38 protein-coding genes (2 of these 38 cut by a window edge) are annotated in these 57,671 nt (G+C 42.7%); 17 read left to right on the top strand and 21 right to left on the bottom strand.

Features of this window, described 5'->3' with window-relative positions; translation table 11 throughout:
• From IUZ65_RS08140 to IUZ65_RS08080, 13 genes are all read right to left on the bottom strand, one after another.
• Positions 1–1,861, bottom strand: partial view of a DUF3466 family protein gene (locus IUZ65_RS08140; RefSeq protein ID WP_195703261.1) — the 5' portion only. 80 nt of this gene lie to the left of the window's left edge; 1,861 of the gene's 1,941 nt are visible here — the first part of the coding sequence; its start codon is at positions 1,859–1,861; its stop codon lies off the left edge, out of view.
• Positions 1,862–3,781: an ABC transporter ATP-binding protein gene (locus IUZ65_RS08135; RefSeq protein ID WP_195703260.1), complete on the bottom strand. Its 1,920-nt coding sequence runs from the start codon at positions 3,779–3,781 to the stop codon at positions 1,862–1,864.
• A complete protein-coding gene (locus IUZ65_RS08130) occupies positions 3,759–4,010 on the bottom strand; it encodes a glutaredoxin family protein (protein ID WP_195703259.1) in 252 nt (83 codons plus the stop codon). The genes IUZ65_RS08135 and IUZ65_RS08130 overlap by 23 nt, the downstream gene beginning before the upstream one ends.
• Positions 3,994–6,126 (bottom strand): bifunctional 23S rRNA (guanine(2069)-N(7))-methyltransferase RlmK/23S rRNA (guanine(2445)-N(2))-methyltransferase RlmL, encoded by a 2,133-nt coding sequence (gene rlmKL / locus IUZ65_RS08125; protein ID WP_195703258.1) that lies wholly within the window; start codon positions 6,124–6,126, stop codon positions 3,994–3,996. Before rlmKL ends, IUZ65_RS08130 begins: the two co-directional genes overlap by 17 nt.
• A gap of 556 nt (positions 6,127–6,682) precedes the next feature.
• Positions 6,683–7,225 carry a cell division protein ZapC gene (locus tag IUZ65_RS08120; protein ID WP_195703257.1) on the bottom strand — a complete coding sequence of 181 codons (543 nt, stop codon included), beginning with the start codon at positions 7,223–7,225 and terminating at the stop codon, positions 6,683–6,685.
• A gap of 143 nt (positions 7,226–7,368) precedes the next feature.
• Positions 7,369–8,379 (bottom strand): quinone-dependent dihydroorotate dehydrogenase, encoded by a 1,011-nt coding sequence (gene pyrD, locus IUZ65_RS08115; protein WP_195703256.1) that lies wholly within the window; start codon positions 8,377–8,379, stop codon positions 7,369–7,371.
• A 47-nt stretch (positions 8,380–8,426) separates the two neighbouring features.
• Positions 8,427–13,268, bottom strand: coding sequence for an NAD-glutamate dehydrogenase (locus IUZ65_RS08110; RefSeq protein ID WP_195703255.1), 4,842 nt, complete (start codon positions 13,266–13,268; stop codon positions 8,427–8,429).
• A gap of 168 nt (positions 13,269–13,436) precedes the next feature.
• Complete coding sequence (locus IUZ65_RS08105; RefSeq protein WP_195703254.1) at positions 13,437–13,655, bottom strand: DUF2835 domain-containing protein; 219 nt, start codon at positions 13,653–13,655, stop codon at positions 13,437–13,439.
• Between the two features lie 62 nt (positions 13,656–13,717).
• Positions 13,718–16,336, bottom strand: a complete 2,619-nt coding sequence (pepN, locus tag IUZ65_RS08100) for an aminopeptidase N (protein WP_195703253.1) — start codon at positions 16,334–16,336, stop codon at positions 13,718–13,720.
• Between the two features lie 211 nt (positions 16,337–16,547).
• Positions 16,548–17,231, bottom strand: a complete 684-nt coding sequence (locus IUZ65_RS08095; protein WP_195703252.1) for a hypothetical protein — start codon at positions 17,229–17,231, stop codon at positions 16,548–16,550.
• 132 nt (positions 17,232–17,363) lie between these two features.
• On the bottom strand, positions 17,364–19,370 hold the full coding sequence (gene prc / locus IUZ65_RS08090) for a carboxy terminal-processing peptidase (RefSeq protein ID WP_195703251.1): 2,007 nt from the start codon (positions 19,368–19,370) through the stop codon (positions 17,364–17,366).
• A gap of 17 nt (positions 19,371–19,387) precedes the next feature.
• On the bottom strand, positions 19,388–20,026 hold the full coding sequence (gene proQ / locus IUZ65_RS08085) for an RNA chaperone ProQ (RefSeq protein WP_195703250.1): 639 nt from the start codon (positions 20,024–20,026) through the stop codon (positions 19,388–19,390).
• 100 nt (positions 20,027–20,126) lie between these two features.
• Positions 20,127–20,600: a GAF domain-containing protein gene (locus tag IUZ65_RS08080; RefSeq protein ID WP_195703249.1), complete on the bottom strand. Its 474-nt coding sequence runs from the start codon at positions 20,598–20,600 to the stop codon at positions 20,127–20,129.
• Positions 20,601–20,848: 248 nt separating this feature from the next.
• On the opposite strand from IUZ65_RS08080, the gene IUZ65_RS08075 reads away from it, so the two are divergent.
• From IUZ65_RS08075 to rsmF, 3 genes are all read left to right on the top strand, one after another.
• Positions 20,849–22,153, top strand: coding sequence for a paraquat-inducible protein A (locus tag IUZ65_RS08075; protein ID WP_195703248.1), 1,305 nt, complete (start codon positions 20,849–20,851; stop codon positions 22,151–22,153).
• 7 nt (positions 22,154–22,160) lie between these two features.
• Positions 22,161–24,818, top strand: coding sequence for an MlaD family protein (locus IUZ65_RS08070; RefSeq protein ID WP_195703247.1), 2,658 nt, complete (start codon positions 22,161–22,163; stop codon positions 24,816–24,818).
• Between the two features lie 272 nt (positions 24,819–25,090).
• Positions 25,091–26,518 (top strand): 16S rRNA (cytosine(1407)-C(5))-methyltransferase RsmF, encoded by a 1,428-nt coding sequence (gene rsmF / locus IUZ65_RS08065; protein WP_195703246.1) that lies wholly within the window; start codon positions 25,091–25,093, stop codon positions 26,516–26,518.
• A gap of 94 nt (positions 26,519–26,612) precedes the next feature.
• Here rsmF and IUZ65_RS08060 read toward each other — a convergent pair whose 3' ends face one another.
• The 3 genes from IUZ65_RS08060 to IUZ65_RS08050 form a co-directional block, all read right to left on the bottom strand.
• The gene (locus IUZ65_RS08060) at positions 26,613–27,452 is read right to left on the bottom strand and encodes a CvfB family protein (protein WP_195703245.1); all 840 of its coding nucleotides are present in this window, start codon (positions 27,450–27,452) and stop codon (positions 26,613–26,615) included.
• Positions 27,453–27,568: 116 nt separating this feature from the next.
• Positions 27,569–28,045: a PaaI family thioesterase gene (locus IUZ65_RS08055; protein WP_195703244.1), complete on the bottom strand. Its 477-nt coding sequence runs from the start codon at positions 28,043–28,045 to the stop codon at positions 27,569–27,571.
• Positions 28,046–28,139: 94 nt separating this feature from the next.
• Positions 28,140–29,021, bottom strand: coding sequence for a putative PEP-binding protein (locus IUZ65_RS08050; RefSeq protein ID WP_195703243.1), 882 nt, complete (start codon positions 29,019–29,021; stop codon positions 28,140–28,142).
• A gap of 208 nt (positions 29,022–29,229) precedes the next feature.
• Here IUZ65_RS08050 and IUZ65_RS08045 point away from each other — a divergent pair, with 208 nt between their 5' ends.
• Complete coding sequence (locus tag IUZ65_RS08045; RefSeq protein WP_195703242.1) at positions 29,230–30,291, top strand: 3-deoxy-7-phosphoheptulonate synthase; 1,062 nt, start codon at positions 29,230–29,232, stop codon at positions 30,289–30,291.
• Between the two features lie 3 nt (positions 30,292–30,294).
• Positions 30,295–30,777 (top strand): YajQ family cyclic di-GMP-binding protein, encoded by a 483-nt coding sequence (locus IUZ65_RS08040; protein WP_195703241.1) that lies wholly within the window; start codon positions 30,295–30,297, stop codon positions 30,775–30,777.
• Positions 30,778–30,888: 111 nt separating this feature from the next.
• Here the strand turns inward: IUZ65_RS08040 and IUZ65_RS08035 are convergent, their stop codons facing one another.
• A complete protein-coding gene (locus IUZ65_RS08035; RefSeq protein WP_195703240.1) occupies positions 30,889–31,833 on the bottom strand; it encodes a precorrin-2 dehydrogenase/sirohydrochlorin ferrochelatase family protein in 945 nt (314 codons plus the stop codon).
• A 444-nt stretch (positions 31,834–32,277) separates the two neighbouring features.
• Between IUZ65_RS08035 and IUZ65_RS08030 the strand changes: the two genes are divergently transcribed.
• The 6 genes from IUZ65_RS08030 (at position 32,278) to IUZ65_RS08005 (ending at position 37,775) form a co-directional block, all read left to right on the top strand.
• Entirely contained in the window at positions 32,278–33,306 is a 1,029-nt protein-coding gene (locus IUZ65_RS08030) for an amino acid ABC transporter substrate-binding protein (protein ID WP_195703239.1), read from the top strand.
• A gap of 79 nt (positions 33,307–33,385) precedes the next feature.
• Positions 33,386–34,591 (top strand): amino acid ABC transporter permease, encoded by a 1,206-nt coding sequence (locus IUZ65_RS08025; protein ID WP_195703238.1) that lies wholly within the window; start codon positions 33,386–33,388, stop codon positions 34,589–34,591.
• Position 34,592: 1 nt separating this feature from the next.
• Positions 34,593–35,690 (top strand): amino acid ABC transporter permease, encoded by a 1,098-nt coding sequence (locus IUZ65_RS08020; RefSeq protein ID WP_195703237.1) that lies wholly within the window; start codon positions 34,593–34,595, stop codon positions 35,688–35,690.
• A 21-nt stretch (positions 35,691–35,711) separates the two neighbouring features.
• Positions 35,712–36,461 carry an amino acid ABC transporter ATP-binding protein gene (locus IUZ65_RS08015; RefSeq protein ID WP_195703236.1) on the top strand — a complete coding sequence of 250 codons (750 nt, stop codon included), beginning with the start codon at positions 35,712–35,714 and terminating at the stop codon, positions 36,459–36,461.
• Between the two features lie 214 nt (positions 36,462–36,675).
• Positions 36,676–37,347, top strand: a complete 672-nt coding sequence (locus tag IUZ65_RS08010; RefSeq protein WP_195703235.1) for a Bax inhibitor-1/YccA family protein — start codon at positions 36,676–36,678, stop codon at positions 37,345–37,347.
• 98 nt (positions 37,348–37,445) lie between these two features.
• On the top strand, positions 37,446–37,775 hold the full coding sequence (locus IUZ65_RS08005) for a TusE/DsrC/DsvC family sulfur relay protein (RefSeq protein ID WP_195703234.1): 330 nt from the start codon (positions 37,446–37,448) through the stop codon (positions 37,773–37,775).
• Positions 37,776–37,797: 22 nt separating this feature from the next.
• Here IUZ65_RS08005 and yccX read toward each other — a convergent pair whose 3' ends face one another.
• Positions 37,798–38,073, bottom strand: coding sequence for an acylphosphatase (yccX, locus tag IUZ65_RS08000; protein ID WP_195703233.1), 276 nt, complete (start codon positions 38,071–38,073; stop codon positions 37,798–37,800).
• A gap of 138 nt (positions 38,074–38,211) precedes the next feature.
• On the opposite strand from yccX, the gene IUZ65_RS07995 reads away from it, so the two are divergent.
• Positions 38,212–39,405, top strand: a complete 1,194-nt coding sequence (locus tag IUZ65_RS07995; protein WP_195703232.1) for a class I SAM-dependent methyltransferase — start codon at positions 38,212–38,214, stop codon at positions 39,403–39,405.
• 157 nt (positions 39,406–39,562) lie between these two features.
• Here IUZ65_RS07995 and IUZ65_RS07990 read toward each other — a convergent pair whose 3' ends face one another.
• Positions 39,563–51,781, bottom strand: coding sequence for a tandem-95 repeat protein (locus IUZ65_RS07990; RefSeq protein ID WP_195703231.1), 12,219 nt, complete (start codon positions 51,779–51,781; stop codon positions 39,563–39,565).
• Between the two features lie 486 nt (positions 51,782–52,267).
• On the opposite strand from IUZ65_RS07990, the gene IUZ65_RS07985 reads away from it, so the two are divergent.
• From IUZ65_RS07985 to IUZ65_RS07975, 3 genes are all read left to right on the top strand, one after another.
• Positions 52,268–53,530, top strand: coding sequence for a TolC family outer membrane protein (locus tag IUZ65_RS07985; protein WP_195705046.1), 1,263 nt, complete (start codon positions 52,268–52,270; stop codon positions 53,528–53,530).
• A gap of 11 nt (positions 53,531–53,541) precedes the next feature.
• Entirely contained in the window at positions 53,542–54,153 is a 612-nt protein-coding gene (locus tag IUZ65_RS07980) for an OmpA family protein (protein ID WP_195703230.1), read from the top strand.
• A 337-nt stretch (positions 54,154–54,490) separates the two neighbouring features.
• Positions 54,491–54,970, top strand: a complete 480-nt coding sequence (locus IUZ65_RS07975; protein WP_195703229.1) for an NlpC/P60 family protein — start codon at positions 54,491–54,493, stop codon at positions 54,968–54,970.
• On the opposite strand, the gene IUZ65_RS07970 is transcribed toward IUZ65_RS07975, so the two are convergent.
• The gene (locus IUZ65_RS07970; RefSeq protein WP_195703228.1) at positions 54,971–55,315 is read right to left on the bottom strand and encodes a DUF3802 family protein; all 345 of its coding nucleotides are present in this window, start codon (positions 55,313–55,315) and stop codon (positions 54,971–54,973) included.
• A 313-nt stretch (positions 55,316–55,628) separates the two neighbouring features.
• Here IUZ65_RS07970 and IUZ65_RS07965 point away from each other — a divergent pair, with 313 nt between their 5' ends.
• Positions 55,629–56,498: a fructosamine kinase family protein gene (locus IUZ65_RS07965; RefSeq protein ID WP_195703227.1), complete on the top strand. Its 870-nt coding sequence runs from the start codon at positions 55,629–55,631 to the stop codon at positions 56,496–56,498.
• On the opposite strand, the gene IUZ65_RS07960 is transcribed toward IUZ65_RS07965, so the two are convergent.
• Positions 56,486–57,097, bottom strand: a complete 612-nt coding sequence (locus IUZ65_RS07960; protein WP_195703226.1) for a riboflavin synthase subunit alpha — start codon at positions 57,095–57,097, stop codon at positions 56,486–56,488. The genes IUZ65_RS07965 and IUZ65_RS07960 overlap by 13 nt on opposite strands.
• Positions 57,098–57,223: 126 nt before the next feature.
• Here IUZ65_RS07960 and IUZ65_RS07955 point away from each other — a divergent pair, with 126 nt between their 5' ends.
• Positions 57,224–57,671, top strand: partial view of an MATE family efflux transporter gene (locus IUZ65_RS07955; RefSeq protein ID WP_195703225.1) — the 5' end (the start) only. The gene runs 923 nt beyond the window's last position; the window shows 448 of its 1,371 coding nt (coding positions 1–448); the start codon lies at positions 57,224–57,226; its stop codon lies off the right edge, out of view.

Here is a 57,671-nt window from a genome sequence, read left to right as displayed (position 1 = left end):
TCGCGGTTTCTAAAGGACGGTTTTCGATATCTGTACTCGTCGCCCCAGAAATTGGAATAAGCTTAACTGCAACTATCTCTTCTTTCCCTGATCCACCACCACAATAGGCATTGTGAGCAAGAGAATCGTATCCTCCAACGCTGCATTTCAGTGCGGTTGCAGAGATAACACCCGCATCATTTATATCCGTCGCATTGACCACTCTGAAGTGGTTATTTGCAGAGCTGTAACTACCGCCATTGGTAAGACTATCTATCCACCATGCTTGATCACTAAATATTGACCGTCTTGCCGCTTCAGTGCCCGTACCGTTATAAGGATAAATGTAGGCGCGTCTGCGACGCTTCTTACCGTTGACTTCTCGGTTTGTTTCCGCATCAATTTGACCAACAACTTCGTTAAAGTTGTTTATCGCATTCGCTTCACCACCCGCACCAGCAAAGAATATTCCACCGGAGAAATAGGCGGCACTTGGACTGCCGTTACTCGCATCTGCGATAAACAATCTATTGTTCGCGGCCCCTGCTTCTGGTGTGTCACCATAGCGCTTGGCTTCGCCAATAACCAACAGGTTGTTATTGATATCTTTTGCAACCGAATTACTGTGGACATAATCACCACTGACACGAACCGTCGCATTGGAAATAAACGTAGTGTTCCAAGCATTTTCAACTACACCCGTAGCTGAAAATGTGTTTTTTGGATAAAATACCGCGGCTTGCATTAATAATCGGCTGCTGTATTCATCGGTATTGTAACCAACGAGCACAGGCTCATCTTTATAGGTACCATCGGAAGGTATTACAACGCTTCGAATACTACCTTGTGCAGAATAATCGTTCACATTTGAGGTACTGACAGTATCACTGGCATCGTCTCTACCAATGCTCCACAATGACGCGCTCACCCCCGTCACGGACGTTCCTAAAGAAGCACCTAGATTATCTTTTACCTGCCATATATACGGCTTCATTGCGAACGCAAAGTTCTGACAGTTATTGTGAAGTGCAGCTTCGGAATACGTGACACAAAGTCCAACGTCTCCAAAATAGTCTTTATCGGCATCGCCATAGGCGAATGGTGCTACCGAACCGGATCCAACAACGTATGTCTTACTGTCATAGACAAATGAGTCAAACGCCATCGTCCTACCCATCTCTTCTACGATATCAGCGGCGCCATCAGCAATCGATTTAGGAAGCAATGACGTCGAACCATAGAAACCGCGATCGCGATATTTTAAAATGGCATTACCATTGATGCTAAAATACCCACTGTTACTATTTCCTATGATCGTCGTATCATTCCCCGTACCCTCAATCTCATTAACCACCACATTCTTGCTATTGGGTATTAACGTAGAACCTGTCGGGGCCGTTGCGGATGGAGAATTAATGTTCGTTAGTTGTAAATAAGCGGACGCATTTGATGGATAGCTGCCTAAATTCCATGCCTGACGCTCCCGATAAAGACCGCCAACACTATTTACGCCGAACCAGCGATTGTATGCCCAACTCTCACAAGTTGAGTAACCGAGTTCGTTGTCACAGTAATTTTCGATATCGTCTTGGTCAAGATAGTAAAAACGATTATCAATACCGAACGGGACTTCTTGTTTATAAGAAAAGCCAGCGAAACCTTTGCGGGTATCACTCGCCAATTTGTAGTCGTCATTACCGCAGCTTGTTGTACCAAAACAACCAAGATCTTGGCCTGCCACCGCACCTGACTCTATTGCCGCTGAATAACTATCAGTAGTGCTAGAAGCCACTTCAACGACTCTATACAGTGCGGCGTTAGCCTGCGTAGCACTAATGATCAAGATGGTTAATGTTGATAGCTTAAATGTTTTACTACTCATTTATTTCTCTAATTCCTGTTGCATAGCTTCTAATTCTTCCCATCTTTCGAATGCTATTTCAAGTTGCTTCTCTTGAGAAGCCAACTTATCCAATACGGGCTGTGTTTGCTCTACGGATTGAGCAAAAAACTCTGAAGAATTGACCTGCACTTGAAGGGCTTCTATTACCTCTTCAAACTGCTCTAGTTTCGCTGGTAATTCTTCTAACTCTCGTTGTAATTTATACGAGAACTTGTTTCGTTTACCACGTGATTGAGTATTTTTTTGCGTTTGCTCAACCACCTTATTTTGAGAGGCTATCTCAGGCGTTCTAGACTGTTGTGCTTGTGTTCGTTGTTGCTGTGCATCGTGATAACCGCCAACAAACTCTTCAATCACACCGTCGCCTTCAAATATCCAACTTGTCATCACCGTGTTGTCTACGAACTGACGATCATGGCTAACAAGTAAAAGCGTCCCCTCATAGTTGGCAAGCAAATCCTCTAAAAGTTCCAAAGTTTCTATATCTAAATCGTTGGTTGGTTCATCAAGAACCAACAGATTGTTCGATTTGGTAAATAATCGTGCAAGTAACAGACGATTTTTTTCGCCGCCAGACAGTGCTTTAACGGGCGTTCTTGCTCTCTTAGGTGAAAACAAGAAATCCTGAAGATAACTAAGCGCATGTCTTTCTTTTCCCCCTATCGTAACTTCTTGCTTACCATCGGCAAGGTTATCGATAACGGTTTTCTCGGGATCGAGAGTTTCACGATATTGGTCAAAATAGGCGACTTCAAGTTTCGTACCGCAACGCAGTGAGCCAGATTGTGGACTGATTTGATCAAGCAGCAATTTTAATACCGTACTCTTACCACAGCCATTTGGGCCAATGAGCGCAATTCGATCACCGCGCATAATGTTGAAACTAAAATCAGATACAATTGGTTTCCCTTCGTAGCTGAAGTTGAGGTTCTCACCTTCAAAGACGATTTTTCCAGAACGGTTCGTTGTATCAATCTGAATATTCGCTTTGCCTTGAACCTCAAGTCGATCGCTGCGCTCTTGTCTTAGCTTTTTAAGGGCCCTTACACGCCCTTCATTACGCGTCCTTCGAGCTTTGATACCCTGTCGAATCCACACTTCTTCTTGAGCCAGTTTTTTATCAAACTCAGCATTTTGCATATCTTCAACGCGAAGGGCTTCTTCCTTATCAATTAAAAACTGATCATAATTACCAGGAAAAGAGCTTAGGTTGCCGCGATCAAGATCGACAATACGGGTTGCCATAGATTTGATAAACGTTCGATCATGCGAGACGAATATGATTGATCCTCTAAAGTCTTTAAGAAAACCTTCTAACCACTCAATGGTGGTTACGTCTAGGTGGTTTGTTGGTTCATCAAGCAGCAACACATCTGGGTCACAGACCAATGCTTTCGCTAGCGCCGCTTTTCGCTGCCAACCACCCGATAATTCAGTTAGTTTCGTCTCACCATCCAATTTAAGAGCCGCTAGCACATTCTTGATTCTGTCTTCAAAACGCCATGCATCGGCATGTTCAAGCTTTTCTTGCGTTTTGGCTAAGCGATTAATGTGCTTCTCGGTTGGTTCACTTGCGACAAGATCAAGTTGCTCATGGTAAGTTTTTAGTAGCTTACCGACTTCAGCAAGGCCGCTTGCAACGTAATCAAGTACTGTACCCTCGACATTTCGTGGAGGGTCCTGCTCTAAACGCGAGACAACGACATCTTGAGTTATTTGATACTTTCCGTCATCCATAATGACTTCACCTGAAAGTATCTTCATCAAGGTCGATTTGCCGGCGCCATTTCGACCAACCAAACAGACTCGCTCGTTTTCTTGTAACGTAAAGTCTGAACCATCGAGTAGCGGTACGTCGCCAAATGCTAATTGACCATTATGTATGGTAAGTAATGCCATTTTCTTCTAACCAAATTTTAAGTTTTTTACTATCAAAGGGCCAATTAAGTTCAATTCCATTGAAATTAACCACCGGAATTGTGACCCCGTAACGCTCAAATAACGTGTCATCGTATGCAATATCAATGACTTTAGGTGACACCTTCAACATATGCAGCATATCTAAAGCCTGCTCGCAAAGGTGACACCCTTCTGTACTATAAAGTTTTAATTCAAGATGCTTCTGCATGCTTGATCAACCATGAGTTGTGAATCTGTTTGTTTCTTGCGTAATCCATAGGCAATGTTTTAGGCGAAATGTTCGTTGCGCTTAAACCAAGCTCTTTAAGACTATCAAGATCCATTTTAAAATGACGTTTATTGTTCGAGAACACAATCGTACCATCGAAGCGTAGCAACCTTTTCAGATCCTTAATCAACTCGATGTGATCCCTTTGTACATCAAAAGTTTGATCCATACGTTTCGAATTAGAAAACGTAGGTGGGTCAATAAAGATGAGATCATAGGTTTCTTGTGCTCGTAGAATCCATTGTAAACAGTCAGCATGTTCAAACCTATGCTCACGACCTACTTTCCCGTTCAGTTTTAGGTTCTCTTTGGCCCATTCTAGATAGGTCTTCGACATATCTACCGTTGTTGTCGATTTAGCGCCGCCACAAGCGGCATGGGCTGTTGCAGAGCCGGTATAAGCAAATAGATTTAAGAAATCCTTACCATTCGCCATCTCACCAATCATGCGACGAGTGATCTTATGGTCAAGGAATAGCCCTGTATCAAGGTAGTCATGTAAATTGACCAGCAACTTAACGCCGTACTCTTGCACTTCGAACGTTCTAGAGCCTTCGCCTAGTTTTTGATATTGAGACGATCCCTTTTTCTTTTCGCGAGTTTTCAGGACCACTTTATTAACATCAACACCAGTAACCTGAATAGCGGCACGGATAACATCCGTTAATCGTCTTTTCGATTTCTCTTCCGGAATATCTTTTGGCGCGGCATATTCTTGAATAACAAGGTGATCCAAATAAACATCTATCGCAACATTGTACTCGGGTAAATCGGCGTCATATATACGGTAGCAATCGAGTTTCTCACGCTTTGCCCACTTGCCAATTTTGGCAATGTTTTTCTTTAAGCGATTGGAAAAGTCTGGCGCGATTAGAGCACCTTCTTGTTGGGGCTCATTACTGTCACTAGCACGTCGTTCACTGATTGAGTAATTTTTTTGGTGACAGGGTAACGCACCATTTTGCAACTTGTACTGCTTATCAGCACGCATTCTTAAGCAGCTTAACAAGTCATCAGAGCTAGACAAAATAGACGCCTGACTGCCCGCAAAGTTCTGTTTAAGCTGAGCGCCAAGGGATGTATAGAGTGCGATTAAACCCGGTTCAGTACCCAATCTCTCACCATAAGGAGGATTGGACAGGATAACACCCGTCTCATAACCTTCAGGACGAGCTAGTGCTGCCGCGTCACCGACACGAAACTCAATCACGTTTTCTAGACCCGCTCTTTTGGCATTCTGTTTGGCAATATTTAGCACGCGCTTGTCGTTATCTATACCGTAGAACTTAGTGTCAATATTTTTGACACCTCTGCGTCCCTGAACATTTGCTTCTGCTTTTATCTCTGCCCAAAGCTCTGGTTCAAAGTCGTTAAGCTCTTCGAACGACCATTTACTACGTAGAACACCGGGTGCCATATTAGCCGCGATTAAAGCCGCTTCTATTAACAAGGTGCCTGAACCACACATAGGATCTAATAACGAAACCCCTTTCTTCCAACCACTTCTCATTACAACAGCAGCAGCCAGTGTCTCTCTAAGCGGGGCTTGCCCGGCTTCGGTTCTGTAGCCTCTCTGATGCAGACCTAAACCGACCAAATCGATACCTAAGATGGCTTTTTCACGATTTAAACGAACGTGGATTCGTATATCCGGCTGTTCTTTGCTGATTGAAGGCCTTTCTAGATTCTTTTTGGTAAAGCTATCAACGATGGCATCTTTAACTTTCATCGCACCATACTGGCTGTTACGAATCTCGTTATTGGTACCATTAAAGTCAACCACCAGGTTCTTCGAACTTGTAAAATGAGATGACCAGTTTATTGCGGAAGCAGATAGATAGAGGTCCATATCGTCTTGGCAATTGAATTCAGACAACACACGTACAAATCTTGAAGCAATACGGCTCCATAAACAGCAACGATACACCTGTTCGTTGGTCGCTTTAAATTTCACACCTGCTTGAACAGGTTTAAAATCAACTATTCCGAGCGCTTTTAACTCTTCAACAAGCAAGTTTTCCAAGCCATTTGAAGTAATCGCTAAATATTGGTTCATATCTATCTTAATCAGCAAAAAAATGGCCTTGATTATACCTGATTAATAAATCAATTAAGAACAAAACGCCAAAAAATCTCTCAGAGCTTGTTCGGGTGCTCAGTTTTTAAACAACATGAGCCCTTCAGTTCTCGTTAAGACTATTTTTTCGTCCAAAACGAAGTGAGTGTTTACTCCCATAATCGATATTACGTTTTTATTGACCCACAGCCGAAGTGAATACTTATTCACACCAATATTGGTCTATACCAGATGGATTATTGGGTGGTAATTTACTTACATTACGCGTTAAAACGGGAATAAATGAGCCTAATTTGAATGATATTTAGACGAATAGAGGCAACAACTTAAGAAAAATTATTTTTCTTTGGTATCGATGTCTCATTGATGAGAGTGCAATAATCGTTAATTTGGATAACAAATAGAGATGATTTATTGTCGAGCGAAGTTCTATTCTCAACTTTTAGGCAAAAGTAAGAATTATTGAACTATTTTAAACAAAAAAAATCGACCGCGAGGGTCGATGGGAAAGTACAACAAGGGAACGAATGAGGGTTTAGCTTACCAAAGCTATCGGTAACGCTTCAAATAACGAGTTCGCACACACCATGCGATTATGCATAACTTTAATTGGCTCACCAAACTTAAGGACTTTACGTCCATTCAAGGCGAATTCGTCAGTCTCAATGTACGCGCATAGGCTCGCGTTATGGCAAACTTCGATAACCATGAAATACCCTTCCCCATAACTATTCTTGAGGTGAACGATATCTCCTTCATTTGGAAGGTAATCTGCAGCTTGTTCATCGAAGAACCAACTTTGAGGCTGTACGGGCTTGTGAAATCGCTTTGATGCAACACAGTTAAGGACTAACTCTGCTTGTCTCGGTTCAGTCAGGTTTAGGTTGGATGCGCTCTCTTTAAATGCTTGGAAAGCAGAAGCATCATCTACCGTAAAATCGGTGTCAGTATAGGCACAATCTACGAGGTGCTTTTTAGGAAGATTGACTCTAAACAGCATGTCACTTCCAAGGTCAAGCATCAGAGCATTTTCTTGCTCATCAAAAAACCAATTCCATGTATCTCGAGGTTTAAGCATCGTTCCATCTCTTGATTATTATAAATTCCGTTTTCTAGGTAATTTGGGTGCTACCTATTCAACTAACAAAATAATTTTACAAGTACGGAGCCAAAAAAAAAGAGGAAATAAATTTCCTCTTTTTTTGATTTTTAATGTTGTTATTAGATATTTTTAACGATATCTCTCACCAAACCAGGACCTTGATAAATAAAGCCAGAATAAACTTGGACTAATTTTGCGCCTGCCATCATTTTTTCTTTTGCCGAAACAAATGAGTCAATACCACCCACACCAATAATAGGAAGTTTGTCGCCAAGTTCTGCGTATAGACAACGAACCACTTCTGTACTTCGTTGTTGTACTGGCCGACCACTTAAACCACCCGCTTCATCCGAATGTTTCATACCTTTAACAATACTTCTATCTAACGTTGTATTGGTTGCAATGACACCATCAATATTATGACGAACGAGAGAGTCACAAATCTGAATAATTTCTTCATCGCTTAAATCTGGTGCTATCTTAAGCGCCAATGGAACATATTTGCCATGCTTCTTTTCTAATTCATTTTGTTTTAACTTCAAATCAGATAGAAGATGGTCCAAGGCCTCACCATATTGTAACGTTCTTAGGCCCGGTGTATTAGGTGAAGAAATATTAACAGCAATATATCCTGCATGCTGATAGGTTTTCTCCATACAGATTAAATAGTCATCGCTGCCCTTTTCTAAGGGAGTATCTTTGTTCTTACCAATATTGATGCCAAGGATTCCGTCGTAAGATGCTTTTTGAACGTTGGCAACGAGATTATCGACACCGTCGTTGTTAAATCCCATCCGATTGATTAGACCTTGAGCCTGAGTCAAGCGAAACAATCTTGGCTTGTCATTTCCTGGCTGCGGTTTTGGTGTTACCGTGCCAACTTCTATGAATCCGAATCCCATTGCGCCAAACGCGTCGATACATTCTCCATTTTTATCCAAGCCCGCGGCTAAGCCAACCGGATTTTTAAACTTCAGTCCCATGCATTCTACCGGTCTATCTGGTAAATGTTGACGGTAAAAAAGGTCGAATGGTGTGCCTTGAAAACGTTTGAAATTTTGAATTGCGAGATCGTGTGCCTTTTCGGCATCGAGTTGAAAAAAACCAGTCCTTGCAAGACGGTAAAGCATGTATGCCTCCGATAAAAAAAAGCCCCGTATAAACGGGGCTTTATTATTTACTTATTTTTGGAACAATTCAAATTTAATAACATCAATTCACGCAAGGCAACTGAAAACTTAGCAAATTCATGCATGGAACCAACCTTAAATTCGTTCAGTATATTCTCCCAACGCTCTAAAGAAGGCTTATTACTACTGATCCAAGAATCCAGATCAGATAAAGGATCAAATGCTGAGCTACCACAATTGCAACTGAGAACCAGCGCCGTAAGTTGGCGCTGTTGCCAATCAAGATCCTCTCTAAATGCCGCCCTTGCCAAAGCCTGCCAGTTATTGTCTACACCTTGGGTATTGATCTGCTTTAGGAACCAATGTAATGAGAGCCTATCGCCTAAGTTAAAGTATAACTTAGACGCGTCTTCAACACTTCGCCCACTTTCCTTCGCAACAGAGGAAATATCTAATGCTGAATTGAGACTCGATAAACGAGCCACATGATGCGCCAACTCCTTCTCAACACCTTGTTCTATCCACGTGTTTGCGAGGTCTTCATGCTCTTTGACCTCTTCTGGCACTAAACACTGATCCAGTGTTTTTCCTATCGCGATCACATCGGTCTTATAATGACTAATTAGATCATTAACACTAAAACTGCCCGGATTATTTCTGATCATCCATCGCGATAATCTTCTTAGCGTCCTTCTTACTTGGAAAATCAAGTCATACTGCGCACTTGTGGTTGAGACATTATCAAGTTTACGAATATCTTTTAATGTCTTTTCGAAGTTAAAAATATCACGAGCCGCAGAATAAGCATTGGCCACTTTATCAATGCTGGCGCCTGTTTCTTCTTGAAGGCGGGTGACAAGATTGCATCCCATCTCGTTAACCATTTGATTTGCCAGTGCCGTTGCTATTATCTCTCGTTTAAGAGGATGATTTTCAGCATGAGCAATATAGTTACGGCGTAACTCTTTAGGGAAGTATTTTGCTAACAGTTGTTTGTGATAGTCATCTGATGCTATCTCGTCACTTACTAACTGTTCTTTTAGTATCATCTTTCCATAAGCAACCAATACAGACAACTCTGGTCGAGTAAACGCTTTGCCCTGTTTTTCTCGTTCTAGCAAGGTTTCATCATCCGGAATATATTCCAATACTCTATCTAGATGACCTGCTTTTTCTAATGTATGGATGAATCGAATCTGTTCCTTAACTAATGAAGTTCCTTGTTTTTCGGACACTGAAATAGATTCAGCCTGACAATAGGCGTCCTCCAATACTATCTCGCCGACTTCAACTTCCATTTTATCCAGAATTTCATTACGTTGTTTCGTTGTCATATCACCGAGTGCAACTAATCCGTTAAGGAATATTTTAATGTTCACTTCGTTATCAGAGCAATCAACGCCACCAACGTTATCTACAAAGTCCGTGTTGACACGTCCACCAGACAAGGCATATTCAATACGCCCTTGTTGTGTCATTCCTAAGTTGCCACCTTCTCCAACCACTTTCGCTTTTAGCTCTTGGCCATCTATTCGCAATACGTCGTTTGCACGATCGCCAACATCAGTATGAGTTTCTGTGGACGCTTTAATGTAAGTACCAATACCACCATTCCATAAAAGATCGACGTCCATTTTCAGAAGCATCTTAATCAGATCATTGGGTGCTAAGGCCGTCTTGCGTGTTCCGATCATCTTCTGTATTTCTGGTGTAAGTTTGATCGACTTTGATCGCCTTGAGAATATGCCGCCACCTTTTGAGATCAACTTAGGATCATAGTCTTCCCAGCTTGATCGTGGTAATGCAAACAAACGATCTCGCTCTTTCCAACTTTTCGCAGAATCTGGGGTAGGATCGATAAATATGTGCATATGATTAAAAGCAACTTGCAGTTTTATATGCTTGGAAAGAAGCATCCCATTACCGAACACATCACCTGCCATATCCCCTATACCGACACAAGTAAAATCGGTGGTTTGGCAATTAATCCCCATTTCTCTAAAGTGGCGTTTAACCGACTCCCATCCACCTTTAGCCGTTATGCCCATCGCTTTATGGTCATAACCATTTGACCCACCAGAGGCAAATGCATCACCCAGCCAGAAATTGTACTCTTCCGAGACTGAGTTCGCCAAATCAGAAAACGTTGCCGTTCCTTTATCTGCTGCTACCACTAAATACGCATCATCCTCATCATGACGAACCACATTCGTTGGATGAACCAACTGACCTTCCACAATATTATCGGAAACATCTAATAACGCGCGAATGAATTTCTTGTAGCAACGTTTACCTTCCGCAAATATTTCATCTCGTGAAGATAGACTTGGTTGTTTTTTACATACGAAACCGCCTTTCGCACCAACAGGAACAATTACGGTGTTCTTTACTTGTTGTGCTTTTACTAACCCGAGTATCTCCGTACGGAAATCTTCTTGTCTGTCAGACCAACGAAGTCCACCACGAGCAACCTTTCCACCCCGTAAATGCACCCCCTCGATATCGGGTGCATACACAAATATTTCGAACTCAGGAACGGGTTTGGGAATATCTGCAATTTCACGCGGCCTAAGTTTTAACGATAGCCACGGTTTGTTCTTTTTGTTTTTATCTAGTTGATAATAATTTGTTCTTAGCGTCGCTGAGATCATTTCCATATAGCGTCGAATGATCCTATCATCATCCAAACTCTCTACATGATCGAGCTGCTCAGTGATGTATTGTATAAGATCCGTCTGCCCTTTTTGCGCCCCTTTGCATTTAGGATCAAATCGTCTCTCAAATAATTCAACTAGGCTTTTCGCCATTTCGGTGTGATCGGATAACGTGTTTTCGATATAGCTTTGGCTAAATGGGAATCCAACCTGCCTCATATATCGAGCATAGCTTCTTAGTATCGTGATTTCTCTTCCGGTTAAACCTGCACCGAGTAGCAACCTATTAAAGCCGTCGCTTTCTAACTCACCAGACCAAATAGCGGCAAACGCTTGTTGAAATCTCTCTTGTGCTTCACGTAAGTCAATGTTCTCATCGCTTTTGTGGAGCATGGAAAAATCAAGTATCCAGTATACCGTTCCATTTGCTTTTCTTACTTCGTACGGCGATTCACCAACAACTCGTAACCCTAGGTTTTCCAACATCGGCATGACATCAGACAGATGAATCGGTTCATCACGGTGATACAGCTTAAGATGGACAACCTTAGAACTTATCCCCTCTTCTTGAGGTCGATAAAACAGCATACCTAATTTGTTTTCGTCATTCAGATTTTCTAATCGTTCAATATCTGAAACCGCTATGCTCGGCATGACATCTGACTTATATGAACTTGGAAATGCATTCTTATATTGCTTTGCAAAAGAAAGACCTTTGCTTTCGCCCAAGTTTGCAACAATTGCGTGTTCTAGTCTATCGACCCAAGTTGAAGAAGCTTCCATCAAGTTATGCTCTATCGCTTTTACGTCTATATTGAAATTATTGTTGTCCACTCGAACTATATAGTGCGTCCTCGCAAGTGGGCTTTCTGAAAAGAACGTCGTGAATTCAACCTCCTGATCTGAATTTAGATGTTGACGGAGTATACGTTGGGTCAGTTTTCGTACTTCGGTGTTATAACGTTCTTTGGAAACATAAACCATGCAACTGAAAAAACGGCCAAACGGGTCTTTACGAACAAACAAACGAACAAGATCACGATCTTGCATTTGTACGACACCAAGGCCGGTTTCTAACAACTCCTCTTCTTTTGCTTGAAGCAACTCATCTCTTGGATAGTTTTCTAAAATATTGAGTAGTGCTTTATAGGAGTAAGATCCCTTTCTATACCCGCTAGCGGTAAGAATTCGTTCTACTTTTTGTCCAATTAAGGGAATATTGAATACACTTTGGTTGTAGACGGCAGATGTGTACAGCCCAGTGAATCGATGCTCACCTACAACATTACCTTGTTTGTCAAATTTCTTGATACCTATATAGTCGGTATAAGCTGGTCGATGAATCCTTGAAGAGGCATGACCTTTGGTGAGAATAAGTAGGTAAGGTTTTGTCGCTTCTGCCTGTGCTGATTCAGCAAACTTTGAAAGCTCTACGGTACGAATACGACTAGCAAGGCCAAATAAACCCAAGCCTTTCTCTTTCGTTGGTTCGAGCTGAAGGCCATTGTTGCTTTCAACAAGGTCATATTCTTTGTAGCCCATAAAGGTAAAGTTATGTTTACCGAGCCATCTCATGAACTGCAGGCTTTCGTCTAAACGACTTTTCTCCAATGGAATCGATTTAAGATTATCTTCTGTTTTTTTGATGACTTGTTGTAATTTGTCTGACATCACCTGCCAATCGCTAACCACTAATCCAGTATCAGTTAGCACACCCACAAGCTCAGTTTTGAGTGCAGTCATTTCATTTTTGCTGTTTAGCCTATCAACCTCAATATGAAAAAGCGATTGAAAATCCCCTTCACCACTATTTAACGCAGAGATTTCACCGTCACCATTTCGCCTTAATTGCGTAGGTCCATTAATCATAAAATGACAGGTTAGTCCCAGTCTGGTCAAAGCCATTTTTGTTGAGTCTACGAGAAACGGACTGTCTGGAACAACGATTTCAATTATCGTATGCGTTGACTGCCAACCATGGCGGCTCAAGCTAGGATTAAATACCCTAACCGAAATATCTTTGAATTGTGTTTCAGAAATATGGTGCCATAAACTTATCACTGCACCATAAAGATCTGAGTCATTCCTATTTATCAGGTCGTCCTGAGAAATGTTGCTGTAGAGATGTTTCGCTAGCTGAGTAACTAAAGGTTTTTGAGCAAGTTCAAGTTTGTCTTGAATAAGTTGATACACTTTTTCAAGTAGAACCGGCACAACAGGCTCGCGTGCGGTCATATTGCACTCCAAATTATTTTAGTGGGAACACGAACACAATGTTCGTTGGGTACTTAGTTATTGTAAGAGATATATTGAAAATAAGTTAATGAATTGGTTACAAATAGAGAGGTGCGTATCAAAAATTGTGAGTGGTAACTCGATTTAACTATCTGAAATTTAACATATCTAAACCGATTCTAGGCTAACAAACTTGTTCAGTTTATCTATTGTTAGTCGAAACCGGCCTTTTACACCGATTTGAGTTAAGAACGGTCTTAATCGCATCGCAGGAACTTGCAGTTTTAACCCTTGTTCAGTGTAAACCAATACACTGCTTGCTGAACCGGCATAGTGTTGTAGGAACACATTGTAAGAAATATCTAGACGAAATGTATATTGGTTCATATTACGTTTTACTTAAGTAAAAAAAGAAGATAGTCATGCGACTATCTTCTTATAAGTTTAAACTACGAATCAAGCGCTTTAGTCACTTTTTCAAACAGATCTTTTGCCAAATTTTCAAGTTTTGACAACTTTTCTAATTCTGATCGCATTAATAACTGTCTTGCTTCATCGTAATTACGATATTTCAATAGCGGGTCAATCAATCTAGATGCAACCTGTGGGTTGCTTTCATTTAATTCAGTTAATATTTCTCCAGCAAATTGATAGCCTGAACCATCCTTCGCGTGGAAATTAACTGGATTCGCAGTAAGGAACGATCCGATAAGGCTGCGAATTCTGTTCGGATTTTTCATAGTGAACGCTTGATGTTGCATGGTTTTCTTCACCACATCTAGAACGTCATCCGAAGGATTGGTGCCCTGTAATGCAAACCACTTATCCATTACCAAGCCATCATTGACCCATTTTGCACTAAAATCATCCATCATCTTTTCACGACACGGCAGTTTTGCCTGATTTGCAGCAGACAAGGCGGCCATTGTGTCTGTCATATTGTTGGCATTACTATATTGTGCCCTTGCCAGCTCATCACCTTGTGGCAGATAAGCGAGATAACTTAAGGCCATATTTCTTAGTGCTCTTTTACCAATGGCATCATGCTCTACAGTATATTTGGATTGAACTAATGAACCATAAATAGCGGTTAATTCATCTTGCAAGTTGTCAGCGATAGCCATCTTTATTGATTTTAAAACTAAGAAAACAGCATCGACATCAACTGGCTTGAACCAACCTGCTACTTCGTTTTGGCTCGGTAACGACAACACCTCTGCAATAAACGCGGGGTCCAATTCGCGATCCAATAACACACCTCTGAATGCGTCTAGAACACGCTCTGATAATTCAAAGGCTCGTCCATTTTGGACATTTTCTACGTTTGCTTTAATGTATTTAGCCAATAACATCTGTCCTGCATCCCAACGAGCGAATTCATTAGTCGCATGGACCATCAAAAACATCAGCTCTAAATCGGTATATTCATAGACCAACTTCACTGGCGCTGAGAACTCGCGTAACAAAGAAATGATTGGCAATTCATCCACGTTATCAAATATAAATGTTTGTTTTTCATTGATAATATTTAAAATATTATTGACGTCCCTTCCGTTACACTGTAGCGGAAGGGCTTTGCCATTCGAGCCATACAACTCAATATTTAGAGGAATATGTAAGGGCAATTTCTCTTTTTGTTCTTGAGTCGCGGCAGTTGATTGCTCCACAGTAACTGCGTAGGTTTTTTGCTCACTGTCATAGGAGCTAGTCACATGAATAGTTGGCGTACCTGATTGGCTATACCAACGTTTGAACTGAGTTAGGTCAACACCGGAGGCATCTTGCATAGCAGAAACAAAATCATCACATGTTGCTGCGGTTCCATCATGTCGTTCAAAATAAAGCTTCATCCCTTTTTGGAAACTCACCTCACCTAACAACGTGTGCATCATGCGTATTACTTCGCTGCCTTTTTCGTACACGGTAAGCGTGTAAAAGTTGTTCATCTCAATAACTTTTTCTGGACGGATAGGATGTGACATTGGGCTTGCATCTTCAGCAAACTGAGGCCCGCGGATAATCCTAACATTGTTAATACGGTTTACCGCTCGAGAACCTAGATCAGATGAAAACTCCTGGTCTCGGAATACGGTTAAGCCTTCTTTCAAACTTAGTTGAAACCAGTCGCGACAAGTGACCCTATTTCCTGTCCAGTTATGGAAATACTCATGACCGATGACAGCTTCAATACCTAAGTAATCCGTATCTGTGGCCGTTTTTTCGTTCGCCAGTACAAACTTAGAGTTAAATACATTCAACCCTTTGTTTTCCATCGCACCCATATTGAAAAAATCGACGGCAACAATCATATAAATATCTAGGTCGTATTCGAGACCAAAACGTTGCTCATCCCATGCCATCGAATTTTTTAGCGATAACATCGCGTGACTTGCTCTGTCTAGGTTTCCCTTATCTACATAAATCTCTAAGGCAACATCGCGACCAGACATCGTTGTATAGTTATCCGCTAATAGATCAAAATCACCGGCAACCAAAGCAAATAGGTACGCAGGTTTAGGGTGCGGGTCTAACCATTGTACCCAATGACGCCCATTATCAAGGTCACCAGATCCAATTTTGTTCCCATTGCTCAACAAAAACGGATATTGAGTTTTGTCTGCTATAACCTTTGATGTAAAGACGGCCAGCACGTCGGGACGGTCCATATAATAAGTAATACGACGGAACCCTTCCGCTTCACACTGCGTACAAAATGCGCCGCCTGATTTATACAGACCTTCTAATGCACTATTTCCCTCAGGATCCAACTCGGTGGTTATCGCTAATTCAAACTCTTTGGGCAACCCTTTGATAATAAGTATCCCATCAGATTCTTGAAAATTCGTCCATTGTTCTCCGTCAATCATTACGCTCAAAAGTTTTAGCTGTTCGCCCTCTAGGCTAAGAATATTACTTTCTTGCAACTGTTTTACTTTAGAAACGGCGACGACGATGGTTTCTCTATCATAGAGATCAAATTCCAAATCTATATGAGTAATCGAATGCGATGGAGACTGGTAATCTATACGATACTTAGCGACAGGTGTTGCTTGAGTTTGTTCAGACATAGTTCTTCCTTTACTCTTACTTTGCTAAGAGTCTTTCCAGAGAATAGAGTAGATCATAAAGCGAATTCAGATTGAAACAACCGAGTTCGTTTATCCTTACCCTTATATGTCGGGTTAATTTGAACAAAAACAAGGTTTAACAAACACAAAAAAGCACCTTTATCAAAGTGCCCTCTAAATGTGGTGCTATTTAGACCGTAATCAGATAAATTTACTCAACTCTATTCATTACGGTATACATATCGAAACCTGTTCCCTCAAGGGTCAGCGTATTATTCTCTACTTTATAGCGAGAATTGTGTTCACCTTTTTCATACATCAGAACTAAGTTTTCACCTTCATAATAATAGATACCTTGATAAGCAGCGAGATTTCCATCTGTAGATTCTGACATAAATAAGAACATGAAGTCAGGTTGCAGAGTCAGGCTGACATGGCTGACATTGCTTGCGAGAATGTCATCACCTTTAATTTCAGCACTTTTCCAACGACCAATGAGTTCTGGCGAGTAACCTTTGACAAATGGAATGCCATTGAGCATTAAGTGGTTGTGGTTGGCTAGGTAACTGTATGTTTGGGGGGTTTCGGTATCTAACCCTAATATTAAGGTGTCATTACTTAATGAGTAGTTCCCTTGCCAGTAATTCATACTTTGGTCTTTGTTTTGGATCTCGATAGCAAATTGATAGTTTGATGCGATGTGCAACCGTATTGCTAAGAAATCAGCATGACCTTCTCCCGGCGCTGGATTAGTCAGAAACCAATCACCGAGCAAAAAAGGGTAATCAAACTGAGTTAAATCGATTTTATTCTTGTCTATTTCTGCGCTAGTCGCGCTAACCGAGACTGAAAACACGAGTGTGCAACAGGCTAGAATTAACATGATAATCTTCATCACTGACTCTCCTCACTTTTTATAAGCGTAGAGTTAGTTTCTGAATAAAGCGAAATATTTGACGCAAATCACATTATTTTAAACAAAAAAAAGGCGAGCATAACGCTCGCCTTCTGAATATTTTCATTATTATCAACTAGCTGACTTTGCCTTTATCATATCAACCATAATGGCAACAGACTCGTCTAAATAAGCATCTGGACCTTCGTAATCTTTATCAACATCATCAAGAGAAGTAAATTCTTCTTCACCTAGTGAATTTTGACGTTCATTGATACGACCTAATCTTTTTGCTTCTCTATCCTCTATTTTGTCTTTCCTAGTTTTCTCACTTAGTGACAAAGTATTGTCGTCTTTCTCTAGCTTGTATTGAGCAATATCTTGCGCAATAAAACCAAATTCTCTATCGCTACTTATACGAAGCTCATGTTGCAAATTAAGTGCAGCTATTTGTGTATCACGTTGTTTCAATACATCATAGACTGCTTTATCGATGCTATCCCATGGCAGCGCATTATCTTCAACACTTTCACCCGTTTCTTCTGGGTCAACGGCACTAGGATAAGATATGTCAGGTACGACACCTTTATTCTGCGTGCTACCACCATCAATACGGTAGAATTTTTGAATAGTGTATTGAACATAGCCTAGTTCTTTATCAAACAAATCATAGATATGATTTAGTGAACGATGTTGCTGTACCGTCCCTTTACCAAAGGTTTGCTCTCCTAAAATAATTGCACGTCCATAGTCTTGCATGGCGGCAGCAAATATCTCTGACGCAGAGGCGCTATAACGGTTAGTCAAAACAGTTAGTGGTCCATCATAGCTAGAGATGTCGTCGGTATCGGCGTTAACATTCACACGACCGTAACTATCTCGAACCTGAACAACGGGCCCTTTCTTAATAAACAGACCCGACAATGCGGTCGCTTCAGTTAGCGCCCCACCACCGTTGTTTCTCAAGTCGACAATGATGCCGTCTATAGATTGCTGTTGAAGTTCTTTGATTAGCTTGTCTGTATCCTTTGATAAGCCAACATAGAAACTAGGAACTTCAAGAACGCCTATTTTTTTGCCGTCTCTTTCAATAACCTCAGACTTAACCGCTCTATCTTCTAGACGAACTTTATCTCGCACTATTGTGACATCGTAACTTTTAGAGTTTTTACCTTCAGGCAATATGTTCAGTGTTACTTTGGTCCCTTTCGGTCCCTTGATCAACTGAACAACGTCGTCTAATCGCCAACCTATTACGTCCACCATGTCGGCGCTTTCTTGTCCAACACCTATGATGCGGTCTCCGTCAGACAATTCTTTACTTTTAGACGCAGGGCCGCCAGCCACCAGCGAACGAATCACGGTATAGTCATCGGTCATCTGTAAAACCGCACCGATCCCTTCTAAAGATAAGCTCATCTCTGACTGGAACTGTTCTGCATTACGTGGTGACAGATAACTCGTATGTGGGTCTACCTGACGAGCAAAAGCATTCATGTATATTTGGAATGCATCTTCACTTTTAGACTGAGTAATACGCTTTATGGCGTTGTTATAACGCTTTTCAAGCATTTCCTTTATTTCAGGCCACTCTTTGTCCGTCAATTTTAGACTTAAGGCATCGTACTTAACACGCTTACGCCACAGTTCATCTAACTCTTTGGTATTTTGGGCCCAATTCGCTTCAGAACGATCCAATTCAATCGATTCTTCAACATCGAATTTGATTTCTTTGTCTAAAACAGACAAAGCAAACACATAACGCTCGAATCGCTTCTCCATTGCAAGGTTGTAAACATCAAAGGCAATTTGATTGTCGCCAATCTTGAGTTGGTCATCTAACTGAGTCGACCATTCAGAAAAAGAATCTATATCCGCTTGGGTAAAAATATTTCGACTGAAATCAAGCAGCTCTAAATAACGCTCAAACATCGCCTTAGAGAAATCATCATCGAGACTAAAATGCTTATAGTGAGATCGAGTAAAGCGAGACGTTACTCTTTTACTTGCCGTTTGGTGTTGAACTTCCGGTGCAAGTGTGGGTAATTGGTCTTTAGAAATTTTGGATTCTAAAGCTTGTGCAGAAGCCGCAATGCTAATGCATGCGGCGACTAGAGTCAGTTTTAAATGGCAATTCATGCGTAGGATAGTCTCCTCTATGCGCGTAAGTGCTCCGCTTTAACAACCATTTGAAGACCGTTGGTTAGGCGAACACGCACATCATCCTTATTAATTTCAACTATAGTTGCAGCCATATTTCCTTTACCCATATTCACATTTACTTCTTTTCCAACGATCATATCATCAGAGGTTAGTGCACGTGTTTCTGGGGCTGCAGGCTTGTTATTTTGTTTCTGTTGCGGCGCGGCAGGTTTAGCACGACGTTGCTGTGCTGGCTTTGTCGCATTTTGTTTCGCTTTGCCTTCTTCGCGAGCTTTAATTGCTTGCTCTTTCCGGCGTGCTTGAACTCGAGCTTTACTCTCAGCCAAGGCTTGTTTTGCGTGCTCTACATGTTCTTCTTCCAACTCACCACATGCATTACCGTCCAAATCCACACGAGTCGCTCCTGGTTTTATACCATGAAGATAACGCCATGAAGAAGTATATTGTCTTAATGCTGCACGTAATTGAGTTTTACTCACTCTAAGATCTTCAGACAGACGCTCAGCGAGGTCTTGAAAGATACCGATCTTAAGTGGTTTAGCTTCACCATCTAGAGTAAAGCATTTAGGGAAACATTCAGCAATATGTGCGATTACTTCTTTGCTGTTTTTTAACTTTTCAGTGTTTTCCATGAGGTTTCCTGGTTGGAGCGGCCTTCCCGCGAACTAAATCTGACAAATATTTGCGCTATTATAAAGAGATGCTAATGAAAAACCACAGGCAATTGACTTTTTATGTCTCGTTCGCCTGTGAATTAAGCACCTTTTGCACTTCAGCCATCAAAACAGTCAGTCCTTGTTGATCAATTTCGCTAAAACGCGACGGAATAGGACTATCGATATCTAAAACGCCCGCTAGCTTACCAGAGATCGAAAAAGGAATAACCAACTCTGACACACTTTCTGCGTCACAAGCGATATGACCTTCAAAATCATGAACATTTTCTATTCGTTGTACGGTATTCGTTGCCATTGCCGTTCCACACACACCTCGACCTATTGGAATTCGGACACAGGCAGGTTTACCTTGAAATGGACCGAGCACCAATTCAGTGTCGTCCATCAAATAGAATCCAACCCAGTTTATTTCTGGCAACTCCATATTCAACAATGCACTGATGTTAGAAAGATTAGCAATCAAGTTCTTTTCCGACTCTATTATCGCGATTGCTTGCTTTGTTAACGTTTGATAATTACTTAATTCCATACTCAGGTTTACCACTTTACAATATAATGTTTCGTTATTTTGACTATGATTACTCGTAATCTAGCAAATTACTATGTAATGTTCATACTTAGCAGCCTATCAGCTTGTTTAAGCGAGAAATTATTTTTGTTACCATACATAGCAACGACTAAGCTTACAAATAACAATTAGTTATGGCTAGTAATTTAAAATGTCATTTATAACCAAAGCAATACACAGTTAACCAAGGGATTAGAGACGAACAGAAGATGGATGCGGAAGGTTTAACTAGCAACAAGCAAAGTTCTACAAAAATACGCATCTGCAAAGGCTGTGAGTTGCCTGTCGCAGTAGAAAACGTCTCCGTTGGTAAAAGCGCCTATTGTCCCCGATGTAATATGAAGCTTTATAAAGGTGGCACACAACTCTTGATTGGTAACCTTGCTATTGCTGTTACTTGTCTTTTACTATTTATTCCCTCTCATTTTTTTCCGTTTATAAGCATTCGTTTGATAGGTGTGATGATACCCGCCACCCTTCCTTCTGGAACACTTACCCTAATACAAGAAGGGTTTATTGGATTGGGGTTGCTTATTCTTTTTTGTAGCTCCATCGCGCCCTTATTAGTAAGCCTAAGTGTTATATTGACTCATATTGCACTCAGATATCGATGGTTCGTCTCTTTAAAGTACGCTTTGTTGGTTATTCAATTTCTAAAGCAGTGGATGATGTTGGATGTATTTCTAGTGAGCGTCGCCATTTCATGTTTTAAGCTACAAGACTATTCAGACATCTTCGTAGGCATTGGATTATATGGCATTATTCTGTTGCAACTGTTTTCATTGATGTTGATCTCAAGGGTGAACGTGCGGCATTACTGGGAATCTTGGTATAAAGAATCTGATTTCAACTTCAAAAATAAAACCATACATTGCGGTCATTGTCATTTGTCTCAACCATTTTCTAAGCATTGCCAGCGTTGTCACACCACCTTACATCACCGAAAGCCTAACTCGATTCAAAAAACATGGGCACTTCTTATCGCCGCATCAGCATTTATATTTCCTGCGAATATCCTTCCTATATCCATTCTTTTTAATAATGGTCAGAGAATTGAAGATACTATCTTTTCTGGTATTGCTTATCTTATCGTGACCGACAAGTATGGGATCGCGCTAGTTATTTTTGTTGCGAGTATTGTCGTACCGGTGGCAAAGATCGTTGGTTTGGGTTACATACTGTTCAGTATCCAGTTCAAACAAAAAATCCTAAAAAAACAGAGAATGTTTATATATTTCGTTGTTAAGTGGATAGGAAAGTGGTCCGTAATGGACCTATTTGTAATATCGATAATGATGACATTAGTTGATAGAGGGCAGATACTTAATTTCACGCCAGGGTTCGGAGCTGTCGCATTTGGTGCCGTCGTCGTATTGACGATGTTAGCTACTGATAGTTTCGACCCAAGATTAATATGGGACAAAGTCCCTACTTCGTCAGCTCGACTAGATGAAGATTTTCCGATAGAACACAACCCCGAATTGAATCCTAACGTCACTGACAGGGAAGGTTAAGTAATCAATGAGTAATTCCGAATCAACACCGACAACTTATAAACCAAACGTTAAGAGAGACTTCGGGGTTTCACCTCTTTGGATCTTGCCTTTAGTCACTTTAGCATTAGCGAGTTGGCTGGTAATAAATGCAATCAATGATGCAGGCCAACGAATCCAAATATATTTCTCTGATGCCCAAGGGTTAATTGCAGGCCGCACGACTATCCAATATCAAGGTCTCGAGGTGGGAATAGTTCGTGACATCTCTCTGTCATCAAAACTAGAAAATATTTACGTAGATGCCGATATTTATCCTCAGGCGACCAAGCTATTGGGTAAAAACACTCGATTTTGGCTCGTAAAGCCAACCGCGAGTATCTCAGGTATTTCAGGATTGGATGCCCTCGTGTCCGGCAACTATATCGCTATTCAACCTGGGGAAAACATACAAAACGATGGAGACGATGACGAGTTCCCTAAAAAATATACAGCGTTGACCGACCGTCCTGCAGACCTACAAGCGAAACAAGGATTAAATATTACTCTCCGTTCTCAAGATCTAGGTTCAATCTCTATTGGCTCACAGATCGTATATCGAAAAATACCGATCGGTGAAGTGTATAGCTACAAACTAGATGACGATTCTAAAAACGTCTTAATTCGAGCGTACATAAAGAATGAGTTTTCCCACATTATTACGGATAAAAGTCGATTTTGGAATGTTAGTGGTGCCGGTGCTCAGATAGGGTTCCATGGCATTGATGTTCAGTTTGAAAGCCTGAGCGCGCTTTTAACGGGTGCGATAGCGGTCGATTCTCCAGATGGCGGAGAACCGATAAAAGAGAAGTCGCAGTTTAATTTGTACCCAGACTTAAAGACGGCTGGTCGCGGCATTCCCATTAAGATAACCCTGCCAGACGGAAATAAAATCAGTATTGGTGGTGCACCTATTATGTATCGCGGTTTAGAGATCGGACAGATCACCGACTTATCGCTGAGCGAAGGACGAGCCAGTATCGTGGCTTCCGCCGCCATTCAACCCGCTTTCAGTGATACGTTAAACGGGGGGACTCGTTTTATGTTAGAGGAACCTAAACTCTCTCTCACCGGCGTAGAAAATCTATCCAACTTGGTAACAGGAAACTTCCTCACTCTGATTCCTGGAACGGGTGTGCAAACGCGCAACTTTACCGCGGTCCGCAAAGATGACTTACTCAAAGAGAAACAGCGTTCGATCGCGATATCATTAACATCAGAAAATTCTTATGGTCTCGATGCTGGAATAGAAATTCTTTACCGCGGTTTCGCCGTCGGCTCCATAACTGAAACCAAATTGGTCGATGATCAGGTCATATTCAGCGCGCTAATCGATAACAAATATGGCGATTTGATACGCTCTCAGAATCGGTTCTTTGTCTCCGGAAGTGCGACGGCTGAGCTGACAGAATCTGGTTTAAGCATCACCGTACCACCTGCAAAGCAACTATTAACTGGTTCAATCAGTTTCATCAGCGAAGGCGAAGAAAAACCGAACAGTGACTATCGACTCTTTGCGAGTAAATCACTCGCAGAACTTGCGAGCTACAACCGTTCTGGAACACAGAAGCTCACTCTGTTTGCTAACGAACTCCCTTCTATCTCCAAAGGAAGCCCTCTGCTCTACCGAAACCTGCAGGTGGGTAAAATAGACGACTATTCGTTAACGGATGGTGGTGTGAAGATTGTGGTTCAAATAGAGAATCGTTATAAACATCTTTTGACAAAAAGTACGGTTTTTTGGAATCGATCTGGTGTTGATATTGACGCAAGTTTGACCGGGGTAAAAATTAAGGCCGCCCCACTAAAAACACTGTTACAAGGTGGTATTGCCTTTGATAACTTAGCAGGAGTAGAAAATAAACTGGGTAAATACTGGCGTCTATATGACGACTTTAAACACGCTAGGCGATATGGTAAAACTATCTCACTTTTAAGCTCTAGCAAGGTAACCGTTAGCAAAGGATCTGCTATTAAGTTTCAAGGTGTACAAGTAGGACAAGTAGAATTATTGATCCCAGATTTCGACAAAAAGCAGACCGAAATACAAGCTCGAATCTATCCTGAGTATGCAGAGAAAATTGCCTTAAAAGGAAGTTATTTTTGGCTTGTATCTCCAGAAATTGGATTAAACGGCGTCCAAAATTTAGACAGTCTACTCAGTGCCTATATCGATGTAGCGCCAGGCAAAGGTAAAAAAAGCACCCTTTTCGACTTAAACGAGACACCGGTAAATACATTAGGAATCAACTTCACACTGCAGAGCGAGCACCGAAACTCAGTGAGCATTGGTACACCTGTCCTCTACCGTGATATAGAAGTGGGTAAAGTGACAGATATTGATCTAGGCACATTTGCTGATAGAGTTGTATCAACGATTAAAATTCAACCTAAATACGCCTATCTCATCAGGGAAAATAGTGTATTTTGGAATGTATCAGGTGTGGATATTTCTATCGGCTTGTCTGGCGCTCAAATAAAAGCAGGTACGTTTGATAACCTATTGCGGGGAGGCATCGCATTCGCGACACCAGATAAGCAAAATATCTTACCCATAGCGAAACCTGACCACACTTTTATCCTCCACCCTGCGTTACAACCTGAATGGAGAGAGTGGCGCACCGCAATACCTAAACCACGCCAGTAACCATTGTCTAGCTAGGACAGGTAAAGTTAATAGCACCGTTTTGTCGATTTTATCCGTCGGGATAATCAAGCGAAAACGGTGCTAATCAATATGGATAGTTCTCTCTACCGACCTTAACGGCGTCTTACTAAAATTGACGTCGTAGAGTCGCCAATGACGAGTTTTGGTAGCCGCGAAAAAATAACATTGAGTACAAAGGACCCTTTTTGTTTTCATATGTGTAAAACATTCGTTAGAATTGCCCCCCATATTAAAATCACCGAGTATTATCTGTGCACGCTAACATCAAACTGCCGCAAGCGTTTCTAACTCAAATCGAATCAATCATGCCGTCCCATCTAAATATGGACGATTTTGTTGCAGCGTGTAAACGTCCTTTACGCAGAAGCATTAGAGTCAATACTTTAAAGATATCCGTCGAGGCATTTTTACAACGTGCAAAGGATAAAGGCTGGATACTTATTCCTGTACCTTGGTGCGATACCGGTTTCTGGATTGAAAGAGATGAGTCAGACAAGATGCCTTTGGGTAATACTGCTGAGCATATGTCTGGACTATTTTATATTCAAGAGGCAAGTTCGATGATGCCAGTAACGGCATTATTGAATGACCAAAACAGCGCGCTTGTGACAGTATTAGATGTTGCTGCAGCGCCAGGTTCTAAAACCACGCAAATAGCGGCAGCGATGGACAATAAAGGCGCCTTGGTTGCCAATGAGTTCTCTGCGAGTCGTATAAAAGGACTTTACTCAAACATCCAGCGGTGCGGCGTAAGAAACGTTGCCTTAACCAACTTCGATGGCCGCGTATTTGGCGGGTGGCTACCTGAAAAGTTTGATGCAATACTGCTCGATGCTCCCTGCTCTGGTGAAGGGACTATTCGTAAAGATGCTGATGCGATGAATAACTGGAGTAAAGAATCGGTAAACGAAATCGCGGTGACTCAAAAAGACCTCATTGAAAGTGCTTTTCACGCCTTAAAACCGGGTGGCGTTTTGGTCTACTCTACGTGTACTCTCAATTTAGAAGAGAACCAACAAGTCTGTCATCATCTATTCAATACCTTTCCTGACAAAGTGGCCTTTGAATCATTAAGCAATCTTTTCCCTAATGCTGAACAAGCAGTAACCGAAGATGGCTTCCTTCACATATTTCCTCAAATATTTGATAGTGAAGGTTTTTTTGTTGCCAAAATGCGCAAGCTTGGCTCAGTAGAAGCCCCTAGTGTCAAAAAACGATTGGGTAAGTTTCCCTTTGCTAAAGCAGATAGAATCACAAGTGACACCGTCACACAATCGCTATTTGAAGCGCTTGATATTCACCTTCCTGACAACGGTCAAGTATGGACTCGCGACAAAGAGGTCTGGTTATTCCCAATTGCGCTAGAATCAATGATCGGCAAGATTCGCTTCGACCGTATGGGGATAAAGTTGGCTGAGTCTCATAAGAAGGGGTTCCGTTGGCAACATGAAGCAGTCATCGCTTTAGCCACGGGCAAAGAAGCTGCCACGGTTGCTCTTTCTATCGAAGACGCTCGAGAATGGTACATGGGTAGAGACGTGCGACCGGAAGGATTAACGGGAACCGGTGGAGTAATAATAACATTCAATAACGATGTCATTGGTCTTGGGAAATGGGTCGGTACTAGAATCAAAAATGGCTTACCTAGAGAATTGGTTCGCGATGGTAACCTGTTCTAATAGACAAAGTAACAAAAGCAAAAAGCCCAAATTTTACTAAATCTGGGCTTTTTTATGATTAACCGATTGCAAAAATACACGATCTAATTTGATGCTACTCGCCTACAAGACGAATGCCTTCTTGTTCGATAGTAATAATGCCTTTTTTGTATAAACCACCAATGCTCTTTTTGAAGGTTCCTTTGCTTGTGCGGAAAACAGAAAAAATGGCGTCCGGTGTCGACTTGTCATTTAAAGGTAAATACCCTTCTTTCTTTTTCAATAAATCGATGATTTTTTCACTCAGGTCATCCATTTTAGCGACACCAATTTTCTGGAATGACAGATCAATTTTACCATCTTCTCTGACATTCTTAATAAAGCCTTTAAGGCGCTTGCCGATAAAGACCTTTCCGAACACTTCAGAAGGAAAAATCATTCCCCAGTGAGTACCGTTGATAATAGCTTTGTAACCGAGCTCGCTGCGCTCTGCGATGATTATATCTACCTGCTGGTTAAGCGTGTAACTAGAGGGTGTTTGATCTAGTATCTTGTTGAACTTTGTTGTACCAACAATTCGACCCGATGCTTTATCTCGGTACACGTAAACGAGGATATTTTGTCCTTCGTTAAATCGAGCACGCTGTTCGCTAAAAGGAACCAGAAGATCTTTCTTCTCAATGCCCCAATCAACAAATGCCCCTGTATTGTTAACCCCCACAACAGACATCAAACCAAACTCGCCCACTTGTGCAATTGGGGTTTCTGTTGTTGCAGTTAACTGGCTCTCTGAATCGAAGAATAAAAATACTTCTACACGCTGGCCAACCTCGAGTCCCTCAGGTGCTTGACGTTTTGGCAACATCACACTGCCGTAATCATCTGCATCTAGAAATAGACCGAAACTTTCAATTTTTACTACTTCTAGCTCGTTTATTTGACCAACTTTAATCATGAATCTGTTCCCATTCTTAATGAGCTCGGGATTATACGCTATCTAACTTTCTGTTGTTATTAAAATCTAATATCGATTTTGCCTATCTGTAATTAAAATAAACCCCGGCCTCTACTCTACCCCACCACTTTTATAGATAAGGTCAGACTAAAGGTTGCCATCGGGTCATTACCACTAATTGATGGGCACGTAGCGACAATTTTCACCGCTTTATTGATCCTCTCGCCAGTACTAATTGCCTCGTCTAACATGTCATCGATTAACCTTCCATCTTCACATGCGAAAATAACATCCGCTTCTGGTCGCTTTAGAAACTGACCTTCTACCTCTTTAAAAGCCAACGAGATTTTTTTTCCACTCTCTTGAGCCTTACTCATTGCTAGAAAGCCACCCGCAACATCAGCACCAACGGCTAACACGCCGAAATACATGCTATTTAAATGATTTTTTGTTTTACGTCTTAATGGGATTTTAACAATGACTTTCTCTTCATCCATTTCGAGTATTTTAGGTCTGCATATCCAAATTAAAGGAACTTTGGTAAAGGCGAAGAGATTAAGGTAAAGATTTGCTTTCGCTAAAGGAGATAACATAAAGGCGCCATATTAATTAACTGATTGGACCAGTTAAGCGGGCGCCTCTATAAATGTCAAATTAATGTTAACAAAATGATAACTACATTGGGTATTAACTTGTAACAACCACCTTCATGTTCTTAAGTTCTAGTAGTGTTTCTTGTAAGATAGGGGTTGATGCCAACGCAGGACATAAAACCAAATAAGGTTTCTTGGCTTTATTTACAAGCTTAACCATCTGAACAATCAGAATAGATACCGCCTCACTTTGAATATCAAAGCTATGCTCTAACGCATCATTTTTATTATCAATGCCAAGTGTAAATTGAGCGAGATTTTCGACATTTATAACCACACCATCAAAATATTGCAGTATTTTTTCAGCAAGAAGGATAGACGATGGTACATCACAAGAATAAAGTAGTTTGAGACCGTTTAAGCCTCTAGGTAATCCTTGCTCCGCAAGTTTATCGATAATCGTAGCTGCATCGCTTAAGGTTCTAACAAATGGCACAACAATCTCGATGTTAAGCCCATCAGCACGAAGTTGTTTCACTATTTGGCATTCTAACGCGAACGAAGAACCATATAATTCCGATGCGTAACGACCTACACCGCGTAGCCCCATTGCAGGATTTATTTCGTTGGTTTCACATTGACCACCCAACAGCGCGCTAAAAGCATAGCTGTCGCTGTTACTTAAGCAAACGCGGATAATTTTATGGCTCGGTGTAATAGAATCTCTAATGGCAGAATATAGTGTTGACACAAAATGCTCCGCAACCGTCTGACCATTAAGTATCGCTTGTAAGGTTGTCGTGTCTGTTTCAGACAGCGATGCCTGATCTATAGATGGGTGATAGAAAACCGTCTCCATAATCAGATCGGCTAATGACACGTATAACTGATCAGACTCAGTCTGCTCAATATAAGAAGGAAGCGCGTTAACGACTTCAATTTCTGAAAGAATGACACCTTGAGCTGCGTTACTCATTACTACTCCGTTAGATATTCAATTACTATGCTAACGAAAATACAATCCAACAACGCTTAACTCAAGCGAAAAGTGATGATAATTCTAATTAAACTGAATATTTATGACCTTTTCACCCTCTTTTTACTTATCGACTTATATTGGCAGTTTATTCCTATCAATATTTCCGTTATCTTTACCGCTTCGCAATTACAAAACTGCCTCGAAGATGCCACTTAAAACAGACGAACTAAGAACACAGGCCCTTGGGCCAATGCCAACACCTGCTGAACTTGTTAAATCGCACCCTCTTACCGATGATGTAGCAGAAAGAATTGCTCTCTCTCGCAGACAAATTGAAAATATTCTGACAGGCGAAGATAATCGCCTTTTAGTGATCGTAGGGCCTTGCTCAGTTCACGATACTGACGCCGCTATCGACTATGCTGAGCGACTGAGCCGTGTTCAAGACCAATACAAAGACCAACTATTTATTGTTATGCGTACCTATTTTGAAAAGCCACGCACCATAGTTGGCTGGAAGGGATTGATCACGGATCCTAACCTCGATGGCTCTTATGCGCTCGAAGCTGGTTTAGAAAAGGCGCGCAAACTACTTCTAGACATAAACAAGCTTGGCCTAGCAACCGCTACCGAATTTTTGGATATGATTACAGGGCAATATATCGCCGACCTGATTACGTGGGGAGCGATCGGCGCTCGCACCACAGAGTCTCAAATACATAGAGAAATGGCATCTGCACTCTCTTGCCCCGTTGGGTTTAAAAACGGAACAAATGGTAATACCAAAATAGCGATCGACGCTATTAGAGCGGCTAGAGCCAGACACTATTTTTACTCTCCAGATAAAAACGGTCGAATGACAGTATATCGCACCAGCGGAAACCCATTCGGACATGTCATTCTAAGGGGGGGCGACAATGGCCCTAATTTCGACTCGACTTCGATAGAAGAAGCTTGCAGCAAACTTGGCAACGTTGAACTACCACAGAGGTTAGTTGTCGACTTTAGCCATGCAAACTGTCAAAAAATGCATCGAAAACAGTTAGACGTTGCCGAGGATGTATGTCAACAGATCCGTTCTGGAAGTACCTTTATTGCCGGTATTATGGCAGAAAGCTTTATAGAGGAAGGTAATCAATCGATGACCGACCTTGATAACTTAACTTATGGCAAATCTATTACCGACCCATGCTTGGGTTGGGAAGACACCGAAAAGATGTTAGATATGCTTTCTTTAGCGATTAAAGATAGAAATTTAGGAGAATAATTGATGCCTTCGTTCGATATTATTTCAGAAGTAGATTCAGTAGAACTACATAATGCAGTGGACAATTCCAACCGTGAATTAACGACGCGTTTTGACTTTCGAAATGTAGAAGCAAGCTACACCTTAAAAGATGACGTGGTAAAACTGGCGGCACAAGATGATTTCCAACTAAGACAGATGATGGATATTCTACGCGGAAATCTAGCCAAGCGTGGTGTTGATGCCGAATCTATGGAAACCAATACAGCCGTTCATTCAGGTAAAAACTGGTCTCAAGACGTGCAATTTAAGCAAGGCGTTGAGGTATTAGTTGCGAAGAAAGTCGTTAAAGCGATCAAAGATGCAAAGATTAAAGTTCAAGCCTCTATTCAAGGTGAAAAAATTCGTGTCACCGGCAAAAAACGTGATGATTTACAAAACGCGATGGCGTTAGTGAGAGAATCGGATTTGGGACAACCTTTCCAGTTCGATAATTTTAGAGACTAAATATTAAAAAATTTGGTTAACCGCAAAGCCCCTATTATTTGATTGATGCTAGGGGCTTTGTTGTTTGCAGCGTATTTCTGCAAAATTTGATTGAATGGGGTAACCGCTTTGCTACTCAACGATCCTCAAAACCTTGTCTGACGCAATCAGCTCTTTAAGTAGCGTATTCGACTTAGAAATTCCTTTAGGCATAAATATGCACGTACGGCTTGTTTGCACTCGACTGTTTTCTTTTAACAATTGAACCAAATGTGCATGGCTTTGATAACAGGTTCTTTCTGCGTCTCTACGGCATAAATCAATGAATGAGAATGGACACCCTTCTGGGTAGAACACCCTCTCACTCTCCTGCATTATTCGTAATGTTTTGATAGAGATAAGCTCAACATCTCGACCAAATTCGATCCAACAACGTGACAATGTAACGCCAACTTCATTGAATAGATGAGATTGGTATAGAGACTCAAGTTCTTCTATATTATCAATAAGTTCAATTTTTGAGTCAGCGAAAAACCGCTCCCAAAATCGACGACGTTCATCGACTGATTTATAGACATTTTTGATATCTCTTCTTTTCGTTGCGGCAAACTCCGCTAATAAACCTGTATTGTGAGAAAGTACCCGTTCAATTTTCTCTCGTATGTTTCGCACCAATACCGGAGAGCCCCCTCCACTGGATATTGCTATCTGAACTTTGCCACGGTTAATCATGGACGGTGTAATGAAATCACAGTAGGGTTTATCGTCGACTACGTTGACTAAAATATTACGTTTTTTTGCATCTTTATGTATTTGATGATTCAGTTCAGCATCACTTGTTGTAGCCCACACTTGTATGTAATTAGTAATGAAACTTTCTCGATATTGAGAACAAATCCAAGTTAATCGACCTTCTTCAACACAGTTTTGCAAATAATCAGTCAAAACAGGTGAGACAATGGTGACCTTTGCGTTCGCTCGCAACAGGGACTCTATTTTTCGGCTAGCCACTTCGCCCCCGCCCACAACCAATACTGGCTTGTTATTCAAATCTAAAAATAGTGGAAAGTACTGCATGTTATTCCTATTTAATACATAGCACTAAAGTGGTATGCCGCTCCAATCCAGTGCTTTCAGTTAACAAATTATACACAATTACAACTATTTACTGTCAAAATTACACGTCATACCAGATTATTATGCTTAAATTAATGCATATCATAGTATATTAACTCAGTAGCACGTCTTTTTTGCTACAAATCACTCTAAATCACCAAACTTGTGCACTGTTGCACTATTTACAAACACGCAACATTTCGTCATTCTAAATAACGTGAAGTTAATTAAATTTTTATAGACTACACTTTTTACAACATTAATTAATAGAATTAAAACTTTACGCACAAATGTAAACATTGTTCTAAACGCATTTTGCAACAAGACAATATACAACAGGCAACATATAAAGACACGGCAACAGGTGTCACCTAGTTCAACATGGATTATACAGGAAGGATACAAATGGCGAATAAACTTACGATTATTGCTTCAGTGGTAGCAGCTTCTACTGCTTTGATAGCAAATTCAGCTTCAGCAGCAGAAAGTACTCTAGAAAAAGTGAAAGCTCAGGGTTTTGTTAGTTGCGGCGTTTCAACAGGATTACCAGGATTCTCTAACCCTAACTCAAAGGGCGAATGGGAAGGTATTGATGTTGAGTATTGTCAAGCTATTGCAGCAGCCGTTCTAGGTGACAAAACAAAGGTTAAATATGTACCTTTAACTGCAAAAGAACGATTCACTGCACTTCAATCAGGTGAAATCGATGTCCTAAGTCGTAATACAACGTGGACACTGCATCGTGATACCGCTCTAGGCTTAAACTTTGCTGGCGTAAACTATTACGATGGTCAAGGTTTCATGGTTAAGAAAGAACTTGGTCTAACGAGTGCTGAAGAATTAGACGGCGCATCCGTTTGTGTCCAGTCTGGTACAACAACAGAACTTAACCTTGCTGACTACTTCCGTAATAAAGGCATGTCTTATAAGCCTGTAGTATTCGATACAGCGGCTCAAACATCCGCTGGTTTTGACTCTGGTCGTTGTGATGTACTGACAACTGACCAATCTGGTCTTTATGCCCTTCGCTTAAATCTTAAAGATGCAAGCAGTGCTCAAGTATTACCAGAAATCATCTCTAAAGAACCTCTAGGTCCTGTTGTTCGCCAAGGCGATGACCAATGGTTGAACATCGCTAAGTGGACATTGAATGCGATGATTAACGCCGAAGAGTACGGCATAACATCAGTAAACGCTGACGATATGCTTAAATCATCCGATCCAAACGTTAAGCGTATCCTTGGCGTAGATGGTCCTAAAGGCAAAGGCCTTGGTATTCCTGATGATTGGGGTTATCAAGTCGTTAAACAAGTTGGTAACTACGGTGAAAGCTTCGAACGTACTGTTGGTCAAGGTTCACCACTGCAAATTTCGCGTGGTGTAAATGCACTTTGGAACGCGGGCGGCTTTATGTATGCTCCACCAATCCGTTAATTCACTTATTTGAGTTAGTAATTGAATGAGGGCGGTTCCGGCCGCCCTTTTGTTATTTGGATTTAGAGGTTATAGCTGTATGAAACCTACCAATACAATAGCGCAGGACTCGGACGCCCCGGCAGCCAAAAGCTCAAACCTGCTGTATAATCCCACCTTTCGTTCTATCGTTTTTCAGATTATAGCGGTCGCTGCTCTCGTATATTTCTTTTATACCATTGTAAATAATACACTCACCAACTTAGACGCTCGTGGCATCGCCACAGGTTTCGGTTTCTTAAGTCAAGAAGCCGGCTTTGGAATTGGCCTAACGCTCGTTGAATACGATGAAACGTTCTCTTACGGGCGTACATTCATTGTAGGGTTGTTAAATACCGCATTAGTCTCCGTTCTTGGTATTGCGTTTGCAACCGTGCTCGGCTTTACCGTTGGTATAGCTCGGTTATCATCGAATTGGTTAGTCAGTAAATTGGCTGCAGTTTACATTGAAACATTTCGAAATATCCCTCTGTTGTTACAGATATTTTTCTGGTATTTCGCCGTACTCCAAGCACTACCGTCACCAAGACAAAGCCTGAGCCTGGGTGAAGCCATATTTCTCAATGTACGTGGTATCTCTTTCCCTGCTCCAGTGTTTGAAAGTGGCAGTAACTTTGTTATCGCATCATTTATTTTTGGTATTGTCTTTACAATAATCATTAATATATGGGGTAAAAACAGACAAGCGCTCACAGGACAACAAACACCAATAGTACGCATTGGTGTTACGTTATGCCTTGTGCTGCCAATGATTGTCTATTTCTTAGCCGGTTCTCCAATTTCTGGTGATTACCCAGTACTTAAAGGGTTTAACTTTAAGGGTGGTATCAGCATTATTCCTGAACTTGGTGCGCTCCTTTTCGCTCTGAGTATCTATACTGCTTCGTTTATCGCAGAGATAGTGCGTTCTGGTATTAATGCGGTAAGCCATGGTCAAACAGAAGCGGCAATGTCGCTTGGTCTACCACGCAACCGTACGCTAAAGCTTGTGGTAATTCCGCAAGCATTAAGAATTATCATTCCACCTTTAACAAGCCAATACTTAAACCTAACTAAAAACTCCTCTTTAGCGATGGCCATTGGTTATCCAGACTTAGTCTCTGTGTTTGCGGGTACAACGCTAAACCAAACAGGACAGGCAATAGAAATCATTGCCATGACCATGGGGGTTTATCTAACGCTAAGTTTGCTAACGTCAGCATTGATGAATATTTATAACCGCAAAGTTGCGCTGGTGGAGAGATAAAATGAAAATACATCAATTTCAAGAAAGTCTACCGCCGCCTGCTAATACTGTTGGTATCGTTGGTTGGGCAAGAAAGAACCTATTTAATGGCCCTGTAAACTCAGTATTGACCTTTGTTCTTGGCTATGTTGCTTTTAGCCTTATTTGGGCGATTGCTCAATGGGCGTTTATTAATGCAGATTGGGTTGGTACAACCCGTGATGCATGCTCCCGTGAAGGTGCTTGTTGGGTATTTATTAGTGTGCGTTGGAACCAGTTCATGTTTGGATTTTATCCTCTCGAAGAACTCTGGCGACCACAAATTTTCTATGCAACATTGGCTATTTTTATCACTTTATTAGTCTATGAGAGAACCCCTAAACGAACGTGGATCTGGTTAGTATTTGTAAACATCTATCCGTTTTTTGTTGCCGCCCTTCTTTATGGTGGTGTCTTTGGACTTGAGGTTGTTGATACCCATAAATGGGGTGGCTTACTGGTTACGTTGATTATTGCACTCGTTGGTATCGTTGTTTCGTTACCTATCGGTGTTGCATTAGCGCTTGGGCGTCGCTCTGATATGCCAATAATACGCAGTATGTGTACGGTATATATAGAAATGTGGCGCGGCGTTCCGTTAATCACTGTTCTATTCATGGCTTCAGTTATGCTGCCCTTGTTCCTTGCCGAAGGTTCAGAAACAGATAAACTTATTCGAGCGCTTATCGGTGTGGTTCTGTTTAGTGCGGCTTATATGGCAGAAGTTATTCGCGGTGGCTTACAAGCGATACCAAAGGGTCAATATGAAGCTGCCGACGCATTAGGTTTAGGTTATTGGAGAAAAGTGGGATTAATCATTCTTCCCCAAGCTCTGAAAATCACTATTCCTTCAATTGTGAACACCTTTATCGGTCTGTTTAAAGACACCAGTCTGGTACTTATTATCGGTATGTTTGACGTTCTGGGCATTGGTCAGTCGGCCAACAACGACCCTGAATGGTTGGGCTTTGCAAAAGAAAGTTATGTATTTGTCGCGTTAGTGTTCTGGGTATTCTGCTTTGGTATGTCGAGATATTCGATCTATCTAGAGAACAAGCTCAATACCGGTCACAAACGATAGCTAAAGATTCAAGGACGTATTATGACGCAGCAAGAAGATTATGTAATCCAATTAAAGAAGATGAACAAGTGGTATGGGGATTTTCACGTACTTAAAAATATTAACCTGAAGGTTAAGAAAGGCGAGAAAATTGTCATCTGTGGTCCGTCTGGATCGGGTAAGTCAACGATGATTCGTTGTATCAACCGTTTGGAAGAACACCAACAAGGCAAGATTATTGTCGCCGGCAATGAACTCACAGAAGATCTAAAAAACATCGAAGCCGTGCGTAAAGAAGTTGGGATGTGTTTTCAACACTTTAACCTTTTCCCACATCTTACGGTTTTAGAAAACTGTACCCTTGCACCTATTTGGGTGAAAAAGATGTCCAAGGCTGAAGCGGAAGAGATCGCGATGAAGTATCTCGAACGCGTTAAGATTCCGGATCAAGCAGAGAAGTATCCGGGCCAGCTTTCTGGTGGACAACAGCAGCGTGTAGCGATTGCACGTTCATTGTGTATGAACCCTCAAATTATGCTGTTTGATGAACCAACATCCGCACTCGACCCAGAGATGGTACGCGAAGTACTTGATGTTATGGTGGAGCTTGCAGATGAAGGCATGACCATGCTCTGTGTCACGCACGAAATGGGGTTTGCTAAAGAAGTAGCAGACAGAGTTATCTTTATGGACGTTGGTGAGATCATCGAGGAAAACAATCCTATTGATTTCTTTGAGAATCCAGAATCCGACCGCACTCGAAACTTCTTAAGTCAGATCTTGAGTCACTAGAGAAAGTAAGCGACAATGACCCAAAAGGCGGCTGATAGCCGCCTCTTGTATATAGAGTTCTAATGCGGTAATAATTTGTTACATCTGCGGTTGGTAGTATCTTTATAATTTATTGCGTTTTTTTATATACTGTCTTATAACAAGGGTTGAATTTTGAAACTTTCACCCCAAAATATAGACTAAATAATTAGTCAGTTACCTTTTGAGGAAGATTATGAACAGTCCACTGGTGTCGCGTTCTTCAACGCAACCGAGCGCAATTCAAACGAACAAAGTATTGCGTAATACTTATTTCTTACTTTCAATGACGCTATTCACAAGTGCTATTGCAGCAGTTGTTACTATGGCGATTCAAATATCGCCAATGATGGCGATTGGTATGCAACTTGCCGCAATTGGTATTCTGTTTTTTGTTATGCCTAAAGCTATTAACTCATCAGCGGGCGTTGTGTGGACGTTTGTTTTCACTACCTTAATGGGAGCGGCATTAGGTCCAATGCTCAATTATTATGCTGCGATGCCAAACGGTGCGGGTGTTATAGCTCAAGCATTAGGTATGACTGGTTTGGTAACGATGGGACTCTCTGCTTACGCTATCACATCGAAGAAAGATTTTTCATTCATGAGAAGTTTCTTAATGGCAGGGCTGATTATTGTCATCGTCGCGTCATTACTTAATATATTCTTCGTTCAATCATCAATGATGCATATTGTTATTAGTAGTGTCTCTGCCATGGTTTTCTCTGGCTTTATTCTTTATGACACAGGCCGAATCGTTCGTGGCGAAGAAACAAACTACATCAACGCAACAATTTCGATGTACCTAAATATTCTTAACCTATTTGTTAGCTTGCTACACATTCTTGGTTTCTTGAATGATGACTAACCAATAAGACGAAAAATAAAAGCCCAGATAATTATCTGGGCTTTTTTGTTTGCGCAAAAAGCGGTATCTTTAGTTAAAAATGACCATCGGAAAGAACCATGTTTGAATACAGCGGAAAACAGATACAGACAGATGCGGAAGGCTATTTACTCAACTTCGACGAATGGGAAAAGGGCATGGTTACTCTACTTGCAGAAGAAGAAGGGATAGAAATAACCGATGCGCACCTAGAGATAATCTTTTTTGTCCGTGCTTTTTATGAAGAGTTTAATACCTCCCCCGCCATTAGAATGCTGGTAAAAGCAATGGCTAAAGAACATGGACCAGAAAAAGGGAGCAGTAAATACCTATTTACACTGTTTCGCAAAGGCCCAGCAAAACAAGCGACAAAATTAGCTGGCCTACCAAAACCAGCCAAATGTCTGTAGATCTAGACTACTTTAACGGGTATCAATAGAGTATGTTAAAACCTTTGTACGACTTAAACTCGAGTTGTTGTGACAAAAGCTGATTAACAATCGACATTCTCGGCCCTTTTTTCAGCCAGTCGTGCAACGATTCTATCGAACTTTCATCTCCACAAGCAATGACTTCCACATCGCCGTTATCCAAATTTTTAGCATAGCCAGTTAATCCTCTTTTGTTGCCTTCATGACAAGTGTGGTACCGAAAACCCACACCTTGTACAACACCGGATACAATAAATTTCATACAAACCTTAGCCATCGTACACTCTCCTTGGATAACGAATACCCTATTCTAGCGTCCTAATAATAACCTGTAATTATATTCCTATGTTTCTTTGTTGATTTTCTAATTACAATTCACCACAATACCGCTCCTTATTACTATTCAGGTAACACCATGACAGCTGCAATCTATCTTGAAAAAGGTCGAGACAAATCTTTAAGACGTAAACATCCTTGGATTTTTTCCCGTGGTGTGCATAAAGTCGAAGGAGAGCCTGAGCTTGGTGAGACTGTAAACGTGTTGGCACACAATGGCGAATGGTTGGCAAAAGCGGCCTATTCTCCAATATCGCAGATCCGCGCGCGCGTCTGGAGCTTTCAAAAGGAAGAGATAGATACGGCATTTTTCGTTAAACGAATTCGACAAGCGCAGCTATTGAGAGAAGAAACCATCGAGCGAGATGGCCTGACAGGTTACCGTCTTATTGCGGCTGAATCCGATGGTTTACCCGGCATCACAATAGACAGATATCAAGATTTTCTTGTCTGTCAGCTTTTGAGTGCGGGCGCAGAATACAATAAGAAACTTCTTGTTGCAGCCCTAGTTGAGTGTTTTCCAAACTGCAGCGTTTATGAGCGCTCTGACGTTGCGGTACGTAAAAAGGAAGGCCTGAGTGAAACAATGGGCGTACTTCATGGTGAGACGCCTCCTGAGTCGGTTGTCATCGAAGAAAACGGTATAAAGATAAACGTTGATATCGTCAACGGCCATAAAACGGGTTTTTACTTAGACCAGCGTGACAGTCGTCAGCGTTCAATGAAATATATGAATGACAAAGACGTACTAAATTGCTTCTCTTACACGGGTGGCTTTGGTCTTTATGCATTAAAAGCAGGCGCTAAGCGTGTTATTAATGCTGACGTCTCTCAACCCGCACTTGATAACGCCAAGTTAAACGCAGAATTGAACCAATTCGATATATCAAAAAAACGGGCTGTCTTTCTTAACGCGGATGTATTCAAGCTCCTTAGAGAATACCGGGATCAAGGCACCAAATTTGATGTCGTTATTATGGATCCACCTAAGTTCATAAGCAGCCGTCAAAATATAACCTCGGGTGCGAAAGGTTACAAAGACATCAACATGCTAGCGATGCAGATCTTAAACCCTGGCGGAACCTTACTCACTTATTCTTGTTCAGGATTAATGAGCGCCGATCTTTTCCAGAAAGTCATCGCAGATGCGGCCGTAGACTCTGGTCGTAGCGTTAAGTTTATTGAACGCTTTGAACAAGCCGCCGATCACGTTATTGATAGTGCCTATCCGGAAGGTTTTTACTTGAAAGGATTTGCTTGTAAGGTGTTGTAGGTTAGACAATAACCAAAAATCATACCATTTACATTAGTTGTATAATCAAAACAAATTCGATTCTTCAGACCGTCAAGACGTCCTGATTTGAATTACCTATACAAAAGAAGGGCTCCTAGGAGCCCTTCTTTATTTTATCTTGGCATGATACTAACATCTAGCCGTCGTAGGTGAATACTTTAGCCAATAATTCCGAGGTTAAATCAATGGTCGAACCATCAGTATAAATAGAACTATCCAATTCTAAGGCAGACACACCATGCTCTAGAACAATTGTTTGACTACTCGCCTGTTCATTGAACTGAATTTTAACATTATCACCATCAACAGTAACACTCGAAAGAATATCATCGATACTATCTGCTTGGGTGTTGGATTCTAGCAGGTCAGTTAAGTCAATTTTATCTGAATTCAGGTGGAAGTCAGTAATAATGTCAGTACCTGAATCGATAGTGTCCGTAGACCAAATGAAAGTATCTGCACCATCACCTCCGGTGAGAATATCGTTACCTAGTCCGCCATCTAAGAAGTCATCACCCTCCCCTCCATATAGGGTATCATTCCCTTCTTCACCATATAGTTTGTCCGCGCCACCTTGACCATACAAAGTATCGTCACCTTCTCCACCGTAAATAGTATCGCTATCACCACGTGGATCAGAATCAACATACAACAACTCTTCATTCGCTTTAATAAAGTCGTAAACTTCAGATTCTGTAGGTGCTGTTCCGTTTGGGGCCTCAAGATACGTTTCTAACGCCTCAATACCCGAACCGTCTGCAGGTTTTTCAACACCTGTTATTCCTAACCAATCCAAGTTGTCTGTATTTAGCACATCACCAAAGATAATGTCGTTCCCTTCATGGCCGTAAAGCGTATCTGAACTAACTGCAATCTCGGTTAACTCTGTTACACCCGTATTCAAAGCAAGCTCTAATCCGTCATTGCCTGTAACAATATTAACTTGACCGAGACCTGCCAGTACAACAGCAAGGTTCATCAGGTTAATCTGACCACCACGATTATTTACAAGTTCCAATTTATAAGTACCCGCTGACAGATTGGGAATGCTTACAGTTATGTTGTCTTTCTCTACACCATTTTGCGTCACAACAGTCTGACTTTTTACAACCTCATTAGTCGACGTATCTATCAGCGACCAAGTGCTACTGCCATTCCCTGTAATATGGGACAATTCAAACGAAATATCAGCACCACCTGAAACGACTATTTCTTCAGAAGTAGTCGATTTATTATTTCCAGCTAACTTAAGGACTCCATCGTTCATAATAGCATCGCCATAAAACGAAAGATCTCCCAAACCTAACGTGACATCCTCAGTACCCGTGTTATCAAAATGACGAAGCGTTTCGACGGAAATATCATCGCCAACACCAATTGCCTTAACATCACTAATCGCACTTAACGCACTAAATGCCGTTATAGCTTCAGATATATCTCTTGGCTCTGTTGTTCCGCCAGAGTTGTCAGCCGGTGTTACCATTGTTGGTTCACCATCACTCAAAAAGAAGGTCAAGTTTTTTGCATCAGGAGTATCTAACCCCGTGAAGTAGTTAGTGGCAGCCACGAAGGCCGATACGTAATTGGTGCCGCCATCTGAGGTAAGCGCATCAATAGCGGTGTTAAATGCGGCGAAATTGCTTTCTGATAAGCCAGCTACTGATTCTATCGCACCAACATCACCACCAAATGGAATTAACGTGACATTAATTGTACCTGGATGATCTTTAATTGATTCAATTAAATCGGCTAGTTTATCTTGTACTGCTTCCAACTTAGTTGGCCCAGAACTACCTTCAAAATAATCGCCCATGCTGCCAGATACATCCACTAACAGAGCTATATTGTAATCGTCTGCCTCAAGCACAACACGAGTTTCGACGCCACCTAGATCGCCAATTATGACATCATTGCTAATTGAACCGTCAATATTATTGGTCCCGTTATCGCCAATATAAAGCGTAGGATCCGTATTAACCACGAAGGTTACTTCAGCAGTGTTGCCAGCAAGTCCTTGCGCATCAATCGCGTGATATTCAATAGTCTCATTTGCCTGAGCATCCAGCACCTCGACGCTATTAACGAGCATATTAGAATTGATTGAGCTCTGTGTGCTGCTCGTCGTATATATCTGTAGGCTTTGGATGCTATAGCCGTTGTCCGCTGTAATAATCGCTTCAAAGTTGCCTGAACCGGTGTACACGTCTGGATTCGTGGCGTCATTGTAATCTTCTACTCTCGTTACAATATTTCCATCACCATCGACCATAGTAACGATTACATTAATTTGCGCATTAGGATCATTGCTGTCTGGATTGTTGATATCGCTTTCATTGTAGTGACCCCATAAACTCCCAAACTCTATAGCGACGCTATTTACTTGTGCTCCGCTTTCGCTGTAATCCACTTTAATATATTCAGGTTCCTGAACATCAAGTTCGTTACTTCCACCTTCTGCACCGCTATCAACACCAAATCCAGATTCATTATTGCCACTATCATAGGTTAGCGATGTAGACTGTTCATCAAGTCGACCGCTTGTAATTCGTACTTTAGCTTCTGTAACTGAGTCAGCACCATCTACGTAACCACCCATCGAACCGTTGTTATCACTTAAATGAGACAATAACCCTGCTGAAGCTGTAAAACTCAATGAATCCAGAATGTCACCTGAAGAGTTCGCCACATATCTGACCTGGCTGATGTCATCTATCTGTTGATCTTTGGCAATAGGCACATCGCTGTTTGCCAAAAATAATGTGCCGTGTTGTGGAACGGAGTCGATAATGACTTGAGTATCGCCACCGGTACTATCATCTTCTTCATCTGTAACGTTATTTTGTGTGCCGTTTTGGCCGCCATCGAAGCTAAATGCAACTTCTTTGCCTGCATCTGCTACCACAGTAAAGTCTTGTGCTGTTGGGGCGTCATTGACGGGCGAAATATCTGCAAAACTCAATGTTCCTTGAGTTTGAGCTGCGACCAAACCGTCACTCACGGTGTACTGCGCGCTCGGCACGGGTCCGGTATAATTTAGCTCTGGCATAAATTCAAATGACCCATCGTCATTTATCGTTAATTCGCCAACACCTGCAATACTCAGCGCTTGACCAACCGTACCGGCCTTGCCGTCAAAACTGAATTCAGTCACCTTCAAATCGCTATGTGCATTGTCCACATCGGTGTCATTTGTTAATACATTGCCTATCGCTAACGTGTCTTCTGTGACCGCGATTGGCCCATCGTCGTTTGCAATTGGCGCATCGTTGACTGGCGCGACATTAATATATACCGTCGCCGTATCTGTGCCGCCATTTCCATCGCTCACTTCATATTGGAAACTAGCCGGACCTGAATAGTTATCTGATGGTGTGAAGCTAATGGATGTTACATCACCAGTAACGCTATCTTTAACTAGCGTCACTGTGCCATTTTCTACTTCTGATACATTGATAATAGACAACGTATCACCATCGATATCACTATCATTTAATAATAATTGAGACGCTGTAAAGTCAATCGCATTATTTTCATTCGTATCGAACCCTTCACTAACGCGGATATTATCAATGTACGCACCCAGACTATTTGACACACCGAGTCCAGTAAAGCTCAGTTGACTACTGTCAGCTGGTGTATTGAACGTGATACTAACTGTCGACCAACCGTTACTTAACGTCGCCGACAACGACACCTCTGCACCATCGTCAGAAATAAAACTTAGATTACCCTGAGCATCAGAGTGAATTTGTACCGTTTGTCCTGCAAAAGTTACCTCCATATCACTATCAGCTTCGTGTCCTGGACGAGGTTTGTAATCGAAAACAAGCTGATATTCAGAGTCCGGCGTGTCTAGACTTCTAGACATTGTAACGATGTTATGAGCGTCAAGCTCTGCATGGGCTTCGCCTTCTGAGGCAGTTGATCCGCCAACGCTACCAGACTGTATTTCCACGCCATTAACTGACGTATCCCAACCATTATAGTTGTCGATAACTCCCCATGTATTACCGGTAATATTGTGGCCATCTTCGAAGGTTTCCGTGAAGATGGTGTTGTTAAAATCGTCTGTGGCGATTGGCCCAACATTAACTGGCGGTACAAATAAGTCGACAATGCTGTTGTCGCTGCCCGTTTCAGAGCGGTTACCTGCCGGGTCTATGGCGTACGCATCAACTGTAATGGTCTCGCCATCAACAATTAGAACCGCCGGAATCACCACGTTAACCACACCACCCGCGGTGATGGTCACGTCGCTCAACTTAATGGTTTGATCCGTTCCATTGATGTTCACCACTAGGCTGTCGGTATCTGAGTTCACGCCATCTGGTAGCGTGATATTTACTGAAATCTCGCCCTTTGCGTCTTCCGCGTTGATGTAACCTTGCTCGTCTAAATCTTGCTCGCCGTCCTGGATCACAACCAACGGTGCGTTGTCGCCCAAGGTATCGCCGTCGCCGTCTGGACCACCCGGTATTGTCAGGTCAACAATCGTGTTGTCTGTCCCCGTTTCAGAGCGGTTACCTGCCGGGTCTATGGCGTACGCATCAACTGTAATGGTCTCGCCATCAACAATTAGAACCGCCGGAATCACCACGTTAACCACACCACCCGCGGTGATGGTCACGTCGCTCAACTTAATGGTTTGATCCGTTCCATTGATGTTCACCACTAGGCTGTCGGTATCTGACTTCACGCCATCTGGTAGCGTGATATTTACTGAAATCTCGCCCTTTGCGTCTTGCGCGTTAATGTAACCTTGCTCGTCTAAATCTTGCTCGCCGTCCTGGATCACAACCAATGGTGCGTTGTCGCCCAAGGTATCGCCGTCGCCGTCTGGGCCACCCGGTATTGTCAGGTCAACAATCGTGTTGTCGCTGCCTGTTTCAGAGCGGTTACCTGCCGGGTCTATGGCGTACGCATCAACTGTAATGGTCTCGCCATCAACAATTAGAACCGCCGGAATCACCACGTTAACCACACCACCTGCGGTGATGGTCACGTCGCTCAACTTAATGGTTTGATCCGTTCCATTGATGTTCACCACCAGGCTGTCGGTATCTGAGTTCACGCCATCTGGTAGCGTGATATTTACTGAAATCTCGCCCTTTGCGTCTTGCGCGTTAATGTAACCTTGCTCGTCTAAATCTTGCTCGCCGTCTTGAATAACAACCAATGGTGCATTGTCACCTAAGGTATCGCCGTCGCCGTCTGGGCCACCCGGTATTGTCAGGTCAACAATCGTGTTGTCTGTCCCCGTTTCAGAGCGGTTACCTGCCGGGTCTATGGCGTACGCATCAACTGTAATGGTCTCACCATCAACAATTAGAACCGCCGGAATCACCACGTTAATCACACCACCCGCGGTGATGGTCACGTCGCTCAACTTAATGGTTTGATCCGTTCCATTGATGTTCACCACTAGGCTGTCGGTATCTGACTTCACGCCATCTGGTAGCGTGATATTTACTGAAATCTCGCCCTTTGCGTCTTCCGCGTTGATGTAACCTTGCTCGTCTAAATCTTGCTCGCCGTCTTGAATAACAACCAACGGTGCATTGTCACCTAAGGTATCGCCGTCGCCGTCTGGGCCACCCGGTATTGTCAGATCAACAATCGTGTTGTCGCTGCCCGTTTCAGAGCGGTTACCTGCCGGGTCTATGGCGTACGCATCAACTGTAATGGTCTCGCCATCAACAATTAGAACCGCCGGAATCACCACGTTAACCACACCACCCGCGGTGATGGTCACGTCGCTCAACTTAATGGTTTGATCCGTTCCATTGATGTTCACCACTAGGCTGTCGGTATCTGAGTTCACGCCATCTGGTAGCGTGATATTTACTGAAATCTCGCCCTTTGCGTCTTCCGCATTGATGTAACCTTGCTCGTCTAAATCTTGCTCGCCGTCTTGAATAACAACCAATGGTGCGTTGTCGCCTAAGGTATCGCCGTCGCCGTCTGGGCCACCCGGTATTGTCAGGTCAACAATCGTGTTGTCGCTGCCCGTGGCCGATTCATTGCCGGCGGTATCAGTGATCATCGCGCTGGCGGTCAAGGTGGCGTTGTCCGTCACCATCTCCGCTGGGATATCAAATGACACGGGTGCCGCGTTGTCGGCTATGTTTTCCGCCAACACCGTGTACGGTACGGTCACATCAGCCACACCGTCTGCACTGCTGCTGATGGTTAAATTCACAATGTCGCCCGCTTCCACACCGTCTGGCAATGTCACGTGCACTTTCACGCCACCGTCCACCGCTGCGTCTTGTGCGTTAATGTAACCCTGCTCGTCTAAATCTTGCTCGCCGTCTTGAATAACAACCAATGGTGCGTTGTCGCCCAAGGTATCGCCGTCGCCGTCTGGGCCACCCGGTATTGTCAGGTCAACAATCGTGTTGTCGCTGCCCGTGGCCGATTCATTGCCGGCGGTATCAGTGATCATCGCGCTGGCGGTCAAGGTGGCGTTGTCCGTCACCATCTCCGCTGGGATATCAAATGACACGGGTGCCGCGTTGTCGGCTATGTTTTCCGCCAACACCGTGTACGGTACGGTCACATCAGCCACACCGTCTGCACTGCTGCTGATGGTCAAATTCACAATGTCGCCCGCTTCCACACCGTCTGGCAATGTCACGTGCACTTTCACGCCACCGTCCACCGCTGCGTCTTGTGCGTTAATGTAACCCTGCTCGTCTAAATCTTGCTCGCCGTCTTGAATAACAACCAACGGTGCGTTGTCGCCCAAGGTATCGCCGTCGCCGTCTGGACCTCCCGGTATTGTCAGGTCAACAATCGTGTTGTCGCTGCCCGTGGCCGATTCATTGCCGGCGGTATCAGTGATCATCGCGCTGGCGGTCAAGGTGGCGTTGTCCGTCACCATCTCCGCTGGGATATCAAATGACACGGGTGCCGCGTTGTCGGCTATGTTTTCCGCCAACACCGTGTACGGTACGGTCACATCAGCCACACCGTCTGCACTGCTGCTGATGGTTAAATTCACAATGTCGCCCGCTTCCACACCGTCTGGCAATGTCACGTGCACTTTCACGCCACCGTCCACCGCTGCGTCTTGCGCGTTAATGTAACCCTGCTCGTCTAAATCTTGCTCGCCGTCTTGAATAACAACCAATGGTGCGTTGTCGCCCAAGGTATCGCCGTCGCCGTCTGGGCCACCCGGTATTGTCAGGTCAACAATCGTGTTGTCGCTGCCCGTGGCCGATTCATTGCCGGCGGTATCAGTGATCATCGCGCTGGCGGTCAAGGTGGCGTTGTCCGTCACCATCTCCGCTGGGATATCAAATGACACGGGTGCCGCGTTGTCGGCTATGTTTTCCGCCAACACCGTGTACGGTACGGTCACATCAGCCACACCGTCTGCACTGCTGCTGATGGTCAAATTCACAATGTCGCCCGCTTCCACACCGTCTGGCAATGTCACGTGCACTTTCACGCCACCGTCCACCGCTGCGTCTTGCGCGTTAATGTAACCCTGCTCGTCTAAATCTTGCTCGCCGTCTTGAATAACAACCAACGGTGCATTGTCACCTAAGGTATCGCCGTCGCCGTCTGGGCCACCCGGTATTGTCAGGTCAACAATCGTGTTGTCGCTGCCCGTGGCCGATTCATTGCCGGCGGTATCAGTGATCATCGCGCTGGCGGTCAAGGTGGCGTTGTCCGTCACCATCTCCGCTGGGATATCAAATGACACGGGTGCCGCGTTGTCGGCTATGTTTTCCGCCAACACCGTGTACGGTACGGTCACATCAGCCACACCGTCTGCACTGCTGCTGATGGTTAAATTCACAATGTCGCCCGCTTCCACACCGTCTGGCAATGTCACGTGCACTTTCACGCCACCGTCCACCGCTGCGTCTTGCGCGTTAATGTAACCCTGCTCGTCTAAATCTTGCTCGCCGTCTTGAATAACAACCAACGGTGCATTGTCACCTAAGGTATCGCCGTCGCCGTCTGGGCCACCCGGTATTGTCAGGTCAACAATCGTGTTGTCGCTGCCCGTGGCCGATTCATTACCGGCGGTATCAGTGATCATCGCGCTGGCGGTCAAGGTGGCGTTGTCCGTCACCATCTCCGCTGGGATATCAAATGACACGGGTGCCGCGTTGTCGGCTATGTTTTCCGCCAACACCGTGTACGGTACGGTCACATCAGCCACACCGTCTGCACTGCTGCTGATGGTTAAATTCACAATGTCGCCCGCTTCCACACCGTCTGGCAATGTCACGTGCACTTTCACGCCACCGTCCACCGCTGCGTCTTGCGCGTTAATGTAACCCTGCTCGTCTAAATCTTGCTCGCCGTCTTGAATAACAACCAATGGTGCGTTGTCGCCCAAGGTATCGCCGTCGCCGTCTGGGCCACCCGGTATTGTCAGGTCAACAATCGTGTTGTCGCTGCCCGTGGCCGATTCATTACCGGCGGTATCAGTGATCATCGCGCTGGCGGTCAAGGTGGCGTTGTCCGTCACCATCTCCGCTGGGATATCAAATGACACGGGTGCCGCGTTGTCGGCTATGTTTTCCGCCAACACCGTGTACGGTACGGTCACATCAGCCACACCGTCTGCACTGCTGCTGATGGTCAAATTCACAATGTCGCCCGCTTCCACACCGTCTGGCAATGTCACGTGCACTTTCACGCCACCGTCCACCGCTGCGTCTTGCGCGTTAATGTAACCCTGCTCGTCTAAATCTTGCTCGCCGTCTTGAATAACAACCAACGGTGCATTGTCACCTAAGGTATCGCCGTCGCCGTCTGGGCCACCCGGTATTGTCAGGTCAACAATCGTGTTGTCGCTGCCCGTGGCCGATTCATTGCCGGCGGTATCAGTGATCATCGCGCTGGCGGTCAAGGTGGCGTTGTCCGTCACCATCTCCGCTGGGATATCAAATGACACGGGTGCCGCGTTGTCGGCTATGTTTTCCGCCAACACCGTGTACGGTACGGTCACATCAGCCACACCGTCTGCACTGCTGCTGATGGTTAAATTCACAATGTCGCCCGCTTCCACACCGTCTGGCAATGTCACGTGCACTTTCACGCCACCGTCCACCGCTGCGTCTTGCGCGTTAATGTAACCCTGCTCGTCTAAATCTTGCTCGCCGTCTTGAATAACAACCAACGGTGCATTGTCACCTAAGGTATCGCCGTCGCCGTCTGGGCCACCCGGTATTGTCAGGTCAACAATCGTGTTGTCGCTGCCCGTGGCCGATTCATTACCGGCGGTATCAGTGATCATCGCGCTGGCGGTCAAGGTGGCGTTGTCCGTCACCATCTCCGCTGGGATATCAAATGACACGGGTGCCGCGTTGTCGGCTATGTTTTCCGCCAACACCGTGTACGGTACGGTCACATCAGCCACACCGTCTGCACTGCTGCTGATGGTTAAATTCACAATGTCGCCCGCTTCCACACCGTCTGGCAATGTCACGTGCACTTTCACGCCACCGTCCACCGCTGCGTCTTGCGCGTTAATGTAACCCTGCTCGTCTAAATCTTGCTCGCCGTCCTGGATAACAACTACTGGGGCACCAGGTGCCACTAAATCAACAGCATGTTCACTATCACGGCTAGAAACAACGCTGCTAATACCATCTATTGACGTAACATTTACCGTAAATTCTTGGTCGACGGCCAAATCCGCGCCGTCTACTGCAACGGACCAGTTACCGTTTTCATCAACGGTTGTTTCATAGGTTTTACTATTAATGACCATTGAAACAGAGTCACCTGATTGGATATCACCACCACGCGCTGTACCTGAAACCATTATCGGTGTTTGGGAATCTGCCGTCGTTTCGCTTTCTGCTATATTAATTACGTCATCGTCGGTTATTGCATTTACCGTAACGCTTCCCGCATCTGCGACAGGTTCGACCCAGAGCGTAGTCGTTGCCGTATCTTCGCTACCATTCTCGTCTCTAATGGTATATTCGAAACTGGCTTCACCATTGTAGTTTCTAGCCGGTGTAAACTTAACGGCGATCACTTCACCTTGGTCATTTTCAACAAGCGAGACACGCCCATGTGTTGCGTTAGAAACGGCAACCAAGGTTAAAGACCCGGCGGAGGTAACATCGTTACCAAGCAAGTCAGCAACTTTTATCTCATATTCAGAATTAGTTTCTTGTCTTCTGTCTGTTCTATTTGCATCTTCTTGTAATACGAATGGATCAGCAGGATTCGCGGTTAAAGGTGACGTAACTAAATAGGCATCGTCTACCGCATTAATTGATTGAACTACTGTTGGATCGATTACAGGCGATTCACTATTGCCGTCAATATAAACCGTTTCTTCTTCACTAACATTGCCTTGCGAATCTTTAGCAACATAATTAAATGAGTCCGTTATCTCGGTTGCTACAACATCAGCCCCTTGAAATACAATATTGGAGTTACCAATGCCTTCTTCACCAGTCGATGGATCAATACCAGCACTCGTTGATACTCTAATTCCGGTGATTTCTTGACCTTCACCTGCCGTTACAGTGTAACTGAACTCACCCGTACCATTATATAAATTGACTAATTGATCATCATCAAGAATGATTGGCTCTCCATACCCTTCTCCGTCGAACTCAACCCAAACGAGGATTTGTCCTTGCGCACGATGGCCGTCATAATCATCTGAACCAGGCATTGCATTAGCCGGGTCTCCTTCATAGTTACCCCAAATACTACCAAAAGACAGTTCTACTGATTTAACGTCTACTGCTTCGTCAATGCCGCTGTAGTCAACGTTTATAAACTCATCTTTTGTGACATCTATCTCTTTATTATTTACACCAAAACCCTTTTCACCTTTCCTATCATCATAATAAAGATCAGCGGCTTCTGTTGTACCGTTCTCACCAAATACACCTGCTGATATAACCACGCCTGAATTAAGGGAAATAGACCCATTATCCTCACTATTTACGGGTACATCACCGCTAATAACGTTCGAATCTAGGTTCTGGACATATTCACTTGCATCAATACTGAATTGATCATTAACCTCTGTTTGGTCAAACGCTTCATAAGTAATCGATTGTGTGTCGCTAACAATAATATTTCCGTCTGGACCGGCTACTAATGGGTCTCCATTGTTATCAACCAATTGCCCATATTTAGGAAGGTTGCCTTCTTCGATGACGACCGAGGTTTCAACGCCATTAAAATCATCTTCTGCGTCGCTCGTGTGTTGGTCGAATGTGAACGACTCATCAGCACCCACCGCAAATTCTTCGGCAGTAGGTGTATCGCTCGTACCAGTGACAACAACGGTGACAGTTTGACTCGTGCCATCTAATGTCGTGACTGTAAATGTTTCTGTTACTTGTTGCTCTGCTTCCAAACCTTGAACATTCGCGTCTTCATTATTTAAAACATATGTCCATTGCCCTGTCTCATTATCAAAAGTGAACAGGCCATAGTCACCTCCTATAGGTTCTTGCGCAGCAAAACCTGATTCACCGGCATCAGGGTCGACAACAGAAAGCGTACCAACGACAGAAACACCTTGTTCTCCATCATCGTAGTCATCTTCTATCACCCCGCCTGATACTGCTCCACTAATTACCGGCTCTTCACCCAAATCATTGATATCAAGCGTCATTGAATCTGTGTCTAGAACGTTCTGACTGAGCGTTAAGTCTTTAACATCAACACTCACGTCCATACTTGAAAGGGTTTCGAAGTCTAATGTTACACCCGCTTTAAGGTGTAACTCGTGTGAACCGTCTGCGAGCTCTACAATAATGAAGTTATCTGCATCCGCACCTGACAGAGATAGTTCATTAACACCTTGTTGGTCATCGGTAATATCAATATCAGCAACGCGAATAGTTCCATCGGTTGGCGTATTCTCATCGAGGCTGTCCACGAAATTGGACAAAGTAACCGTGGGTGCTTGATTAATAAATTGCTGAAGTAATTGAAGTGATTGAGTTCTAGAAAGGCCTTGTGATTCGATGCCTGTGGTATCAAAGGACGTAGAAGCCATTATCTCTACTGCATCTCGTACGACAACCGCCATTGGCGTTGTGGAAGAGCCCTCTGACAAACCGGCCGCCGGAGCGAATTCCTCATCCAACAGAGTAGGATCTTGTCCGTCTGCTAATTGTTCAAAAATTTGATCGATTTCATCCTGAACCGCTATCGGCACCCTATTGCCATCTTCTTCAACCAATTCCGCTTGGATAGCCGTATCAGACGTCATGGGATCTTCCCCTTTCGTCAACAACACTTCTCCAGGCTTAACATCCTGAATATCGGTAATCGTTTTAAGATTGCCGTTTTTATCAATAACAATAAAAAATTTACTACCTGCGATAGCGCCAATAAGTGCGTTCATTTTCTCGATCCCTTCTGAGCAATTTAAGCAATAACAATGCCATCACTCTTATATAAGACAACTCTAAAATTGGTATTCTTCTAACCATTAAATTTAGCAGTAAAATGGAACCGAGGCCACACATCGAATGGGGTAATGCAACATATACGGATTTTTTTATGCTTGATTATTAATTTTGAGAATAAAATAACCAGAATCATTATAAATAAAATCCTTTTTTCATAAAATCAACCTATTAAGATATACCTAGGATTAGATAAATCATCAAAAAAACATGGTCAACAATAGTTTATAGGTCTAAAATTCAACAATAATGTTAATATTTAATGAATAAATTGTATTAATTCAAATTCCTTCGGGAAAATAAGCTATTATGATGCTGGTCTCAGATTTGAGACTGATTTTTTGCATACAATACCGCTATTCAAATGTAGGAGAACAATTTTGAAAAGGATTCCTTTAGCACCTCTTGCTTGTTGTATTGCAATGAGTTTACCTGCTTATAGTCAATCATTAGAACAAGCGATAGCAATTACCCTTACTTCAAATCCTGAAATTAGAAGTGCCTTCAACGATTACAAAAGCTATGTAGAACAACGTAGGTCTTCTGGTGGCAATTATTTACCAACCATCGATCTAGATGCAGGGGTCGGTTATGAAAAGGTTAATCCCGCCACAGGCGACACCACAGAGTTGACGAGAAAAGATGCAACCTTAAGCCTTACACAGTTACTTTGGGATGGTTCTTCCACCCTAAACGATATGGATAGAACGGCTTCGGAAGCTGAGTCTATGCGGTATCAATTAATTGCAGACTCCCAAGATAAAGCGTTAGAAGTCACAAGTGTTTACCTTGATGCAGTAAAGGCAAAGGAAGTCCTTACCCTTTCTGAAGACAATCTGAAGACCCACAAACGTATATATAAAGATATAAAAAGAAGGGTTGAATCAGGAATAGGCTCTACGGCCGATTTGTCGCAGGTAGAGGCTCGTCTAGCCAATGCTCACAGTAATTTACTTGCTGCACAAAACAATATCTTTGATACTCACACCCAGTTTACGCGTATTGTTGGTCAGAGCCCACAAGGGTTAGTATTCCCTCGAGCGGATCAAAACGCACTCCCTCTATCTCTGGAAGAAGCAACGGTTACCGCTGAAGAAAATCACCCTGTGATTAAAATCGCGGCGTCTGATGTAGATGCGGCAAAATATCAATATAAGCAGGCTGAAGGCACAAATTACCCTACATTTTCTATCGAAGCAGCCCAAACTTGGTATGACGATGCAGCAGGAGAAGTCGGTAGCCGCGATGAGCTGTCTGCTATGCTACGCATGCGATACAACCTCTATAATGGTGGTTCAGACTCTTCGGAACAAGATCGCATGGCCTATCAACTAAACAAAGCAAAGGACTTACGAGATAACTCTCATCGTCAGCTTGCAGAGAGCTTACGCCTTTCTTGGAGTGCTTTGGATCTAACCTTGCAGCAGAAAGAATTTCTTGCAGACCACGTCGATTCGGCTTCGGATACGGCTATTGCTTATGAAAAGCAATATCGTATTGGTCAACGAACGCTACTTGATGTACTCAATACTGAAAACGAGTTATTTGAAGCACGCAAAGAATACTTAAACGCAAACTACGGTGAGCAGTATGCTAAATTCAGGGTACTCAATGCCTGTGGTATTTTATTGGATTCATTGATGGTGGACACACCTGATGAATGGAAACAAGAAGCGGATTATTAAGGAGGGATTAAATGAAATATTCTATAATTCTGTTGTCTCTACTCGCCGCTGGTTTCACGTTATCAGCACAAGCGAAAGATCAATACGATTACATTGAAACGCCAACCGCTGACCAAATCGCTGATTTGCAAGACGATGATCGCGATGGGGTTATCAATGCAAGAGACAAATGCGCAGATACCAAACGCGGATCAGAAATCGATAACGATGGCTGTGGTGCAGAGGTGAAGGCAGCCAACGAATTCGAGCTCAAGATATTATTTGAAAACGACTCGTCAATAATCAGCCCAGCATTCATCAATGAAATTGGTAGCATGGCGGAGTTTTTGAGTCAGTTTCCTGAGACGTCTATCGAATTACAAGGATATGCAAGTAAAGTCGGAGATTCTGAATACAACCTTGAACTGTCGAAAGAAAGAGCCAACCAAGCAAAACAAAGTCTAGTCGATGCAGGCGTTAGCCCTGATCGCGTGAAAATAGTTGGGTATGGTGATTCTGGTTTGGTTGACGATGGAGAGTCTGAACTATCTCACGCACTTAACCGACGAGTAGTAGCAACCGTGGTTGGTTATAACAGCAAAATTCTAGAAGAATGGACTATCTTTTCTCGCAAGAGACGATAGACATTCACTTGTCTAGATGCTCAAGGCTAATGGTCCTTCTGTATTGCACAGCAGGACCTTTTTTTAGTTCGTAATAATATACGGACCATCTTGTACACGCTTACGTTTGGGCTATTCATATTACCCGTAAAAGAAAGTGCATAGTTGATCATCGCTGTTACAGAAAGCACAAATATCACCGTTAAACTTGATTATCCAAAGTCGATGAGAGAATATTTGTGCTTCATAATTCGCTCTCTTGTCGACTCAATCGCCTTCTTCGTTGAATATTGGTTAGTTGGTCTAGTGTTTGTATTTCTACATGCCTTGAGATCCCAACAACGAAATAGGAGGGTCTATGCGTTCTATTCAATCAACAATCATTTTAATCATGTTTGGTTTTTTACTTACGGCCTGCTCGAGTAATAAACAGGGCACTGAACTTTCTAATTCAGCTCAATCTGTCTTTTTAGAAGAGAGCAATATCATATATAAACAGCCTTACAACACGTGGCAAGGTACGCCATATAAATATGGCGGCACAAATAAAAATGGCATTGATTGCTCAGCATTCGTTCAAGCAATTTATTTAGAAGCAGGAAATCAGTATTTACCAAGAACAACATATGAGCAAAGTAAATTGGGGGTTGAAATAAAACTGGGCCAAGCTCAAAGCGGTGATTTGGTGTTTTTTAAAACTGGCAGGAAAGATAGGCACGTTGGGATTTATTTAGGTGACAACAAATTTATGCATGCTTCTACTTCAAAAGGAGTGATTATTTCAAGGTTAAACAATCCTTACTGGGCTTCAGTTTTTTGGCAAGTGAGAAGGATTTAACTAATCGTATTTTGCGATAGCACTATCAAACAGGTTTTTCATTAATGCAATATACTCGTCAAGAAATCTAATCTGGTCATTTGTTGATTTTCTGGTCCAAGCACCCGCCAGTACTTCGGCTAAATCCGCTAGCACAAGATCAGCTTCTTTCAATAGCTTAAATCTTACACTTGAGTGGAGTTCAGGATTTTGTTCGAATATTGCCATGATATTGGATGCCATCATATCCGTTACAACATCTTCAACCGTTTCTTCGCCTGTGTCCCCTCCCGTCGAAGTAAACACATTCAAATTAAAAGTTAAATGTTCTATTAGTGCTATATATCCGTCAGTATCTACTACCACTTCTTAACTCCAAAATATTGATCACAAATATTAAATGAAATAACGACTAAACTTAGTTTAATTCATACAAATCGATGTTACCACCCATTCAGTAAAACTAAATATCACTATCTTTAACTAATACAGGCTTATGTATGTGGACAATAAAGAGTATGTGACTGAGGTAACGTTAACAAAGCACGACTTTGACTCATTAGGTAACCCTTTTGAGGTTGGTTAACAAGTAACGCTCTTAAAACACTAGAGATGTACTTCTCTTTTGTAAAATTGTTCTAGACTATTCATATTAGCACTCATCATAACGAGGTCATCTATGTGGCAGGCAATTGCGCAACAACTTTCGGATACCCTTCTGTTTGATTTTAAGATAGTTGAGAAATCAAAACTAAGTGGCGGTGATATTAGCGAATGTTATATGGTGAGTGATGGAGAACAACGTTACTTTGTTAAATGCAATTCACGCGAGTTTTTCAACCGATTTGAAGTCGAGGCAGAAAACCTCCAAAAGTTAAGACAGACAGGCACAGTTTATGTACCTGAATTGGTTCATATTGGCAAAAGTAAGCATAATGCATTTATCATTTTAAATTACGTCCCAACAAAACCAATCGATGACGTTAAATCGAGTTATAATTTTGGCGTCGAACTTGCCAAGCTGCATTTATGGGGCGAACAAAAAGAGTATGGATTCGATACGGAAAACTTTATAGGTGCTACCCTCCAGCCCAATTCTTGGAACAAGAAATGGGCCCGTTTTTTCTCTGAGCAACGAATTGGCTGGCAGTTGCAATTGTTGGCTGAAAAAGGGATAAGCTTCGGTGACATCAATGATATTGTTTCCCAAGTAAACCGTCTGCTTTCTAGTCACAACCCTAAACCTTCTTTATTACACGGTGACTTATGGTCTGGGAATGTCGCAAACACACCATTTGGGCCAATATGCTATGACCCAGCCTGCTATTGGGGTGATAGTGAATGCGACATCGCGATGACTGAGCTCTTTGAAGGATTCAAGCCAGAATTCTATCAAGGGTATCAGAGTATATTGCCTATTGAGGCTGGCTACAGTAAGAGAAAAAACATCTACAATCTTTACCATATCCTGAATCACTGCAACTTATTTGGTGGCCACTATTTGGAAGAAGCCGAACGAACTATATCTGAAATAGCTCAAGACAACTGATTTGCCAGAACACGTTCTACCGTATCTACGATGGCTTGAGTTTGTGGGTCAAATTCGATATTGACGTTGTCTTCTTTCTGCCTTTCACCAAACAGCGTTCTTTGCATTGTTTCTGGTATTAGGTGTACGCAAAATTCATTCTTATTTACGTCGCCAATAGTAAGCGAACAGCCATCTATACCAATATACCCTTTGGGTAAGACATATTTCATCTTATCTTCAGGAATCCGGAACCAAATTGTCCTATTATTTTCGCTTATCTTAATATCGCTAATCATCGCGGTAAGAGCGATATGGCCAGACATGTTGTGTCCTCCAATCTCGTCTCCAAATCTGGCTGCTCGTTCGATGTTAATTCGGTCGCCTTCATTTAAGAGTCCGAGGTTCGTCTGATTTAATGTTTCCTGCATCAAGTCAAATGAAACTAAGTTACCTTCAACTTGGGTAACCGTTAAGCAACAGCCATTATGCGCAACAGACGCGCCAGGTTTTAGCCCAGTGAGCATGGTTTCATCAAGTTCAACGACATGGGTTTGAAATGATTTTTTCTTCTTTATCGATACCACTGAGGCGGTACCTAACACTATTCCTGTAAACATCGTAAATCCTAATAAAAATATTTGCGTTTTTTTGCATTAAAATTGATTTTCCGTGGCTAGCATGATGACATTTCTTTATCATGCTAGCCAGTCACTTAAAGAATCGATATTCATCTGGAGAAGTACTTGCAACGTTATAAGAGTGAAGCAAAAAAATTGATCTCATTGGCCACACCTGTTTTGCTCGCGTCCGTCGCACAATCAGGCATGGGCTTTGTGGATACTGTAATGGCTGGTGGTGTAAGTGCAACAGACATGGCCGCCGTTGCAGTGGCTTCCAGTATATGGTTTCCCACTATCCTGTTTGGCGCAGGTTTGTTAATGGCACTTGTTCCTGTCGTCGCTCAATTAAACGGTGCAGGAAAAGTCAACAAAGTTCCGTTTGAGATTTATCAAGGGTTTTGGTTGTCACTTTTCCTGACGATACCCATTGTCTTAGTCTTATTGCAGGCGCAATTTATCCTTTCACTAATGGATATTGACCCACTAATGGCCGAAAAAACCATCGGCTATCTACACGCGATTATTTGGTCGGTCCCCGCTTTCTTGCTTTATCAAACCCTAAGAAGTTTTA

It is taken from the genome of Vibrio sp. VB16 (assembly GCF_015594925.2).
Lineage (GTDB): Bacteria > Pseudomonadota > Gammaproteobacteria > Enterobacterales > Vibrionaceae > Vibrio.
Note: the sequence above shows the minus strand (reverse complement) of the source record. Positions and strands in the feature narration are given on the sequence as shown.

Bases quoted from the DNA above. Each gene is read 5' to 3' on its own strand.
- IUZ65_RS08005 (WP_195703234.1), top strand. From the start codon at position 37,446: ATGTTTGAATACAGCGGAAAACAGATACAGACAGATGCGGAAGGCTAT.
- rlmKL (WP_195703258.1), bottom strand. From the start codon at position 6,126: ATGAACCAATATTTAGCGATTACTTCAAATGGCTTGGAAAACTTGCTT.
- IUZ65_RS08010 (WP_195703235.1), top strand. From the start codon at position 36,676: ATGAACAGTCCACTGGTGTCGCGTTCTTCAACGCAACCGAGCGCAATT.
- IUZ65_RS08095 (WP_195703252.1), bottom strand. From the start codon at position 17,231: ATGAAGATTATCATGTTAATTCTAGCCTGTTGCACACTCGTGTTTTCA.
- IUZ65_RS07985 (WP_195705046.1), top strand. From the start codon at position 52,268: ATGAGTTTACCTGCTTATAGTCAATCATTAGAACAAGCGATAGCAATT.
- IUZ65_RS08040 (WP_195703241.1), top strand. From the start codon at position 30,295: ATGCCTTCGTTCGATATTATTTCAGAAGTAGATTCAGTAGAACTACAT.
- IUZ65_RS08055 (WP_195703244.1), bottom strand. From the start codon at position 28,045: ATGTTATCTCCTTTAGCGAAAGCAAATCTTTACCTTAATCTCTTCGCC.
- IUZ65_RS08030 (WP_195703239.1), top strand. From the start codon at position 32,278: ATGGCGAATAAACTTACGATTATTGCTTCAGTGGTAGCAGCTTCTACT.
- IUZ65_RS08120 (WP_195703257.1), bottom strand. From the start codon at position 7,225: ATGCTTAAACCTCGAGATACATGGAATTGGTTTTTTGATGAGCAAGAA.
- IUZ65_RS08025 (WP_195703238.1), top strand. From the start codon at position 33,386: ATGAAACCTACCAATACAATAGCGCAGGACTCGGACGCCCCGGCAGCC.
- IUZ65_RS07960 (WP_195703226.1), bottom strand. From the start codon at position 57,097: ATGTTTACAGGAATAGTGTTAGGTACCGCCTCAGTGGTATCGATAAAG.
- IUZ65_RS08050 (WP_195703243.1), bottom strand. From the start codon at position 29,021: ATGAGTAACGCAGCTCAAGGTGTCATTCTTTCAGAAATTGAAGTCGTT.
- IUZ65_RS08075 (WP_195703248.1), top strand. From the start codon at position 20,849: ATGGATGCGGAAGGTTTAACTAGCAACAAGCAAAGTTCTACAAAAATA.
- IUZ65_RS08130 (WP_195703259.1), bottom strand. From the start codon at position 4,010: ATGCAGAAGCATCTTGAATTAAAACTTTATAGTACAGAAGGGTGTCAC.
- pepN (WP_195703253.1), bottom strand. From the start codon at position 16,336: ATGTCTGAACAAACTCAAGCAACACCTGTCGCTAAGTATCGTATAGAT.
- IUZ65_RS07980 (WP_195703230.1), top strand. From the start codon at position 53,542: ATGAAATATTCTATAATTCTGTTGTCTCTACTCGCCGCTGGTTTCACG.
- IUZ65_RS08015 (WP_195703236.1), top strand. From the start codon at position 35,712: ATGACGCAGCAAGAAGATTATGTAATCCAATTAAAGAAGATGAACAAG.
- proQ (WP_195703250.1), bottom strand. From the start codon at position 20,026: ATGGAAAACACTGAAAAGTTAAAAAACAGCAAAGAAGTAATCGCACAT.
- IUZ65_RS08020 (WP_195703237.1), top strand. From the start codon at position 34,593: ATGAAAATACATCAATTTCAAGAAAGTCTACCGCCGCCTGCTAATACT.
- IUZ65_RS08045 (WP_195703242.1), top strand. From the start codon at position 29,230: ATGCCACTTAAAACAGACGAACTAAGAACACAGGCCCTTGGGCCAATG.
- IUZ65_RS07975 (WP_195703229.1), top strand. From the start codon at position 54,491: ATGCGTTCTATTCAATCAACAATCATTTTAATCATGTTTGGTTTTTTA.
- IUZ65_RS07965 (WP_195703227.1), top strand. From the start codon at position 55,629: ATGTGGCAGGCAATTGCGCAACAACTTTCGGATACCCTTCTGTTTGAT.
- IUZ65_RS08080 (WP_195703249.1), bottom strand. From the start codon at position 20,600: ATGGAATTAAGTAATTATCAAACGTTAACAAAGCAAGCAATCGCGATA.
- pyrD (WP_195703256.1), bottom strand. From the start codon at position 8,379: ATGCTTTACCGTCTTGCAAGGACTGGTTTTTTTCAACTCGATGCCGAA.
- IUZ65_RS08135 (WP_195703260.1), bottom strand. From the start codon at position 3,781: ATGGCATTACTTACCATACATAATGGTCAATTAGCATTTGGCGACGTA.
- IUZ65_RS08110 (WP_195703255.1), bottom strand. From the start codon at position 13,268: ATGACCGCACGCGAGCCTGTTGTGCCGGTTCTACTTGAAAAAGTGTAT.
- IUZ65_RS08060 (WP_195703245.1), bottom strand. From the start codon at position 27,452: ATGATTAAAGTTGGTCAAATAAACGAGCTAGAAGTAGTAAAAATTGAA.
- IUZ65_RS08035 (WP_195703240.1), bottom strand. From the start codon at position 31,833: ATGCAGTACTTTCCACTATTTTTAGATTTGAATAACAAGCCAGTATTG.
- prc (WP_195703251.1), bottom strand. From the start codon at position 19,370: ATGAATTGCCATTTAAAACTGACTCTAGTCGCCGCATGCATTAGCATT.
- IUZ65_RS08105 (WP_195703254.1), bottom strand. From the start codon at position 13,655: ATGAACCAATATACATTTCGTCTAGATATTTCTTACAATGTGTTCCTA.
- yccX (WP_195703233.1), bottom strand. From the start codon at position 38,073: ATGGCTAAGGTTTGTATGAAATTTATTGTATCCGGTGTTGTACAAGGT.
- IUZ65_RS08070 (WP_195703247.1), top strand. From the start codon at position 22,161: ATGAGTAATTCCGAATCAACACCGACAACTTATAAACCAAACGTTAAG.
- IUZ65_RS07995 (WP_195703232.1), top strand. From the start codon at position 38,212: ATGACAGCTGCAATCTATCTTGAAAAAGGTCGAGACAAATCTTTAAGA.
- IUZ65_RS07990 (WP_195703231.1), bottom strand. From the start codon at position 51,781: ATGAACGCACTTATTGGCGCTATCGCAGGTAGTAAATTTTTTATTGTT.